General features: G+C 70.0%; 40 protein-coding genes and 11 pseudogenes (2 of these 51 cut by a window edge). 22 read left to right on the top strand and 29 right to left on the bottom strand.

Annotation, left to right across the window (positions count from 1 at the left end):
* The 5 genes from ACZ7DE_RS36765 to ACZ7DE_RS36745 all read right to left on the bottom strand — a co-directional run.
* On the bottom strand, positions 1–185 hold the start of the coding sequence (locus tag ACZ7DE_RS36765; protein WP_470768740.1) for a PP2C family protein-serine/threonine phosphatase. Its footprint begins 853 nt before the window's first position; 185 of the gene's 1,038 nt are visible here — the first part of the coding sequence; it begins with the start codon at positions 183–185; its stop codon lies beyond the left edge, outside the window.
* Positions 186–1,044: 859 nt separating this feature from the next.
* Positions 1,045–2,166 carry an XdhC family protein gene (locus ACZ7DE_RS36760; RefSeq protein ID WP_470768739.1) on the bottom strand — a complete coding sequence of 374 codons (1,122 nt, stop codon included), beginning with the start codon at positions 2,164–2,166 and terminating at the stop codon, positions 1,045–1,047.
* Positions 2,159–4,285, bottom strand: coding sequence for a xanthine dehydrogenase family protein molybdopterin-binding subunit (locus ACZ7DE_RS36755; RefSeq protein WP_470768738.1), 2,127 nt, complete (start codon positions 4,283–4,285; stop codon positions 2,159–2,161). Before ACZ7DE_RS36755 ends, ACZ7DE_RS36760 begins: the two co-directional genes overlap by 8 nt.
* Complete coding sequence (locus ACZ7DE_RS36750) at positions 4,282–5,274, bottom strand: FAD binding domain-containing protein (RefSeq protein WP_470768737.1); 993 nt, start codon at positions 5,272–5,274, stop codon at positions 4,282–4,284. The genes ACZ7DE_RS36755 and ACZ7DE_RS36750 overlap by 4 nt, the downstream gene beginning before the upstream one ends.
* Complete coding sequence (locus ACZ7DE_RS36745; RefSeq protein WP_470768736.1) at positions 5,271–5,849, bottom strand: (2Fe-2S)-binding protein; 579 nt, start codon at positions 5,847–5,849, stop codon at positions 5,271–5,273. Before ACZ7DE_RS36745 ends, ACZ7DE_RS36750 begins: the two co-directional genes overlap by 4 nt.
* Before the next feature lie 257 nt (positions 5,850–6,106).
* On the opposite strand from ACZ7DE_RS36745, the gene ACZ7DE_RS36740 reads away from it, so the two are divergent.
* The 3 genes from ACZ7DE_RS36740 to ACZ7DE_RS36730 all read left to right on the top strand — a co-directional run bounded on the left by ACZ7DE_RS36740 (position 6,107) and on the right by ACZ7DE_RS36730 (position 8,832).
* A complete protein-coding gene (locus tag ACZ7DE_RS36740; RefSeq protein WP_470768735.1) occupies positions 6,107–6,706 on the top strand; it encodes a TetR/AcrR family transcriptional regulator in 600 nt (199 codons plus the stop codon).
* A 248-nt stretch (positions 6,707–6,954) separates the two neighbouring features.
* Positions 6,955–7,749 (top strand): maleylpyruvate isomerase family mycothiol-dependent enzyme, encoded by a 795-nt coding sequence (locus tag ACZ7DE_RS36735; RefSeq protein WP_470768734.1) that lies wholly within the window; start codon positions 6,955–6,957, stop codon positions 7,747–7,749.
* Between the two features lie 195 nt (positions 7,750–7,944).
* On the top strand, positions 7,945–8,832 hold the full coding sequence (locus ACZ7DE_RS36730) for an SCO6745 family protein (protein WP_470768733.1): 888 nt from the start codon (positions 7,945–7,947) through the stop codon (positions 8,830–8,832).
* A 76-nt stretch (positions 8,833–8,908) separates the two neighbouring features.
* Here ACZ7DE_RS36730 and ACZ7DE_RS36725 read toward each other — a convergent pair.
* Together ACZ7DE_RS36725 and ACZ7DE_RS36720 are read right to left on the bottom strand one after the other, a co-directional pair.
* Positions 8,909–9,073: pseudogene (locus tag ACZ7DE_RS36725) on the bottom strand (hypothetical protein); the annotation flags it as partial.
* Between the two features lie 182 nt (positions 9,074–9,255).
* Positions 9,256–9,585: a DUF6234 family protein gene (locus tag ACZ7DE_RS36720; protein WP_470768732.1), complete on the bottom strand. Its 330-nt coding sequence runs from the start codon at positions 9,583–9,585 to the stop codon at positions 9,256–9,258.
* A gap of 259 nt (positions 9,586–9,844) precedes the next feature.
* Between ACZ7DE_RS36720 and ACZ7DE_RS36715 the strand changes: the two are divergent.
* Positions 9,845–9,991, top strand: a pseudogene (locus ACZ7DE_RS36715) (NF041680 family putative transposase); the annotation flags it as partial.
* Between the two features lie 15 nt (positions 9,992–10,006).
* Here ACZ7DE_RS36715 and ACZ7DE_RS36710 read toward each other — a convergent pair.
* The 4 genes and pseudogenes from ACZ7DE_RS36710 to ACZ7DE_RS36695 form a co-directional block, all read right to left on the bottom strand.
* Positions 10,007–10,969 (bottom strand): annotated as a pseudogene (locus ACZ7DE_RS36710) (transposase); the annotation flags it as partial.
* Between the two features lie 85 nt (positions 10,970–11,054).
* Positions 11,055–11,534 (bottom strand): MarR family winged helix-turn-helix transcriptional regulator, encoded by a 480-nt coding sequence (locus ACZ7DE_RS36705; protein ID WP_470768731.1) that lies wholly within the window; start codon positions 11,532–11,534, stop codon positions 11,055–11,057.
* 11 nt (positions 11,535–11,545) lie between these two features.
* A complete protein-coding gene (locus tag ACZ7DE_RS36700; protein WP_470768730.1) occupies positions 11,546–12,607 on the bottom strand; it encodes an alkene reductase in 1,062 nt (353 codons plus the stop codon).
* 82 nt (positions 12,608–12,689) lie between these two features.
* Positions 12,690–13,595: an NADP-dependent oxidoreductase gene (locus ACZ7DE_RS36695; RefSeq protein ID WP_470768729.1), complete on the bottom strand. Its 906-nt coding sequence runs from the start codon at positions 13,593–13,595 to the stop codon at positions 12,690–12,692.
* 136 nt (positions 13,596–13,731) lie between these two features.
* Between ACZ7DE_RS36695 and ACZ7DE_RS36690 the strand changes: the two are divergent.
* The 4 genes and pseudogenes from ACZ7DE_RS36690 to ACZ7DE_RS36675 form a co-directional block, all read left to right on the top strand.
* Positions 13,732–13,980, top strand: a pseudogene (locus ACZ7DE_RS36690) (DUF6192 family protein); the annotation flags it as partial.
* 3 nt (positions 13,981–13,983) lie between these two features.
* Positions 13,984–14,412 carry a RacP protein gene (locus ACZ7DE_RS36685; RefSeq protein ID WP_470768728.1) on the top strand — a complete coding sequence of 143 codons (429 nt, stop codon included), beginning with the start codon at positions 13,984–13,986 and terminating at the stop codon, positions 14,410–14,412.
* 58 nt (positions 14,413–14,470) lie between these two features.
* Positions 14,471–14,955 (top strand): annotated as a pseudogene (locus ACZ7DE_RS36680) (transposase); the annotation flags it as partial.
* Positions 14,956–15,250: 295 nt separating this feature from the next.
* A complete protein-coding gene (locus ACZ7DE_RS36675) occupies positions 15,251–16,654 on the top strand; it encodes an acyltransferase family protein (protein ID WP_470768727.1) in 1,404 nt (467 codons plus the stop codon).
* A gap of 688 nt (positions 16,655–17,342) precedes the next feature.
* On the opposite strand, the pseudogene ACZ7DE_RS36670 reads toward ACZ7DE_RS36675, so the two are convergent.
* Positions 17,343–17,697: pseudogene (locus ACZ7DE_RS36670) on the bottom strand (CGNR zinc finger domain-containing protein); the annotation flags it as partial.
* Between the two features lie 106 nt (positions 17,698–17,803).
* Between ACZ7DE_RS36670 and ACZ7DE_RS36665 the strand changes: the two are divergent.
* Entirely contained in the window at positions 17,804–18,670 is an 867-nt protein-coding gene (locus ACZ7DE_RS36665) for an alpha/beta fold hydrolase (RefSeq protein WP_470768726.1), read from the top strand.
* Positions 18,671–19,351: 681 nt separating this feature from the next.
* Here ACZ7DE_RS36665 and ACZ7DE_RS36660 read toward each other — a convergent pair.
* Positions 19,352–19,597, bottom strand: a pseudogene (locus ACZ7DE_RS36660) (mannosyltransferase family protein); the annotation flags it as partial.
* 801 nt (positions 19,598–20,398) lie between these two features.
* On the opposite strand from ACZ7DE_RS36660, the gene ACZ7DE_RS36655 reads away from it, so the two are divergent.
* The 4 genes from ACZ7DE_RS36655 to ACZ7DE_RS36640 all read left to right on the top strand — a co-directional run bounded on the left by ACZ7DE_RS36655 (position 20,399) and on the right by ACZ7DE_RS36640 (position 26,663).
* Positions 20,399–22,663, top strand: coding sequence for a PA14 domain-containing protein (locus ACZ7DE_RS36655; protein ID WP_470768725.1), 2,265 nt, complete (start codon positions 20,399–20,401; stop codon positions 22,661–22,663).
* A gap of 540 nt (positions 22,664–23,203) precedes the next feature.
* Positions 23,204–23,914: a PRC-barrel domain-containing protein gene (locus ACZ7DE_RS36650; RefSeq protein WP_470768724.1), complete on the top strand. Its 711-nt coding sequence runs from the start codon at positions 23,204–23,206 to the stop codon at positions 23,912–23,914.
* A gap of 1,081 nt (positions 23,915–24,995) precedes the next feature.
* The gene (locus ACZ7DE_RS36645; RefSeq protein WP_470768723.1) at positions 24,996–25,454 is read left to right on the top strand and encodes a DUF3618 domain-containing protein; all 459 of its coding nucleotides are present in this window, start codon (positions 24,996–24,998) and stop codon (positions 25,452–25,454) included.
* A 219-nt stretch (positions 25,455–25,673) separates the two neighbouring features.
* Positions 25,674–26,663, top strand: a complete 990-nt coding sequence (locus ACZ7DE_RS36640; protein ID WP_470768722.1) for a magnesium and cobalt transport protein CorA — start codon at positions 25,674–25,676, stop codon at positions 26,661–26,663.
* Positions 26,664–27,093: 430 nt separating this feature from the next.
* Here ACZ7DE_RS36640 and ACZ7DE_RS36635 read toward each other — a convergent pair whose 3' ends face one another.
* The 7 genes and pseudogenes from ACZ7DE_RS36635 to ACZ7DE_RS36605 all read right to left on the bottom strand — a co-directional run bounded on the left by ACZ7DE_RS36635 (position 27,094) and on the right by ACZ7DE_RS36605 (position 37,740).
* Positions 27,094–29,532 carry a helicase C-terminal domain-containing protein gene (locus tag ACZ7DE_RS36635; protein WP_470768721.1) on the bottom strand — a complete coding sequence of 813 codons (2,439 nt, stop codon included), beginning with the start codon at positions 29,530–29,532 and terminating at the stop codon, positions 27,094–27,096.
* A 366-nt stretch (positions 29,533–29,898) separates the two neighbouring features.
* Entirely contained in the window at positions 29,899–30,348 is a 450-nt protein-coding gene (locus ACZ7DE_RS36630) for an MFS transporter (protein ID WP_470768720.1), read from the bottom strand.
* A gap of 714 nt (positions 30,349–31,062) precedes the next feature.
* Positions 31,063–31,809 (bottom strand): phosphotransferase family protein, encoded by a 747-nt coding sequence (locus ACZ7DE_RS36625; RefSeq protein ID WP_470768719.1) that lies wholly within the window; start codon positions 31,807–31,809, stop codon positions 31,063–31,065.
* A 356-nt stretch (positions 31,810–32,165) separates the two neighbouring features.
* Positions 32,166–32,528, bottom strand: a pseudogene (locus ACZ7DE_RS36620) (transposase); the annotation flags it as partial.
* Positions 32,529–32,540: 12 nt separating this feature from the next.
* Positions 32,541–33,164 (bottom strand): malonic semialdehyde reductase, encoded by a 624-nt coding sequence (locus ACZ7DE_RS36615; RefSeq protein ID WP_470768718.1) that lies wholly within the window; start codon positions 33,162–33,164, stop codon positions 32,541–32,543.
* A gap of 176 nt (positions 33,165–33,340) precedes the next feature.
* Positions 33,341–34,387 carry a zinc-binding dehydrogenase gene (locus ACZ7DE_RS36610; RefSeq protein ID WP_470768717.1) on the bottom strand — a complete coding sequence of 349 codons (1,047 nt, stop codon included), beginning with the start codon at positions 34,385–34,387 and terminating at the stop codon, positions 33,341–33,343.
* 134 nt (positions 34,388–34,521) lie between these two features.
* Positions 34,522–37,740 carry a bifunctional cytochrome P450/NADPH--P450 reductase gene (locus ACZ7DE_RS36605; RefSeq protein WP_470768716.1) on the bottom strand — a complete coding sequence of 1,073 codons (3,219 nt, stop codon included), beginning with the start codon at positions 37,738–37,740 and terminating at the stop codon, positions 34,522–34,524.
* A 172-nt stretch (positions 37,741–37,912) separates the two neighbouring features.
* On the opposite strand from ACZ7DE_RS36605, the gene ACZ7DE_RS36600 reads away from it, so the two are divergent.
* On the top strand, positions 37,913–38,536 hold the full coding sequence (locus ACZ7DE_RS36600) for a TetR/AcrR family transcriptional regulator (protein ID WP_470768715.1): 624 nt from the start codon (positions 37,913–37,915) through the stop codon (positions 38,534–38,536).
* On the opposite strand, the pseudogene ACZ7DE_RS36595 reads toward ACZ7DE_RS36600, so the two are convergent.
* A pseudogene (locus ACZ7DE_RS36595) lies at positions 38,504–38,678 on the bottom strand (IS110 family transposase); the annotation flags it as partial. The gene ACZ7DE_RS36600 and the pseudogene ACZ7DE_RS36595 sit on opposite strands and share 33 nt — an antisense overlap.
* A 799-nt stretch (positions 38,679–39,477) precedes the next feature.
* Complete coding sequence (locus tag ACZ7DE_RS36590) at positions 39,478–40,617, bottom strand: PucR family transcriptional regulator (RefSeq protein WP_470768714.1); 1,140 nt, start codon at positions 40,615–40,617, stop codon at positions 39,478–39,480.
* An 87-nt stretch (positions 40,618–40,704) separates the two neighbouring features.
* Between ACZ7DE_RS36590 and ACZ7DE_RS36585 the strand changes: the two genes are divergently transcribed.
* Both ACZ7DE_RS36585 and ACZ7DE_RS36580 read left to right on the top strand, forming a co-directional pair.
* Complete coding sequence (locus ACZ7DE_RS36585; RefSeq protein ID WP_470768713.1) at positions 40,705–41,760, top strand: ferredoxin reductase; 1,056 nt, start codon at positions 40,705–40,707, stop codon at positions 41,758–41,760.
* 7 nt (positions 41,761–41,767) lie between these two features.
* Entirely contained in the window at positions 41,768–42,886 is a 1,119-nt protein-coding gene (locus tag ACZ7DE_RS36580; RefSeq protein WP_470768712.1) for a fatty acid desaturase family protein, read from the top strand.
* A 532-nt stretch (positions 42,887–43,418) separates the two neighbouring features.
* Here ACZ7DE_RS36580 and ACZ7DE_RS36575 read toward each other — a convergent pair.
* The gene (locus tag ACZ7DE_RS36575; protein WP_470768711.1) at positions 43,419–44,378 is read right to left on the bottom strand and encodes a helix-turn-helix transcriptional regulator; all 960 of its coding nucleotides are present in this window, start codon (positions 44,376–44,378) and stop codon (positions 43,419–43,421) included.
* A gap of 236 nt (positions 44,379–44,614) precedes the next feature.
* Between ACZ7DE_RS36575 and ACZ7DE_RS36570 the strand changes: the two genes are divergently transcribed.
* The 5 genes and pseudogenes from ACZ7DE_RS36570 (at position 44,615) to ACZ7DE_RS36550 (ending at position 48,620) form a co-directional block, all read left to right on the top strand.
* Positions 44,615–45,457, top strand: a complete 843-nt coding sequence (locus tag ACZ7DE_RS36570; RefSeq protein WP_470768710.1) for an SDR family oxidoreductase — start codon at positions 44,615–44,617, stop codon at positions 45,455–45,457.
* 75 nt (positions 45,458–45,532) lie between these two features.
* Positions 45,533–46,015: a nitroreductase family deazaflavin-dependent oxidoreductase gene (locus tag ACZ7DE_RS36565; protein ID WP_470768709.1), complete on the top strand. Its 483-nt coding sequence runs from the start codon at positions 45,533–45,535 to the stop codon at positions 46,013–46,015.
* Positions 46,016–46,385: 370 nt separating this feature from the next.
* The gene (locus tag ACZ7DE_RS36560) at positions 46,386–47,366 is read left to right on the top strand and encodes an aldo/keto reductase (protein ID WP_470768708.1); all 981 of its coding nucleotides are present in this window, start codon (positions 46,386–46,388) and stop codon (positions 47,364–47,366) included.
* A 91-nt stretch (positions 47,367–47,457) separates the two neighbouring features.
* Positions 47,458–47,996, top strand: a pseudogene (locus ACZ7DE_RS36555) (NAD(P)H-dependent oxidoreductase).
* 411 nt (positions 47,997–48,407) lie between these two features.
* The gene (locus ACZ7DE_RS36550) at positions 48,408–48,620 is read left to right on the top strand and encodes a hypothetical protein (protein WP_470768707.1); all 213 of its coding nucleotides are present in this window, start codon (positions 48,408–48,410) and stop codon (positions 48,618–48,620) included.
* A gap of 207 nt (positions 48,621–48,827) precedes the next feature.
* Here ACZ7DE_RS36550 and ACZ7DE_RS36545 read toward each other — a convergent pair whose 3' ends face one another.
* Together ACZ7DE_RS36545 and ACZ7DE_RS36540 are read right to left on the bottom strand one after the other, a co-directional pair.
* A complete protein-coding gene (locus ACZ7DE_RS36545; RefSeq protein ID WP_451293409.1) occupies positions 48,828–49,490 on the bottom strand; it encodes a response regulator in 663 nt (220 codons plus the stop codon).
* Positions 49,465–50,637, bottom strand: a complete 1,173-nt coding sequence (locus ACZ7DE_RS36540; protein ID WP_470768706.1) for a sensor histidine kinase — start codon at positions 50,635–50,637, stop codon at positions 49,465–49,467. Before ACZ7DE_RS36540 ends, ACZ7DE_RS36545 begins: the two co-directional genes overlap by 26 nt.
* Positions 50,638–50,812: 175 nt before the next feature.
* Here ACZ7DE_RS36540 and ACZ7DE_RS36535 point away from each other — a divergent pair, with 175 nt between their 5' ends.
* The gene (locus tag ACZ7DE_RS36535; RefSeq protein ID WP_470768705.1) at positions 50,813–53,083 is read left to right on the top strand and encodes an MMPL family transporter; all 2,271 of its coding nucleotides are present in this window, start codon (positions 50,813–50,815) and stop codon (positions 53,081–53,083) included.
* A 67-nt stretch (positions 53,084–53,150) separates the two neighbouring features.
* On the opposite strand, the pseudogene ACZ7DE_RS36530 reads toward ACZ7DE_RS36535, so the two are convergent.
* The 4 genes and pseudogenes from ACZ7DE_RS36530 to ACZ7DE_RS36515 all read right to left on the bottom strand — a co-directional run.
* Positions 53,151–53,918: pseudogene (locus ACZ7DE_RS36530) on the bottom strand (IS5 family transposase).
* 175 nt (positions 53,919–54,093) lie between these two features.
* A complete protein-coding gene (locus ACZ7DE_RS36525; RefSeq protein ID WP_470768761.1) occupies positions 54,094–54,981 on the bottom strand; it encodes an alpha/beta fold hydrolase in 888 nt (295 codons plus the stop codon).
* 147 nt (positions 54,982–55,128) lie between these two features.
* Positions 55,129–56,958: an asparagine synthase (glutamine-hydrolyzing) gene (asnB, locus tag ACZ7DE_RS36520; RefSeq protein WP_470768704.1), complete on the bottom strand. Its 1,830-nt coding sequence runs from the start codon at positions 56,956–56,958 to the stop codon at positions 55,129–55,131.
* 40 nt (positions 56,959–56,998) lie between these two features.
* On the bottom strand, positions 56,999–57,671 hold the 3' portion of the coding sequence (locus ACZ7DE_RS36515) for an aspartate aminotransferase family protein (RefSeq protein WP_470768703.1). 614 nt of this gene lie beyond the right edge of the window; 673 of the gene's 1,287 nt are visible here — the last part of the coding sequence; its start codon lies beyond the right edge, outside the window; the stop codon is at positions 56,999–57,001.

Below are 57,671 nucleotides of genomic sequence, written 5' to 3'. Positions count from 1 at the left end.
CCCAGATCCGAGTACATGAAGCTGATGCCGATCATGACCGCGAAGCAGAAGACCCCCAGCAGAATCGTCGGCAGCACGGGCCACAGCGCGGCTGCGAGGGCGGGTGCGGCGGGCAGGAGACGGCTGAAGGCGATCTCTCGGGGGGTGGCGGCGGCCAGGGAGGCGATGACGACGGTGACGAGCACCGGTGACAGAAGTACGGCTCGGCCTTGACCGCCGTGGGGACGGTGGCGGTGCCAGAGCCGTAGTGACGTGATCACATTCCAGATCTTATCCGGATAAAACCGGTGAGGAGCGAGTCTGCCACTCAGGATCACGGTTCGCCGGCCCGGCCCGGCCGCGCCGCCGACGGCTCCTGTCGAGCCCCGGGTTCTCGCGGCGATGGAGTGCGAGGACAGCCACGGCCGCCAGTGGGCGCATCGCCGCACCACGCCCCATGGCCGCGAAGCACCGCCCCGGACGGGGCGCGGCACCGTGGCCGCGGGGCGGCCTGAGGGAGAGGCCCGACTCTGGGCAGGAGGGGAGGGGCTGATCCTTCGCGCGAACGTGGTTGCCGCGGCCGTGCGCCAGGCTCTCGCGGAGGCGGCGCTCGAAGGGGCTCGGGACTGAACGCGTCGCGGTATCGATGGAATTCGGCGCCGCCGCCGGGAAGGCGAACGGGCCGCCTCGGATCCCACGGACCCTGGCGAGTCGGCCATCCGACAGTACCTTTCTCGCCTCTGTCCGATCTTTCGCCTGGTGCCTGCGCAGCCGGCGCCTGGTCCGGGACTACGAGCGGCGCACCGACACCAGCGAAGCCGTCACTCTGTGGTCGACGACCATCCTCATGAGCCGCCGCCTGGCCGCCCGGCGCGAGGGTTCCGCGCTGATGCGGGCAGCGTGCATCTGCCCGGCCTCTTCTCCACCAGCCGGCCTCGTTCCGCCAAGCGCTTCAGCCGTGCTCTGGCTCCTTCGACGCGGGAGGCGGACGCACTGTCCCGGCCCAGCACCGCCGCTGCCCGACGGGCACTCCGTCGGGGGCTGCACGGGCCGGGCCGTCCGGGATCAGGCGGACCGGCGGTGATGGATCGGCCTGTCGGAACCGGTGAGCGGCAGTCCCGTCCCGCCCCGGCGGGCGGCGACGATCTCCGCCGTGATCGACAAGGCGGTCTCCTCCGGGGTGCGCCCTCCGAGGTCCAGGCCGATCGGCGACCTCAGCCGCGCGAGCTCGTCCTCCTGCAGGCCGATGTCGCGCAGTCGCCGGTGCCGGTCGGCGTGGGTGCGACGGGAGCCCATGGCGCCGACGAACGACACCGGCAGCCTCAGCGCGACCTCCAGCAGCGGGACGTCGAACTTGGCGTCGTGGGTGAGGACGCACACCACGGTGCGTCCGTCCGTCCTGGTGCCCCGCAGATAGCGGTGCGGCCAGTCCACGACGACCTCGTCGGCCTCGGGGAATCGCTCCGTGGTGGTGAAGACGGGCCGGGCGTCGCACACGGTCACGTGATAGCCGAGGAACTTTCCGGCCCGCACGAGTGCCGCCGCGAAGTCGACGGCCCCGAAGACGATCATCCGGGGCGGTGGCACGCTCGGCTCGACGAGCAGGGTGAGTCCGCCGGGGCAGTGCGATCCGTCCTGCGACAGCTCGACCGTGCCGGTGCGGCCGGTGTCGAGCGCGGCCAGGGCCTGCGCCGTGGCGGCGCCGTCGAGGTCCTCGTGCCCGCCGAGTGCGCCCTCCCGGGAGCCGTCGGCGTGCACGAGCAGCGCGGCGCCGAGCAGCACGGAGGGACCGCGGACGACCCTGACGAGCGCCACGGGCTCGCCTCGTGCGGCACTGTCGAGGGCGGAACGCAGCAGCGCGGCGACCGGGCCGTCCGCCGTGACGGGGGTGACCAGGACGTCGAGGACGCCGCCGCACGTGAGTCCCACCGCGAAGGCGTCCTCATCGCTGTAGCCGAAGCGTTCGAGGACGCTGTCGCCGCTCTCCAGCGCCTGCGTGCACAGGTCGTAGACCGAAGCCTCTACGCAGCCGCCCGACACCGACCCGACGACGGTTCCCCGTCCGTCGACGGCCAGGGCGGCGCCCGGACCGCGCGGCGCGCTGCCGTCGACGGACACGACGGTCGCGACGGCGGCGGTGCGGCCCTCGGCCAGCCAGTCGCCCAGCTGCGGTGCGAGGTCAAGCATCCCGGCCGCCCGTCAGGACCCGGTCGGGGCGGATGGGCAGGCTGCGGTGGCGTACGCCGGTGGCGTGCCACACGGCGTTGGCGACGGCGGCGGCCGCGCCGACGATGCCGATCTCGCCGATGCCCTTGATGCCCACCGGGTCGTCGGGGTCGTCGTCCGCCACCCAGTGCGCCTCCACGCGCGGGACGTCGGCGTGGGTCGCGACGTGGTAGCCCGCGAGATCCGCTCCGACCGGTCCGCCGGAGGCGGCGTCGCGCGCGGCCTCCTCGTGCAGCGCCATGGAGATGCCCCAGATCATGCCGCCGGTGAACTGGCCCCGTGCCGTGAGGGGATTGACGATGCGTCCCGCAGCGAACACGCCGAGCATGCGCCGCACCCGCACTTCGCCGGTGGCGGTGTCCACGGCGACCTCGGCGAACTGCGCGCCGAAGGAGTGCCGTTCCTTCTGAGCGAGTGAGGCGATCGCCTCGGTGGTGTCGGAGCGCACGGTGACGCCCTCGGCCGGGATCGGCGCGCCCGGCACGAGCCGGTCGCGCAGTTCGGCCGCAGCGGCCATGACGGCCCAGGACCACGACCGGGTGCCCATGGAACCGCCCGCGATCATCGCGGGCCCGAACGCGCTGTCGCCGAGGAGCACGCGGACGCGTTGCGGTGGCACGTCCAGGGCGTCGGCGGCGACCAGCGCGAGGGCGGTCCGCGCGCCGGTGCCGATGTCCGCCGCCGCGATCCGCACGGTGAAGCGGCCGTCCGCCTCGGCGGTGATCGAGGCCGTGGAGGGGGCGGCGCCTGCGCCGAAGGAGGCCGCCGCGGTGCCGGTGCCCAGCAGCCAGCGCCCCTCGCGCCGGACCCCGGGCCGTGGGTCGCGCCGTTGCCAGCCGAAGCGGCGAGCGCCTTCCTCGAAGCAGGCGCGCAGGTTGCGGCCGGCGAAGGGGAGGCCGGAGACCGGGCCACGGTCCGGTTCGTTGCGCAGGCGGAGTTCGATCGGGTCGACGCCGCACGCGTGGGCGAGTTCGTCGAGCGCGGCCTCCAGCGCGAAGGAGCCCGGCGCCTCGCCCGGGGCACGCATCCAGGTGGGGCTCGGGACGTCGAGCGGTACGACCTGGTTCTCCGTGCGGTGCGCGTCGGCGTCGTACATCACCCGGGCCACGCCGGCGCTCGGTTCGACGAACTCGTACACGGTGGAGGTGCGGCTGAGCGAGCGGTGGTCCAGGGCGCGCAGCCGTCCGTCGGCGTCCGCCCCGAGCCTGACCCGCTGGATCGTGGGGCTGCGGTGTCCGGCGAGCGTGAACATCTGTCGGCGGGTCAGGGTGACGCGCACCGGGCGTCCGGTCATCCTGGACGCCATCACCGCGGCCACTTGGTGGGCGCGCACGCCCTTGCTGCCGAAGCCGCCGCCGACGTGCTCCGAACGCACACGCACCGACGCGGGATCGAGGGAGAAGAGGTTCGCGAGTTCTCCGACGACCCAGGTGGCACCCTGGTTGGAGTCGACCACCTCGAGCCGGTCGGCCTCCCAGCGGGCGGTGGCCGCATGGGGCTCCATGGGGTGATGGTGCTCTTCCGGAGTGGTGTACGTGGCCTCCACGACGACGGCGGAGGCGGCGAGTTCGGCGTCCAGGTCGCCCTTGTCCGTCACGGCGGGCATGTGGCCGTCGGACGGGTGGGCGTCGGGGTGGTCGCCGGTGAACCCGATGTCGTGCGGAACCTGTTCGTAGTGGACGACCAGCAACTCGGCCGCCTCACGGGCCTGTTCGGACGTCTCGGCGACCACCAGCGCCACCGGCCAACCCAGGTGGGGCACCCGGTCGCTCTGGAAGACCGCGCACGTCGGGTCCGGGACCGTGCCCAGCAGCCCGATGTAGTCGGTCTTCAGGGGAGTGGCGTTGCGGTGGTCCACGACGGTCAGGACGCCCGGCATCGCGAGGACGGCGTCCGCCTCGATGTCGCGGATCCGGCCGCGCGCCACGGTGGACAGCACCAGCCAGCCGTGGGCGAGCCCGGCGAAGGGGACCTCGCCCGCGTACCGGGCCGCGCCGGTGACCTTGTCCCGCCCCTCCAGGCGGACATGACCGGTGCCGACGGCGCGGACAGCGGCGAGCGGCGCCTCCGTCACCGTCATCGGGCGGCCTCCTCGGCGAGTTCGCTCAGGACTGCCACGGTCAGGTTGCGCATCAGGGTCACCTTGAATCCGTTGTGCGACAGGGGCCGGGCAGCGGCCAGTTCGGCGTCCGCCGCGGCTGCGAACGACTCCGCGACGGCGCGCGCCCCGAGGAGGGTGCGCTCGGCTGCGCGAGCCCGCCAGGGACGGGAGGCCACCGCGCCGAACGCCAGGCGCACGTCGTGCACGACGCCGTCGCGGACGTGCAGTGCGGCGGCGACCGAGCCGACGGCGAACGCGTAGGAGGCGCGCTCACGTACCTTGCGGTAGCGGGAGTTGGCGGCGACCGGAGCGGGCGGCAGGGTGACTGCGGTGATCAGCGCGCCCGCCGGCAGGGCCGTCTCCCGGTGCGGGGTGTCGGAGACCGGGAGGTAGAACCAGCCGAGGGGCAGTTCGCCCGGCCCCTGGGCGGTCTCGTAGTGCACCACGCCGTCGAGGGCCGCCAACGCGACGGCCATGTCGGAGGGGTGCACGGCCACGCAGTGGGCGGAGGCGCCGAGGACGGCGTGGTTGCGGTTCTCGCCTCTGATGGCAGGACAGCCGCTGCCGGGCTCGCGCTTGTTGCAGGGGCCGGTGGCGTCGGCGAAGTAGGCGCAGCGGGTGCGCTGGAGCAGATTGCCGCCGACGGTGGCCATGTTGCGCAGCTGGCCCGAGGCGCCGGCGAGCACCGCCTGGGCGAGAGCAGGGTAGCGGGTGCGGACCAGGGGGTGGGCCGCGAGGTCGCTGTTGGTGACGGTGGCGCCGATCCGTATGCCGCCGTCCTCGGTCGCCTCCACGCGGTCCAGCGCCAGAGCGCGCACGTCGACGAGGTGTCCGGGGCGTTCGACGCCGGTCTTCATCAGGTCGACCAGATTGGTGCCGCCGGCGAGGTAGCGCGCCTCGGGGTCGGCGTCGAGCAGTGCGACGGCGCCCGCGACGTCGGGGGCCTTCCGGTAGCCGAACTCCTTCATGCCGCAGTCTCCTTCGGCTCCGGTCCGACGCCCGGGCGCGACGGGGGCGCGGCTTCGGCGGCCCTGGTGACGGCCTCGACGATCGAGGTGTAGGCGGCGCAACGGCACAGGTTGCCGCTCATGCGCTCACGGATCTCCTGCGCGGTCAGGGGAGGTGGTCCGGCCGTGGGCCGGACGTCGGCGGTGGCGGCGCTCGGCCAGCCGGCGGCGTGCTCCGCGAGCACGCCGATCGCCGAACAGATCTGTCCCGGTGTGCAGTAGCCGCACTGGTAGCCGTCGAGGTCGAGGAACGCCTGCTGCACGGGGTGCAGGCGGTCGCCGTCCGCCACGCCCTCGATGGTGGTGATCTCGCGTTCTTCGGCCGCGACGGCGAGCTGGAGACAGGCCAGGGTTCTGCGGCCGTCGACCAGAACGGTGCAGGCACCGCACTGTCCCTGGTCGCAGCCCTTCTTGGTGCCGGTGAGGTCGAGCCGTTCGCGCAGTGCGTCGAGCAGGGTGGTGCGGTGGTCGACGGGCAGCGTGTGCCGCTCGCCGTTGATGTTCAAGGTGATGACGCTGGACGTCGGTAAGGCCATGAGAGCTTCTTTCGCGCTTCCTGGAAACCTGGGCGGCGGTCGCCGGTGCCTGGCGACCGCCGGGGTGCGTCGGTCGTGGAGGGGCGGAACGGGGGCGTGGGACGGCGTTGACGGTGAACGCGCACGCCCGCGCACTCCTGCGCGGTCCGGCCGGGCTATGGTGAACCCAACCGGACAATCGTCCGCTACCGGCAAACGTAACGGACAGTTGTCCACTTAGCAAGGGTGGGGTTCCCGCGCACCCCGAGGAGAGTCGAGTGCAGCACAACAAGGACGCGCCCCTGCGCTCGGACGCACAACGCAACCGTGAGCGCATCCTCGAGGTCGCCCTGGTCGAACTGACCCTGTGCCCTGACGCACCGCTCAGCGCGATCGCGAGGAAGGCGGGCGTCGGGCAGGGCACCTTCTACCGCAACTTCCCCAACCGGGAGGCCCTCGTCCTGGAGATCTACCGCCACGAGATGAGCCAGGTCGCTGCCAGCGCGGCCCAGTTGCTCGAACAACTGCCGCCCGACCGGGCCCTGCGCGCCTGGATGGACCGGCTGGCCGAGTTCGCCATGACCAAGGCCGGTCTCGCCGACGCGATCCGCCTCGCCACCAGCGCGCCGGGCAGCCCCGCGAAGCCCGCGCACACCCCCGTCACCGACGCGGCCGAGCTCCTGCTGCGCGCCAACGAAGCGGCGGGCACCATCCGGCCGGGCATGACGTCCGACGATCTGATCCTCGCCATGGGAGGCCTGTGGCAGATGGCGCCCACGGAGGACTGGCGCCCGCGTGCCGCCCGCCTCTTCGACCTCCTCATGGACGGGCTGCGCACCGGGGCGCCCGGAGCGGGTGGCCCGGCAGCGTCGACCTGACCCACTGCCCGGCTCGTGCCCCCGGCCCGTGCCCAACAGCGTTCCCCTATCGTCGCCGCTTTCGCCCACACCCGACTCGAGGCGGCATCGGGATCGGCATCTGCGCCTCGCCCTCGCCCATCGGGGGGCCGTGAGGTCAGGGACAGCCAGATTCCCGCGCCGCCGAACGCCTGCAGCGCAACAGGCTCACTCGCCTGGCGGCGACCGACCCGCCGTCACCAGATACCGTCACCCAGAGAAGGGCTCGCATGATGAACTCGTTGGTACGCCCCGCATACGGACCCACTCCAGTCGACCACCGCGCCGCAATCGCGGTGGAGACCGGCCGACTCGTCGCAGCGCTCAAGGATGCCGACCTGACGACCCCCGTGCCGAGCTGCCCCGGCTGGACACTGGCCGACCTGGTCAAGCACACCGGCAGTGTCCAGCGTTGGTTCTCGAGTCTTCTGCACGCGCGCATCCAGGAGCCCCCGCGCAAGCGGGAGGTGGACCTGCGGCTCCCGGAGCGGCAGGAGGAGTACGCCGACTGGCTGACCGACAGTGCGAATGTGGCCGCCCAGGCCTTCGCGGCCACCGACCCGGACCTGCCCATGTGGGCATGGGGCGTCGATCAGCACGCCCGCTTCTGGGCACGCCGGATGCTCTTCGAGACCCTGATGCATCGCGTCGACTCCGACCTGGCCCTGGGGCGCCACCCCAGCATCGACCGCCCGCTGGCGGTCGACGGGATCGACGAGTTCCTCGTCAATCTGCCCTTCGCCACCTCCTTCGCGCCCGACGTCGCCAAGCTGCGCGGTCCCGACGTGACCATCCGCTTCCACGCGACCGACGGTGAGGGAAACTGGCTTGTCCGCCTGCGGCCCGACGGCTTCGGGCTCGACGCGAACCCCGATGCCGCCGAAACCGCCGACGCGACCGTTCATGGGCGGGCGGACGATCTGCTGCTGCTCGTCTACGGCCGGCTGCGCCACGATGCGGCGGTCTTCACCCTCGACGGAGAGAAGGACTTGCTGACGCACTGGTTCGCCAACTCCGCGTTCTAGCTCTGGGCGACGTCGTGATCAGCCGGCTGCTTGAGGGAGATCTCCGGCGCACGGAGAACTGGTTGCAGGGCAGTAGTCGACGGAGCTGCTCTCCGGTAGCGTACCGACCAGGCGGTATGGCTGACGGTGTCCCATGCGCCGTCATGTGCTCGATGAACACCCACGTTTCATCCGCCACAGGACGGAGAGCCGCTCATGACGCAGAACACGGAACGCGACAGCCTCGCCCTCGCGCGCAAGACCTGGAGAACTCTCGAGCCTTACCACGGGGCCGTCTACTTCTCGCCCGAAGCCGCAAGCCAGTACGGCGAGTTGGGCGTGGACGCCAGGACGGGGTACTTCGCGTCCCGCTCTGCCGCGCTCGGCGCCGCCCCGGCGGATCTGATCATCGCCACGTTCTACAACTTCAATCCCCAACTGGTGCGCCGGGCCGTTCCCGCGGCGTGGGAGGTCGCTACGCCACAGCGGTTCACCGCTGCCCGGCTCACAGGGATCGATGCCACCCTCCGCCGCGTCCTGGGCGCGGAGATCTCCTCACCGGCGATGGCCCGCGCCGCGGAACTGGCCCGTAATGCGGCGAAAGTGACTGTAAGTCAGCCCCAGGGGCGGCCCCTTTTCGCCGCGCACGCCGCACTGCCGTGGCCCAGCGCGCCCCACCTCGTGCTCTGGCACGCGCAGACTCTCCTCAGGGAGTTCCGTGGCGACGGTCACGTGGGGGCACTGCTGACCGCCGGACTGAGCGGGATCGAAGCTCTCGTCACGCACGCCGCCGCAGGCGACGTCGACGCAGAGGTGCTGCGCAGCTCGCGGGGATGGACGCCGGAGGAATGGGAGCAGGCCGTGCAGGACCTGCGTGAGCGTGGATGGCTCGAGGACGGACCGCACCTGGCCCTGACCGAGGACGGTACGCGGCGCAGGGCGGAGATCGAGCACACCACCGACACACTGGCCGCCCTCCCTTACATCACCCTCGGTCCTACCGCCTGTGCTGAACTTCGATCGCTGGTACGGCCGTTCAGTCTTGCGGTGGCCGAAGAGCTCCTGCCGTGGGCAGTCGGCCGCCTCAGCGAAGAGGACGCATGACAGAGAGGGGGCCGAGGCCGGGAATGCTCGATGGTGGTCCATCTCCATGGCTTCGTTCACATGCACGGGGTCGGGTTCACAGAGGCGATCCGAGGCAACCCTGAGCATCTTCGAGGGCTCGCCAGTGGCGTTCTGCGTGGACATGGTCCACCTGGAACCGGGCGGTGTGGTCGCCCATCGCCTTGAGCGCGGCGTCAGGCCAGCGCGGCGGGCCGGTTGCGGCGGTGGCCGTGACCGCCTCGCCGCGGGTGAACTACGAATCTGAGCCGGCGGTCGTCACGGTGACCCGCCCGCTGCACCCCTGAGCTTGCTCTTTATGGTCGCCGGTGGCTGACCGCGACACTTCGCGGGGTTGAGTGTGCATGGCTGCCCCAGTTGCTGCGCCTGCCTGGCTTTGTGCTTCAGCGTCCGCCGTTGTGGGTCCTACCGGTCGGTCACATGGTTCGAAGGCGGCATCCCGGCCCTCGCTGGTAGCGGAGGTGGGTGCGCACGCTCGTACTGGTCGTGCCAAGCAGCGACCGTGAAAAACAGTGCAACGGCTGCCACGAGCAGTTGGACCGCTCCTGCGAACGGATGTGCCGAGTACAGGAAGGTAACGGCGATCACGAGCACGCCCAATGTGAACCCACCGAGCCAAAGGATCGGAACCCAGTCCATCGGGGGTGCCGCGGTTTGCTCGTCCACACGGCCCCATCCACGGATGACCGACGTCAGCCCCAGCAGAAAGGCGACCGGGATTTCGATGAGCAGCACAATCAGGCTTATGCAGCCACCCGTTAACCCGTCGCCTCGTGAGTCTGAAGGCTTTACAGGGTGGCAATCGTTCCCCGGCAAGCGCGGTATACGCGAACTCGGCTTGAAGGGCATGGTCACACCCTCGTACGTCACGCCGTGCACTGCATCACGGTTCACCAGGTCGAGACCGAGTCGTGGCCCAAGCTGAGCACCCCGCCGGGCCTCCCTGCCCTCGAACTGCAAGCTGCATCACGATGCCGACCGGGAGCCGTTCGCGATGGCGTCACGCTTCAGGGAAGACTTCTTCGACTGCCTGACCGCGCGCGGGAACACGTTGTCCGAGCTGACCGATGCACTGTTGTGTGCGGACGGGCCGGTGACCACGCCGGTGGACCTCACACTGACGGCAGAACACCGGCGTGGGCCCTGAGCGCGTCTTCTAACCTCCGAGGCTGTCGCGCTCGATGATGCTCTCGGGGCGTCTGGTCGTTTTTCCGACGTCATAGTGGGTCGTGGGACGGCGCTTCCTCGAACCAAGTGCCCTTCCTCGTCCGGGTGTTGAGGGCTTCGGTGCACGGGCTGGACAGTGCAGGTGCGGGCGGAGGTTCCGAAACCCTCGGCGGACTCGGGCCGGGGTGAGCCGTGCGGGCTCGGCCGGCTTCTCCCAGGGGCTGCGGAGGTCCGCTGCGGCTTCGCGGGTGAGCCGGAGCTGGGTGTGGGCGGCGATGATCAGCCACGTCCAGCGGTCTCAGGCCTCGTGGGTGCGGAGTTTCGGGCGGGTCCAACCGAGGGTCTGTTTCATCAGCCGGAAGGTGTGCTCGATGTCGAACCTGCGCAGGAATGCCTGCCAGCGACTGTCGACGTCCTCGCCGGTCAGGGCGCTGGCCGACGACCACAGCCAGGGGGGCAGCGGGTCTCCGCCGCCGGGCAGGCGGTCGACCTGGAGTCGGATCAACGTGCCTTCGGTGATGGGGAGTTCGCTGGAGTGGTCGATCCACGCGGAGCGGGGGGTCAGCCTCGGGTGGATGCGGTCCCAGGCCATTGCGCGGGCGGTGCCGTACCGGTCAGTGACCTGCACCGTCGCCGCGTCCGGGTCGCCCCAGGTCTCCGGCTTGGCGAAGCGGAACTCCTTGTCGTGCCTCGGCGGTCGCCCGCCCTGGGGGTAGGCCAGGGCGTACTCCTTGAGCGAGGGCGTCGGCCGTCGCATGACGCGGTCGGAGCGCATCCGTCCCAGGACCTCGACCGGGAGGCCGTCGAGGAGGTGGGCCATGCGCGGGGCGTCATAGCCGGCGTCCAAGACAATGAGGATGTCGCGGTCACCCGCGTGGCGGCGGCCCATCTCGATCAGATCGACGACCACTCGGCGGACCTGGGCGGCGGTGACCTCGGCGACGTCGTCGTCCGCATGCGGGACGGTGTGCACCCCAGTCCGCGTGCCCCTCTTCACGTCTGGTGTGGCGCGCGGGCATGGGGTGCACACCGGGGAGTCACGCGGACTCTTCCTTTGGCAGCGCGCGGCTGCTGATCGCCTCGGTGACGGCGTAGGCGGTCTCGACGAAGGACTCCGCCTGCTGCTCCGACAGATTCCGCGCGGTGGTCTCCTCCAGGGCCTGCCACAGGGCTGCGATGGGCTCGCGCATCGCCCGGCCCTTGTCGGTGAGGTGGACCACCATGACGCGTCGGTCATGTGCGGCCGGCTCGCGGATGACCAGGCCGGCGTCCTGCATGCGGCGTAGCGCCTTGGAGATGGTGGAGTGGTCCACGCCGAGGCATTCGAGCAGCTCGGACTGGGACTGGCCGTCCCGGTCAAGAAGGTGCATCAGCAGCAGCTCCTGTCCGGGATGCAGGTCCATCTCGCGCAGCAGGGTGGCGGCGTAGGCACGGTGGGCGCGGGCGAGTTGGAAGATCGCGTAGCTCATCGGTCCTGCGCCGGCCGTCGTGGGGATGCGGGGTTCGGGGGTGGGCATGGTTCGCTTCCTCAGCCGGTGTGGGCGGGGTAGTCGGTGTAGCCGGCCGCTCCGCCGCCGTAGAAGGTCGCCGGGTCGGGGGTGTTCAGCGGCGCGCCGGCGCGGAGCCTCTCGACCAGGTCCGGGTTGGCGAGCGCGAGGGCGCCGACGGACACAAGGTCGGCCGTGCCGTGGTCGATGTCCTGGGCGCGGGCGGGCAGGTCGGTCCCGCCCCGGTTGAGGATCAGCGTGGTCGGCCACAGCGCGCGCAGGGTGGCCAGCAGCTCCTCGTCGCCGGTGTGCATCACGTGGAGGTAGGCCAGGTTCAGGGGGCGCAGGGCGTCCAGGAGCGCCGGATACAGCTCGGCGGTGTCGGATTCGGCGATGTCGTTGTAGGTGTTCGCGGGGGAGATACGGATACCGGTGCGCTCGGCGCCGATCTCTTCGGCCACCGCGGCGGCGACCTCGACGGCGAAGCGGATGCGGCCCTCGATCGAGCCGCCGTAGCCGTCGGTGCGCTGATTGGTGTTGTCGGACAGGAACTGGTGCACCAGGTAGCCGTTGGCGCCGTGGATCTCCACGCCGTCGGCGCCTGCCGCGACGGCGGCCGCTGCGGCGCGCCGGAAGTCCTCGACGGTCGCCGCGACCTCCTGCGTCGACAGAGCACGAGGTATCGGCATCTCCTGGGGCCCGGACGCGGTGAACATCACGCCCTGTGGGCGGATCGCCGAGGGGGCGACCGGCTGGCGCCCGTGGGGGGTGTTGTCGGGGTGGGCGATGCGTCCGGTGTGCATCAGCTGGATGACGATCCGGCCGTCGGCCGCGTGCACGGCGTCGGTGACCTTGCGCCACCCGGAGATCTGCTCGTCATTGTGGATGCCGGGAGTCAGGAGGTAGCCCTGGCCGTCGGGGGAGGGCTGGGTTCCCTCGGTGATGACGAGCGCGTGCGAGGCCCTCTGGGCGTAGTACTCGGCGTTCAGCTCGGTCGGTACGCCTTCAGGCGTGGAGCGGTCACGGGTCATGGGGGCCATGACCAGGCGGTGCGGCAGAGACATGCCGCCAAGAGTGGTCGGCGTCCACAGGGGATCCAGCATGAGGGGTCCTTCGATAGGGCGGTGACCGGCCGGTCACCGAAATGGCAGCGGGTGGTCGTGCCGAGGCGGTGGGAGGGCGTACTCAGCCGACGGTCAGGACGAGCTTGCCCCGCACGTGCCCGGCGTCGCTGACCTGCTGGGCCGTGGCCGCCTGGTCGAGCGGGTAGGCGGTGACGGTGGTGACGAGCTTGCCGGCCGCGGCGTCCTGGGCCAGGGCGGCCAAGCGGGCGGTCGAACGTTCCTGGGACCCCGCGGAGAAGGTGATGCCCAGCTGGCGTGCACCGAAGTCGGCGATGGTGACGATGCGCTCGGTACCGCCCCTCAGGGCGATGGAGTCCTCCAGGGCTCCCTTCCCGGCCAGATCGAACACCGCGTCCACGCCGTCAGGGGCCAGCGCCTGCACCCGCTCGACCAGACCGTCGCCGTACACGGTCGCGGTGGCGCCGAGCGAGGTGAGGTAGTCCTGGTTGGAGGAGCCCGCGGTGGCAATCACGCGTGCTCCGCGGGCCGTGGCGAGCTGGACTGCCAGGGTGCCGACGGCTCCGGATGCGCCGTGCATCAGCACGGTCTCCCCGGCGGCCACCCCCAGCAGATTCAGGACCCGCTCGGCCGTCTCGCCGGCGACCGGCAGTGCGACCGCGTGCTGCCAGTCGAGGCCGGCGGGCTTATGGGCCACGGTGGCGGCGAGCGCGTACTGGGCGTACGAGCCGGTGTCCGACCAGCCCAGCACCTCATCGCCGACCTGCACGTCGCTCACGCCCTCGCCCAGGGCGTCCACCACGCCGGCCAGCTCGCCACCGGGGACAGCGGGGAAGGTCGTCGGGCGGACGGCCTCCATCATCCCGGCGCGAATCTTGCCGTCCAGTGCGTTCAGCCCGGCGGCCTTCACGCGGACCCGGACTTGACCGGGGCCGGGCTGCGGCACCTCGATGTCCGCCTCGTGCAGCACGTCCGGGCCGCCGAACTGGTCGAAAACGATTGCTTTCACGATGACTCCATTCCCTTCGGCCACCAAAAGCGTGGCTGGCCACATAATGAACGTAGCACCAATCGTGTGGCTAGCCAAGTATTCGCGGACGCGGGGGCGGAGGCAGCCGCCTCGAGGACTCCGAGGAGACCACCCCCCGGCCATCCGCAGCATCGACCGGTCGGTGGGGTTCCTGGACCTGGTCACCGCCTGCCACTCGTTCGTCGCGGCGGCCGGCGGGGTCGTCCCTGGCATGCGCGACCGCCAGCTCGGCGACGACGAACGCACCATCGTCCACGAGAACGTCGCCCGCCCCCGCGCGACGCTGGACTGGATCGAGACGGCCGTCGACCCCGGGAAGGTCGACGTCGACGACGAACTGGCCCGCCTCCTGCGAAGCGAGTAGGCGATGCCGCGTGCTTCCGAGCGCAGATCGGCTGCCTCCCAGCGACACGCCGACACCGTCCGGTTCGTACTCTTCGAGGCACGGCCGGCCGGTCTGGCCTTCAACCGGCTGGTCGGACCCGGTGAGCTGTCGCCCAGTCAGGCCCGCGCGGGCCTGGCCTGCGTGCGGGACATCATCGCCGAACGCGGCCGGCCACCCCTGATCTGGACCAGGAAGGACGGTTACAAGACCTGCTCGGACCCGTCCGAACTCCAGGCATACGAGGTCGCGATCATCCGGGAGAAGCTCACCGAGACCCGCCGGTTCATCACCGGAGTCGTCGCCCCGCGCACGGCCCTCCAACCCAAGGGCCGGTGGATCAAACACCTGAACACCCGGCTCAGTTCGGTGGAGTCCACGCTCGACGTGATCGCCGCCGACATCGACGCCTGACCGGCGGGGTCGCCCGGAACGGCGGGCGGCCCCGCCAGCGTCCTTCAGGGGGGATCCGTTGGCACGGCACCGCTGCTATCCCTCCGACACCTGGGACGACGAGTGGGCCCTGATCGAACCGCTGCTGCCGCCGCCGTCCTGCGAAAGCCGGACCGGGGGCCGCCCGGAGAAACACCCCCGCCGCGAGATCGTCAACGCGATCCGCTACGTCGTCGACACAGGATGCAAGTGGCGGGCTCTACCTGCGGATTTCCGCCCCGGCGCGCCTGCTGTGGCTCCATGGCGTGCTGGGCCGCCTCCGGCTACGCCGGACTGCTCGTGACCTGGGCGAAGAAGCACCTGAACCTGACGCTCAAGACCGCCAGCCGGCCGCCGAACACACCAGGATTCGTCATCCTGCCCCGCCGCTGGGTGGTCGAGCGCTCGCTGGCCTGGATCATGCACGCCCGCCGCCATGCCCGCGACTGTGAACGGCTGATCCAGCACTCGGAGTCGCTGATCACTTGGGCCGCGATCACGCTCATGGCCAGGCGCATCACCCGCAGGCAGTCCCGCCGGCCGGGTCAACCGACATCCCGCGAGAACGACAAGGACTGACTGTTGCCCGGACCGCCGCCACCCTGCTCCAGCTGCGTTGCCCGTTCCTTCACCCTCCCACGGCGAAGCCTGTCTCAGTCGTCGCCGGAAGGGAGCATCGTCCACAACTATCAGGTCAGCTTCCTTGATCTGTCGTACTTCGTGGGAGATAACTGAACATCGACGATCACCTGCCCGTGAACATGAGTATGGAACCCCCTAAACCCACCTCCCCCCTCCTGCTCTGGAACGATTACCCTCCGTGCTGTCACGATTACCCGCGCCCGTAGCGCCGGTCGGCCCGTCACGGTTGGGCTGGCTGGACGCGTTGCGCGGTATCGCGGCATTCGTCGTGGTCTTCGACCACTCGTCATACGCCTTCATGGCGGAGCTCCGTCGGGAGTTGATGCCGCAGTTCAACACCAGCCGGTACGGCATCATGGTGTTCTTCCTGGTCAGCGGCTACATCATTCCCGCGTCCCTCGAACGCCGGGGCTGCGTCCGGACTTTCTGGATCGGGCGCTTATTCCGCGTGTACCCGCTGTGGGCGGCTGTCGTCACCGCGGCCCTAGCCGCCAATCTGTTGGGCGTCGCTGAGATTCGCGACTTCGATCGTCAGAGCGCTGCCACGGTCGCCGTAGCCCACGTCACCCTGCTCCAGGAGCTGCTGGGGACGCCCAATCTCCTTCTCGTCCTGTGGACGCTCTCCTATGAGATGGCCTTCTATCTGCTGGTCGTTGCTCTCTTCACGGTCCGGCTTCACCAGCGGTCAGCAGCGACGGCAGTCACCCTGGCCGGGCTCGCCGCCGTGAGCGTGACGGCAGGAAGCGAGCTCCCGGCCTCTGCCCTCTCGGGCACGGTCGGCACCGGCCCGCTGGTAGCGCTCGCTTCGATCGTCATGGTGGTCGCCATCTGTTGTGCGAGCGCCGGGTCACCCGCGCTTCGCGTGTTTGGCGGCGTGCTGGGCGGGGTCCTGGCACTCGTCCTGGTCCCGTTCAACGGCACGGTCCCCCTGTGGGAGGGGCTGGTGATCCTTGCCGTGATGTTCCTCGGCACCGCCGTCTACCGGGCCGAACATGGTCAGGACACCTGGCGGTACGCGGCGTGCGCCGCCATCGTGGTGGCCGGCTGCGCCATGGGGAGCGCGTACTGGTATGGCGACGGATCGCATTTCACACGACGCGGTTGGATGGTGGCATTCCTGCTGGCCCTGCTCACCTTCGGTGTCGGACTGGCGTTGCGCCGCCGACGGATGCCGCGCTGGCTAACCGGGCTGGGAACGATCAGCTACTCGGTCTACCTGGTGCATCCGGTGCTCCTGGCGGTAACCGACGGCACGATCGGCCGGTGGCGGCGGGACAATCTCGTGCTCCAAATGGCCTTTTACGCCGTGCTGATACCGCTGTGCGTGCTGACCTACCGTTACATCGAGGCGCCGGGCCAGGCATGGGGCCGGAAGCTGGCACGCCGCTCCCGGCCTCGACGTCGGCCGGGCCGGGGGACGGCTCCGGATGAGGATGACCCAGCCGGGAAGAACCGGCCGAAGCCCGGCGACCGCAAGGCCGTTCTCCTCGGGGAGGGCCCCGAGCGCGGTGCCCACGTCGCCCCAGACGCCCGCGCGGAGTGCTGGAGCGGGACGGCCACCAGTGGATTCCCGCCGGTGTAGCCGAGGACCACGCCATGGCTGCGCAGGAGTCCGGCCCGTAGGCGCGGCGGAGCGTGTCCCCTCCCGCGTTTCTCCGCCCTGCCTCCCGCCCCCGAGCGCCCGTTCAGGCCTATCCAAGTGTTCCGCCAGCGCTGAGCCGGTACAGCAGCGGGCCCGGCTTCCGGAGGAGGGGGGAAGCCGGGCCCGCTGGTCTGGGGTGGGCGGTCAGGCCGCCGGGGCGTGCTCCGCGGGTTCCTGAGGCTCGGCGTTGCGGAGTCGTGTTCGCCGGCGAACGAGGACGCTCTTGTGACCGGCGGCCGTCCATTCGCTCCACGACGTCCTGCCGCCTGGTCCTCTCGGACGCGGACGGATGGAGCCAGGCGCGCAGGTGGTGCTCCAGCGCGGGGACCTGGTGCTGTCTACACGGTCGCCGGTCCGGAGGCGCTGGCTTCCACCGTGGACTGTCCGGAGGTGGTGGCCACGTCGTCGGCCCCCCCGGCGTACCGGGTGAACGTCGCTTCGCTCGCGCTGGCTGCCCTGCGCGGCGAGGATGTGCGGGGCGGGCGTCGCAGGCCCTACATCCGAGACCGCGGGCCCTGCTGTGGGCGGTTGGGGATGCCCCGTAGGAGGCGGACGAGTCCCGGACCATCCGGTTGCCTGCCTGATGAGGACTGCCGGGAGCGGTGGTTGGGCTGGATGGGATTCCGCTGTCGTTGACGCGGGGGCGAAGCCGGTCGGGCAGTTGCTTCTCGGGGCAGGCCCAGGTGAGGACCGGTCGGGCGGACGGGGGAGTCTTGAACATCCACTGAAGGCCATCCGCGGTGATCTCCGGGATCTGGTGGACCCCTTCGAGCCGCGGGGTCAACGCGGCGGGTGAGCACTGTGTCCCGCACGATCCCTCGCGTCTCGCGCAGCGGCGCTGGTTTCGCGAGGCCGCCTTCGCCGCCGTGCTCCCGTGGCCGGCGGCTGCCTGCGGCCGGGTCGCGGAGCGTGTCCCGTTCCCTGCCGTTGGTCAGTGGAACCGGAAGGGGCCTGCTGTTGAGTAGGTCCAGCAGCCTGTCCATCGGGCGCCGCCCCCCTTCTAACCGTCTTGAAGCGATTGACAGGTTAGGTCACTACATGCTTGTGTCGCGAGGAACTAACCAGGTAAAACTCTCAGAGGGGTTAGATATGAGCTCGGTGCACCACCGGACCGCCACCGTCGACGGCCATGAGATCTTCTACCGTGAAGCCGGCCCCGCCGACGCCCCCACGATCGTCCTGCTGCACGGCTACCCGACCAGCTCGTTCATGTTTCGTGAGCTCATCCCGCTGCTGGCCGCCGACTACCACGTCATCGCGCCGGACCATCTCGGCTTCGGCCACTCCGACGCGCCCCTGGCGGGGGAGTTCGCCTACACCTTCGACGCCCTCGCCGAACTGACCTCCGGCCTGCTCGACCACCTGGGCCTGGACCGTTACGTCCTCTACGTCCAGGACTACGGCGCCCCCATCGGGTGGCGCCTCGCGCTCAAGCACCCCGAACGGATCTCCGCCCTCGTCACCCAGAACGGCAACGGCTACGAGGACGGATTCGTCGAGTCGTTCTGGGCCGACGTCTGGGCCTACGGGGCGAATCCCGGTCCCGACACCGAACCCGCCGTCCGCGCAGCGCTGAGCGTCGACGCCATCCGCTGGCAGTACCTGCACGGCGTGCCCGACCCGAGCCTGGTCAGCCCCGACACCTGGGAGCACGACTTCGCCCTCGTCTCCCGCGCGGGCAACGACGAGGTCCAGCTGGCGCTGTTCCGCGACTACCAGAACAACCGCCCGCTCTACCCGCTGCTGCACGAATTCCTGCGCACCAGCGAGGTCCCGGTGCTCGCCGTGTGGGGTCGCAACGACGAGATCTTCGGCCCGGCGGGTGCGCGGGCCTTCGCCCGTGACGCCAAGGATGCGGAGGTGCACCTGGTCAACGGCGGGCACTTCCTGCTGGAGAGCCACCTGGACGTCGTCGCGGGTTACTTGCGCGGCTTCCTCGGGCGGGTGCTGGGGTAGGCAAGGCCGGGAGCCGGTCAATGGAGCTCGTGGCAGGCGCTGGACGGCCCTGCCGGTGCGGCGGCGGCCTGCGCAGGCTCGGACGGAGGCGTCCGAGCCTGCGCAGGCTCGGACGGAGGCGTCCTCCTAGGCGGTGGTAGACGGGGCGGGAGGGTGCGCAGAGGAAGTCCGGACCTGGCGGGGCAGGGTGGTGTCCAGGTCGAGGCGGCGCGGACCGAGTCGGCGCTGACCGCGCGGGGGTTCTGCGGGCGGCATTCGGCGTCGTCGATGATCACGTCGAACCTGCAGTCGGTGCAGGCCCGGCCCGCATGCGGCGCGCCTTGCGCGAACGGTCGGAACGCCTTCATGCCGTCCCGGCCAACGGGTGTGCGGCCGATGGTCCTCTCATTCGACGAGCGGCTGTCACGAGCCCGCCGACTCGGCGAGCATGTCCTCGAGTTGACCCCAGTCCTGATCGGCTTCCCGAAGCCGGCCGGCGTCATCTCCGTCAGGGGGGCGACGAGCCGACGGCGGTGGAGCCGGCCGCTGCGTGGCACGAGAACGCCTCGCCCGGGGCGGCGTAGCAGCCGCCCCGGGCGAGGCCATGTGTGTGGGGGGAGAGATGCCTGCTCGGCCGTGGGGGAGGCGCGTTCGATCGTCTGGACCGGTGTGGTGCCTTTGGGGGAGCGGGTTCGGCTGTCGTCAGCCGCTCCAGTGGCCCGAGGTGAAGGTCGCTGCGAGCACCACCATCAAGGGAGTCACCGTGCCGATGTACGCTTCCCTCTCCCACTCGCGCCGCAGGCTTCAGTGGGCCAGTCCGATCCATAGCGGCCACCACAGCAGCGTGGCGCGGGGGATGGACAGATACCAGTACGACGTCCCCAGGGCCCAGAGACTCAGCGCGATGTACACGGCCTCGGGCCAGCGGCGGCGGAGCAGCAGAAGGGACTCCTGCAGCAGATCCTCGGCCCGATGTCGATCGCCGCCGACGAGCAGACGGGTGAGATGGACGAGCGCCGACCAGCGTGCGGCCACGAACTCGTCGAACTCACCGGCCCGGCCCTGCTCCATTCGCACTGTCCATGCTCCCGCCAGTTGTCTACACCTGGGGAAAGGCACTGGCATGCCTCTCACGCTGCACCCAGGCGCAGTGATCTGGATCACAGGGTCCTCAAGGGGCAGGTGCGGCCGGTGTGGTGCAACGGCGCGCGGCCCAGGGCACGGCGTCGAACCCGTGCGCTCACCGGCCGTGCGTCCGGCGGTGCCGCACATGGTCGTCGACAACCGGCCGGGGGTCGCGGCGACGTCGGCGGACCAGGCCCAGCGGGCCGTGGGAGCGCCGTACGCGTGAACCCGAAGCAGGGCGTGGAACGGCCGCCAGCACGGCCCAGGCCGTGTGGCCGGAACGGCACGCCCGCGGCGGGCAAGGACACCGTCACCACCGCCTAGGACTGGGGCAGTTGGGTGTGTGTCGGCGGGATTTGTTGGGTGCTTGCTGATCTTGTGTCCGATGACCTGTGGGGGCGTGTGGCCCCGTTGTCACCCAGGCGGCGTGCTGCGCCCAGACGCAACGTTCACAGGCGTTGCCGGCATATGACGCACCGTCTGCCGCCCGACGCGGGGCGGGGGAGAAGTGGTTGACGTGATTCCGCGCGAACCCCCTTTCGCGAGCGATCTTGTGGATGGCACGATCGGGGCGGCGTAGACGCCTTGTACCCATTTTCCGATCGAAAGTGTGACCGTCAGCAGATGCGCATATCCCTCGGCGTGACGCGCCGTACCGCTGGTGTGGCCGTGCTCTGCCTGGCCACCGCCCTGACCGGACTCGCCTTCCCCGCCACCGCGCAGGCGGCCGTGACCTGCTCGGCCGGCGTGTGGAAGGCCCAGTACTACGCCAACACCACACTCACCGGCACCCCGAGGGCCACTGTCTGCGATGCCTCCATCGCCGAGAACTACGGCCTCGGTGACCCCGCCGGCGTCACCCTGCCGCGGGACAACTTCGGCGTCCGCTGGAGCACCACCCGCAACTTCGGTTCCGGCGGTCCCTTCGACCTCACCGTCGCCGTCCAGGACGGCGCCCGGGTCTACCTCGACGGCTACCGCAAGATCGACCTGTGGCGCAACGTCAACGCGACCCAGAAGAAGACCCTCCGCCTCACCATCCCGCACGGGGTCCACACCCTGCGCGTGGACTTCGCCGCCTTCACCGGCACCGCCAACATCGCCTTCGCCTACCAGCCCGTCATCGGCCCCGCCTACGACAAGACCGCCCCCCTGGCCCCGGTCGGTCTGAAGGCCACCTATGCGCCGGCCACTCTGAAGACGACCCTGGCCTGGTCCCGCAACTACGAGCTGGACCTGGCCGGTTACCACCTCTACCGCCGTACGGGCAGCACCGGCGCCTGGAGCCTGCGCAACAGCACCCCGATCACCGGCGCCACCTTCACCGACACACCCCCGGCCACCGGCGCCACCTACGAGTACGCCCTCCGCGCCGTCGACCGCTCCGGCAACCTCTCCCCGCTGTCCTCTCTGACGCGCGTCGTCAGCGCCGACAAGACGGCCCCGGCCGTTCCCACCGGGCTCACGGCCACGTACGACGAGTCCGGCGCCCGGCTCTCCTGGTCTGCGGTGAGCGGGGCGAGCTCCTATGAGGTGCAGCGGTCCCTCGCGCCCGAAGGGCCGTTCTCCTCCGTCTCCGTGCCCACTCAGAGCACCGTCTGGACCGACTTCAGCGCCGCCACGGGCACGATCTACTACTACCGCGTGCGGGCACTGGACATCGCGGGCAACGCCTCCCCGTACTCCGCCCCCACCCAGCTCGACGCGACCGAGCTCAAGCCCCTGCCGCCGACAAACGTCTCCGCAAACGGCTGGGTCGACCGCAACACCGTCGGCTGGCACTACGACGGTGACGCCTCCCACCGGTTCCACGTCTACGCCGCCGAGTCGGCCACCGGCCCGTGGACCCGGCTGACCGAGACGCCGGTCACCGGCCACGCCTACGACGACGTCACGGCGCCCATCGGCCAGGTGCGCCACTACCAGGTCAGGACGGTCACGACGCACGGCACGCAGTCGAACCCGTCGGCGACGGCCTCGGCCACCCGCACCGGCGACGTCACCCCGCCGCACATGCCGTACGGCCTGGACGCGTGGAACGGCACTGATGGCGTGCACCTCGTCTGGACTGCCAACACCGACGACACGGATCACTACCTCGTCATGCGCAAGTCGATGTTCGGCGCGTGGGAGCAGATCGCCGTGGTGCGGGACGTCAAGTACCTGGACGCCGGCGTCCCGGTCGACGTGCAGTTCGGCTACACCGTCCGCGCCGTCGACGCGGCCGGCAACATCTCCCCCATGCCCGAGCCCGGCTATGGCACCGTCTACGGCAAGCGCCTGCCGGTCTACGAGAAGCCGGTTGCGCCCGCCTCGGTGACCGCGACGGCCGAGAACGGCAACGTCACGGTGGAGTGGACCGCGAGCACCTCGACCGATGTGGCCGGCTACTACGTCTACCGCACGACCTCTTCGGACCCCGCGTCGGCCTACTCGGTCTCCCCGCTCATCACCGGGACGACGTTCACCAACGAGAACGTGCCCGCCGGCAGGACGTGGCACTACGTGGTGCGCGCCGTCAGCACGCACAGTATGTGGTCCGACTTCTCGCCGATGGCCGAGGTCACCATGCCCTGCCCGGTCATGACCGCACCGGCCACTCCCCGGATCACCGGGGGCGGAAGGGGCGCGGACTTCGTCCAGCTCAACTGGGAGGTCGGAGCGTGCGACCAGGGCGCCACCGTCTCGTACAACGTCTACCGGTCCACGTCCGGCTCGGACGTCTTCACCCCTGAGCACCGCATCGCTTCGGGCGTGACGGAACCGACGTACACGGACCCCGGCCTGGCCCGGGCGTACTACTACTACGTCGTCACCGCCGTGGCCGCCGACGGCACCGAATCCGCCCCGCAGGCCAAGCCGTTCGAGATCTCGACGCAAGCGCCCTGACGCCCCGTTCGATCCCTCAGGCCCCTGCCGTCCGGATGCCTTCCCGCCCCCGGACGGCGGGAGCCTCCTGCAAAGGGCAGCAGTGCGATCACCGCACTACGGCTGTTCTGATCACTCCCAGCGACGCCTCCGACCAGGCCGGATAGCGAAACGCTGCTGGAGTGCCCGATGACTGGGGGGCGTACCCCCGGTACGCGCCCGCCTTCCGGGTGGCGCGGACCAGAAGCAGATCGGGGTGAGCACGCCATCTTCCACCGCAGCGCCGGGACCGTCATCCAGGAGATGCCCGGGATCGACTCACCCCACAACACGGCTCAGGGCCTGATCGACTGGTTCACTCTTCGGCCGGCCAGCAGCAGTCCCCAGCCAGCAGCCCTGCCACGGGCCCGGACCGGGCGCGCGCCCGTGAGGGCTGGCCCCCGGAACCGGGTGGGGCGCGCGCACCGTCCCGGCAGCCGACGAGACAGCACACTATGAGGTTTTTGTGGCGGTATGTCGGATAGGTAACTGGTAGCCGCACAGTGAAGTGGGAGGACAGAGATGATCACGCGAGAGCAGATCCCGATGGTGCTGGATCATCCGGTCTACGACGCCGAGGGCAAGAAGATCGGCGACGCCAAGCACGTCTTCCTCGACGATGTCACCGGCCGACCCGAGTGGGTGAGCGTCAAGACGGGCCTGTTCGGCACCAGCGAGTCCTTCGTACCCATCCAGGACGCCGCGGTGGTCGAGGACCACCTGGAAGTGCCCTACCCCAAGGACAAGGTCAAAGACGCGCCCAACGTCGACGTCGACGCAGGTGGCCACCTGTCCGAGCAGGAAGAGCACCACCTGTACGAGCACTACGGCATCGCCTGGGACGCCGCCTGGCGGCAAGCCAACCAGCCAGGCGAAGGCGGCTGGGCTCACGCCGGCGCCACGGCCTCTCCCGACACCGCCAGTGCCGACGCCCCAGAGAGCCACTACGAGGACACCACTGCTTCAGGCATCGCCCGAAGTGGCGAAGAGCAAGCAGACACGATCACCCCGCACAGTGACTACGACGACACCACTGCGTCGGGTATCGCCCGCAGCGGCCACGAGCACGAGGAGGACACCCTCTCGGTCGGCTCCGACAGCCCCAGGGACCGCGAGGCGCTGACGCGCACGGGCGAGCCGATGCGCGATGCCGAACGCCGAGAGGCCGGCCGGGCCAGGTTGCGCCAGTACATCATCACTGAGGAACAGCAAGGCCATTCCGGTATGTCGTGAAAGGTCGCGTGGAGCGGTGACGCGGCGGATCGGATGAACAGTGCGCAGAGACCGTTCGGATGAAGCGCTCAGAGCCTTGTGACGTGCAGGAAAGAGGCGCTTTTACGGCCCGTCTTTCTTGTCTGCCGCCCTGGCCGACTCTCTCGTCGGCCGGGGCCTGCAGGCGCTGCTTGCCGTGTCTTGCCGGCGATCGGTGACGTTTCCCTGATCTTGGGCGGCTATGAGCACCTGGCCTTTACGAGATCGACTTCGCTCCTATTTTGAGGGCGAAACCGAGCGGCTGCGGGTGTTGACGCTGGACGAGAGGTGCGAGCTGCTCAGAGTGTGGCGCACGGCTGCAGAAGAGGACGGGACCGGGACCCGTGAGGGCGGACCGCTCGGCGCGACAGGTCGGGGCATGCCAACCGGATCAAGATGCTCGGGCGACGGATGTACGGTCGCGCCGGCTATGACGTGCTGCGGGCGGGTCCTGCTCGCCTGCTGAGCGGTCGGCTCCTGGGGTAGGCCGTGCAGGAACGTCGCTGGTGGGGGGCGTCTCGCACCCCATTCCGTGCGGTTTGGCCGGCGTACGGCCCAGGCGAAGGTCTCGTCCGGACCGAAGTGCGGGGGCGAGGTGGAGTGTGGTCCTGGTTCCGTACGCCCTACGCCACCGGCTGAAGCGCCTCGTGGGAAGCTCGGGGCTCTCCAGCTCAACACGGAATTACACAGCCGGACGGGCCCGCACGTGCTCGTCGAAACGAGATCATCTGAAGCTGATCAGCTGTGTAGCGCTCCACGTGCTTTCCCGTCACCACTGCAGATGCCGCCGCTCCCGCAGCAATTGGGTGCGCTTGAAGGGCGCGCAGTCGCTCAGGCAGACGTCGGCGTCCGCCGTGCCGTGACGCCGAGGACGCGTACGCGCGTTTGGTCGTGAGCGGCAGGGCTACTCGCCCGTGCGAGCCTGCGTCGCAGCGAGGGACGACAGTGCCCACGGGGACGCGCAGAGACCAGAACGAGGTCAGACAGGCCGCACCGCAGAACCGCAACAGGACATCGAGAGCATCAGGCCGACGTAGCCCCGAAGCAAGGAGAGTGCACAGCGATGACCCAACCGCCCCACGACGAGCTCGCCGTCTCCAGCCCCGAAGAACTGCAGGAGCAAGTCGAGCAGACCCGCCACGAGCTCGGACAGACGGTCGAGGAACTGGCTGCCAAGGCGGACGCCAAGGCCCGCGCACAGGAGAAGGCGACCGCATTGAAAGAGCAGGCGGCCACCAAGGCGACGGAGCTTGCGGGGCAGGTCAAGGCGAAGGCTGCCGAGGCTGCGCACCTGGTGCAGAACAAGCTGCCCGACCCGGTCAAGGACACGGCCGCCGCTGCCGCCGGCCAGGTGAAGGCCAAGGCCGGACAGGCCGGTCAGGTGTGGCAGGACAAGGCACCCGAACCGGTCCGCGCCAGGGCGCAGCAGGGCGCCGAGGCTGCCCGGGACAACCGCACGCTACTGATCGTGGCCGGCAGCGTGGCTGCCGCCTGGCTGATGCTGCGCCGCCGGGGCAGGTAAAGGCATCGAAAGTCGCCTACATCCGGTAGGCCTCAAGAGCCCGGGCCAGCAGCAAGACGGCGAGGACCACGGCTCTTTCGTCCGCGTAACCCTGCCCGACCAGACGGAAAGCCTCGCTGCGTGGAGAAAGTGTGACCACGAGGTATGGGCAGCGTGTCTGGCGGCTGATTGCGGGTCGGCGGCAGGAATGTAATCGTCGGGGCGGTGCAGGCGGGAAGTATGAGGTGTGTCATTTACCGTGAGCCCACCGGTGAGGCCGAGCAGGTGGACTGCCGACAGGTCGACGGCGGCCGTGCGGCGGTGCTGGACGGTCTGAAGCGGGTGGGCGAACGCGAGTTCTGCTGGGTTCACCTGGACGATCCCGTCCCGGGTGATCTTGAAGAGCTGGCGGAGCCGTTGGGCCTGCATCCGCTGGCGGTCGAGGACGCAGGGGAAGCACACCAGCGGCCGAAGCGGGAGCGGTACGGGGACGTGCTCTCGGTGGCGCTGAAGACGCTGTGGTACGTCAAGGAGGGTCGCGCGGTGGAGACCGGCGAGGTGATGGTCTTCACCGGTCCGCGTTTCGCACTGACCGTCCGTCACGGCCTGTCGGATCCCACTGGCGAGGCGGCCCGGCGGCTCGGTGAGGATCCGCAGTTGTTGCGGTTCGGTCCGATTGCCGTGCTGCACGCTGTCCTGGACACGGTGGTCGACTCCTACGCCGAGGCCGCGGTCCAGGTCCGTACCGACCTGACGGGGCTGGAGCGGCGCGTGTTCTCCCCGGAGCGCGAAGACTTCACCGAGCCGATCTACTCGCTCAAGCGAGAGGTCCTGGAATTTCGCGACGCTGTCCAGCCCCTCGTACCGGTCGTGCAGGACTTCGCCGGCCCCCATGCCGGGTGGCCCGAGGAGATGCTGCCGTACTTCCGCGACGTCGCCGACCACATGCACCGCACCGACACCGAGGTGCGTTCCCTGGACGAGCTGCTCAACTCCGCCCTCGACGCCCACCTGGCACGGGTGGGGACCTGGCAGAACGACGACATGCGTCGCATCTCCGCCTGGGCCGCCATCCTGGCCACCCCGACCCTCGTCGCCGGGATCTACGGCATGAACTTCGCCCACATGCCGGAACTGAGCTGGACGTACGGGTACCCGCTCGCCATCATCGTGATGGTCGGCGCCGCCGCCCTGCTGCACCGGGCCTTCCGCCGCAACGGCTGGCTGTGAACGCCGGAGCGCCGCCCACGGCCTGACGGAACCGGCAGCGGTGCGTCAGGACGCACCGCGATGGTGGTGAAGCCGGGCATTCGCGCCGACCGTGCCGGCAGCGGAGCCCGGCGTTCTCGCGCACCGGCATCTGCGCGGTCTGGACACCCGCCCACGCCAAGGACACGGCGAGGCCACCGCCGACCCGCACCGGCTGCTGCCACCGATACGGCTCCCACGACGGCCAGGCTGAGCACGAGCGGCGAGGCGCCACAGAGCGCAGCCGTACCCAGGCTGAGCGACATGTCGGGCTGCACTCCGGCAGAGCCTTCGCGAACGGCCGCTGCCCGACCAAGGCCGTGATCGCCGCCGGCGGAATGGGAGGGGTCTACCTCTGCCTGACACCTCGCTGGGACGCGCCATCGTCATCGAGCGTCTCCGCCACGATTTCTCATGGGGGCACGACGCCCATCACGCTGTGGATGCGGGAGAGGGTGAAAACCCGCTCGGCGTCCCGAAGGCGGCACCAGGCTTCGAGGTAGGGCGGGTCGAGCATGAGGCGACTCAGGGTGCGCACGGTCCGCTTGCCGGAGGTGGCGACGTACTCGACGGTGATGGCCTGACCAGTGTCGATGGCGTGGGCGAGCTGGCGTACGTCGCTGTACGGCAGGCGCTTCGCCCACCCTGCGACGATTTCCTCGGTGTCGGTGGCGAAGGGTGACCCTCCGTCGAGCGGCGCGGGATCGACAGTCGTCGAAGGGGCAGCCAGTAGCTGGGCCGCCAAGGCATTCGGGTCGATGGCGGCGGATACCGTCGCAGCGCGCGTGGCAGCCAGCCTGCCGCTGTCCTTGGGGGCGGTGCCGCGTGGAGCTGGAACGGGTGCGGTGGCGCGTCGAGGGCGGGCCTTCTCGATGCGTACGGTGCCCTCGGTCGTTTCGGCGACAGGGGCGTATCCCTCGGCCCGGAGAGCGGCGGTAGTTGTGTCGAGTGGGCTGCAGCTGATCAATACAGTCGGAGCCAGCTGCCGCAGCCCAAGCTTGGCGAGCTTGCGGTGGGCAGCGAGTTCCGCCAGGAGCGCGGGCTCGTCGCCGTGGAGGACGCAGGCGGCGGGGGCGATGCGTACGCGCCCGTGGCCGCGCGCGGTGTCGGCGATCAGGTACGACAGCGGCTGTGGCAGAGGCCCGGGGGCGACAGCGGTCAGGTCGGCTGCGATGTCGTCGGGGACACGGCCGGCGTCCAGGGCCCGGCGGATGCTGCCGGCGCTGAACCGCCACACCGATGCCGTGCCGCTGGTCTCCCGGTCGGCGACGGAGTCCAGGAGTGCGGCCAGCCGCGCGGACGGTGTGCCGCTGACAACGGCAGTGAGGTCGGCGCCGATACGCGCCGCCGCGGTGGCCGGAGGGAGCAGCCGTCGGCACTCGGCGCTCAGTCTTTCCGTGTCCTCGGTCCGCAGGGTGATGCCAAGGGTGGACAGGGCGCCGCGAGCGAGTACGCCGAGGAGCTCTGCCTCGCGGATCACGGCGGCGAACGGAGGTCCGTCCTGGGATGAGGAGTGGGCAAGCGGGCGGTGCCAGGCGATCAGAGGCCCCAGATCCGAGGTGCCCGTCATGCCCCGCCCTGACGGGAGCTTCGCGGCTGTCGCCAAGAGCCCGTGGCGGGCCTGCAGACAGCCGTCGCATGGCGGTGCGCCGGTGACAGCGGGAAGTGCCTTGTTGTCCTCGTCGCGCGCTTGAGTGGGGGTGAGCGGCAGGTTCCGCCATGCCTGAAGCAGTACGGCGAACCGCTCCGGGGGTTCCTGTTCCGCCCAGGCGTCGTAGGCCTCGGTGGGTGCCACACGATCGCCGTCCCGGCCCAAAAGTCCGGCAGCGTAGGCGGTTTCGAGAGTCAAGCGCACGACGGCACCGTCGGCGTGGGCGGCCCTACCGAGCCGGGCCAGTTCCCGCGCACCGATCCCACCGGATTTGAGTCGGGCCGGCGCAGCCGCCGAGCAGGCGGACAGGACCGAGGCGGCATGGGCAGTGAAAGCCGAGGCCGCAGCTGACGCCTCGCGATCTACCTCCGCCAGGGTGACGGACGTCAATCGCGCGACAGGCGGGACGGGTTCGAAGGGCGCGCGCCAGCCGGACCCGCGCAGCGCGAGCGCCACCTCGGCGGGCATGCGGGCCGGACCGTAGCGGTGACGGTCCTGGACGAGGAGTCCCCGTTCCACCGCCCATCGGGCACCCGGTTCGAGGTCGGGGCTCGCATGTCCGAACATGATGAACTGCGAGAGCTCTTCCGGCGCGGCCGCCGCTCGTCGTTCGAGCAGCTTCAGGGCTGCCGCAGGGGCCTTGGCGACCACTGAGGCGACCCGTTCCGGATCGCTGTGGTGTTCCACGAGCGCGGCCAGCCGTTGCCCTTTGGTGCCCGACGGCTTGACGCCCAGTGCCGCCAGCATGCTGCGCAGCTCGTCGGAGGTCGCGCCCGCGAGTAGTTCTTCCAGGGGAGCGTCCAGCCCCAGGGGCGTGTCCCACGCCTGCCGCAGCGGTCCGGCCATGCGGAGCCTTCCCGCGCCGTCCGGCCAGACCAGAGCGTGATCGGCCAGCGCCTCCAGCACGGTCTCCAGGTGGCGAGTGGGTTCGTCGTCTGCCGCTCCCAGCAGTTCCGCCAAGGCATCGCGCGATGCCGGCACAGCCAGCGCCGCCAGCGCCTCGGCCACCTGAAGGTGCGGCAGCGCGAGCCGCGGCAGGACCAGCGCCACCGATGCCGGGCGCTGGAGACGGTCCGCCAGTTCCCCCAACGAGCGCGGGGCCGGTGGGGATATGGCGTCCTTCCGCGTTCCGAGTACCCGTGCCAGACGAGAGGCGTCGAGGCTGCCCAACCAGGTAGCCAGCGTTGAGCGGGACTTCATGCGGGGTGCACCTATTCAGACCAGGGGGCGTAGCAGCGGGGCCGGGGCCCCAGGGCCGGGTACAAGGATGACGCATCCTCGTTATCCACGGCTGCCGTATCGAAAAGCTCCAGCGGGAACTGCAGGACCGACACGGCCGCGAACTGGACTCAGATCACGCTGGGCGACTGCGATTTTCAAGATCCCCGACAGCGTCAGGCAGTGATCGCGTGCCATCCCTCGTGGGGCGGGCGGGTCGGGGCATGCGTACGACAAGAGGAGCACCGAGCGCGGCCACGCCGGCCAGGACCAGGAGCGCGGTGCCCGTGCCGAGGGGCATCAGCGTGGTCGCGGCCGCGGCCGCCACTCCCAGCGTCGGGCCGACGTTCATCGCGGTCTGCTGGAGTCCGCCCGCCACCCCGGCCGACTCCGGCGGCGCATGCCGTACGACGACGGTGGTCGCGGTGACCATCGGCCACCGAAACCGGCCCCCAGCAGTAGGAAACCACCGCCGATCAGCGCCGTCGACGACCCGGGACCGAGCCGGGACAGCGCCACCACCCAGGGGGTGAGCAGCGCCGTCCCCGTGAGGGCGGTGCGACGGGCGCCCCATCGGCGTGGCAGTACGGCCGACAGTGGCACCCCGAGCACCATCATCACGCCGCCGGGCAGCGCGACGAGACTGGATCGCAGCGGGTCCATGCCGAGGACGTCCTGGAGGACGAAGCTGCCCACGAACAGCGCGCCGCGCATCGCCACCGTCACCGTCGCCGAACCCAGCAGGGCCGACGGCAACAGCGGGTCGGGGGTACGCCGTTCGTGGCAGACGAGGCGCACCGGCCGCGACGGCCGTGATCAGCAGGCCGACCGCACCGGTCGCCGTCCAGCCGTGCTCCGGCGCCCCGACCAGCGTATATACGAAAGCCGCCTGGGCGACGGCGAGCAGCGCGGCACTGGGTAGATCGGGCAGGGGCCGGGGCCCTGACGCGTCTGCTCCGTCTCCGGGGGACGCACCGTCAGCGCCAGGAGACCCGTGACCAACGCCGGTACGACATTGAGGAAGAATCCGCCCGCCGGCCCAGCTGGGCGACGAGCACACCGCCGACCAGCGGACCGGCCGCGGCCCGCCGTCGTCGCGGAAGTCGCTGCAGATCCCGTCCGAGGAGACCGCCCGTCCTCCTTCAGCCAGTGGCCTGCGGCAGTAGTTGATCGCTAGAAGTTGCGTGACTTCTGCTGCTGGTACGTCAGTTCCTCGTCCGGGCCCGAAGTTGGGACCGTTGCTGCTGTCTGGCGACGAGCGGGCGAGCGGTGGATGCGGCGGGCGCCGCGTCTCGGCCCAGACACTGGTCCCTCCTACGCGCAGCGCGCCGTCGGCGCAGTCCGGAACCCCCGGCAGCACGGCGGGCCCTTGATGTGGATGTTGGTGATCCAGCTGCCGTAGTCGGGCAGGTAGGACCAGACCGCGTCGAGGGTATGGGTGGGCGATGCACATCAGGGGATGGCCTGGTCGATGCGTCAGAACGGATTCGTACCAGTCGCGCCCGCGCAGCCTCACATCCGGGATTTCAGCACGTCGACCTCACAGCCCGGCGCGAACGGATCGAAGCCGTGCTCGATCAGCCAGCGAACTATCAGCAGGCTTCGCAACGACCACCACGCGTGGATCACGTCGAGGTCGATGTCGGTGCCGTAGCCGACGATGACGTCGTCGAGGTGCTCCTCGTGTCCGAGCGTGAAGGTGGCGAGGTCGTACAGGGCATCACCCTGGCCCGCCTCGGACCAGTCGATGATGCCCGTGACCTCGTCGCCGTCGACAAAGACGTGATCGATCTGCAGGTCGCCGTGCGTGAACGCCGGAGTCCACGGCCGGAGCGCGGCCTCGGCGACCAGGCGGTTGCGGGTGACCAGGTCGGCGGGCAGGACGCCGTTCGTCACCAGCAACTCGCACTCGGCGTCGAGTTCCGCCGCCAGCGCGACGATGCTCCGGCCTGCCTGACCCGGCCGGCACGGCAGCGGCGCGTCGTGCAGCTTCCGGATGGCGGCGCCCGCCGCGGCCCACGCTGCCGGCGACCCGGTCGACGGCCCGCCGAGGCGCCCAAGCGTCGTCCCCCGGAGTGCGGCGGTCGCGAGCACGGACGGCTTGCGCCACAGGACCTCCGGGGTGGGCACCGGCGCGAGGGACATTGCCTCGACCTCGACATCGATGCGCGCCTGATCGGCGTCCACCTTCAGGAACACGTCGCCGACGCGCAGGGTCGCGCGCTCGGAATGGGCGACGACGACTTTGACCTCATCCATGGGCGACCAGTATCCCGGGGATGACCGCCGACGTCGCGGGCTTATCGCGTGCGATCACCCGGCTGACCGCGTCCCGATACCCGGCCACCTCGTGCACGACACCGACCTCTGACCAGGTCAAGTCCACCACTTTCGGCATGAGTCAAGAGACGGCGAGTCCTGCTCGAAGCCGTCCTCGTCGCGGTCGCGCGGTGCGTCCGGTCTCTTCTGGGTGCAGCGTGCGGTGCTTTCGAGCGGGACGGAGAGGCGTCCGGCGGCTTCGCGGCCTGATGTACCTGGAGGTCGCCACGGAAGCAGCGAGGTGCGTCTCACCTACAACTGGGGCGGGGCAGGGCATCTGTGACCAGCGCGGCGCGGGCCTCGGGGACCTCGCGGGGCACCGCGGACGGCGGCGATGATACGGGTAATGGTGTCCTGGGTGGCGACCGCGTCGTCCAGCAGGGTGGAGTCCAGTGCCCGGCGGTGCGTGCCCTTGACCACGCCAGTGGCCTTCACGGCATCGAAGACACGGTTCGGGCGGGCGGAACGGGCCAGCCGGTGTGCGGAAGTAGGCCAGCAGCGACGGGGCGAAGGCCATGTCGTCGGGGGCCGAGACCACATGCGGCCATTCAGCGCAGATCGCACCGCAGTTCCTGCACCGTCTCGAAATCCGACAGGCCGTGCAGAGCCTGCAAGGCGATCGCGGCGGCCAGGATCTGCGGCGGCATGCTCGGCCGTCCGTTCGACTGCCGTCAGGCCCAGGCGATGGCGTTCTCGACGGGCACGCGGGGCAGCCGGGGAAACCACGGGGCAGCACCGGGGTGACCGATGTTGACCACCAGATGGGAACGCCAGCCGGTACCGGCGAAGAATTCGCTGTCCACCCCGGCTTCGTCGAAGCCCGCCATAGGACCGGCCGCAAGCCCGGCCGCACGCACTGCGAGCAGGAAGACACCGGTCTGCAGTGCCGAGTTGTACGCAGCGATGGTCTCGCGTTTCTCGATCTGGCCGGCGAACGCCGCTCGCAGCAGGTCGCCACGGGCCGGGAAGACCGTCGGCATCTGCTCGTGGAAGTCGACGTCGTACGCCAGGACCGCCACGGCCGGCGCACCAAGGGTCTTGGCCTTGTTGCCCTCGTCCAGGTGCCGGACCAGTCGCTCCTTGCCCTCGCGAGTGCGCACGAAGAGCAGCCGCAGAGGCTGGCTGTTGGCAGCGCTCGGGGACCAGCGGGTGAGTTCCCAGATCATGGCGAGTTCGTCGTCGGTGACGGCCGTTGCGGCGAAGGTGTTCGCGGTGCGGGCCTCTGTGAACAGCAGCCTTCGCCCGGCGTCATCAAGGACGTCGAGGGTCTGCGGTTCGCGGTCGATCATGGTCATGGCTTCTCTCTGCCTTCGGTCTGATGGTGCGGTACAGGGCGGCCTGTTCCGCCCCGGTACCGCTTGGCGGGACGGGGTTTGCGGGGCTCACCATCCGGACATGGCCGTGGGCGCCGGTGTCGGGGGCCACCGTCGCCCACTCTCGGGAGGGCTGGTGGGCGACTGCTCAGCGGGTGTCAGGGGACGAGGATGAGACGGATCGGGTCGCCGATCTTGTTCTCCAGCCGGTTGACCGCGTCGGCGGCGTCGGCCAACGGGATGTGGTCGGTGATGGAAGGGGCCAGGTCGAGGCGGCCGCCCGCGGCCAGCCGCACCAGTTCGGTGACGGACTCCGGGGTGCCGCCGTAGTGCCCGCGCACCTGCTTGCCCAGGTAGTTGAAGGTCAGGCCCTCGGTGATCGTGAGCGGCTTGGGCGTGATGCCCAGCAGGATCAGGGCGCCGCCCAGGCCGAGTACGGACGCGGCCTGTTCGCGCACGGCGGGCACGCCGGCGCAGTCGAAGGCGAAGTCCAGACCCCGTCCGCCGGTGGCCGCACGGACCTGGTCGGTGAAGTCGGGGGCGGTCGGGTCGAGGGCGAAGTCCGCGCCGAAGGCCAGGGCGCGCTCGCGGGCGCCGGGCAGCGGGTCGACGGCGATGACCGGCGCGGCGCCGACCAGGCGGGCGAGGCGCACGTTGTGGGCGCCCACTCCACCCGCGCCCCAGACGCCGACCGCCTGGGCGGGGCGTACGCCGGCCGTGGTGACGACGGCGGCGTAGGGGGTGGAGACCGCGTCGGGGATGATCGCGGCCTGGTCGAAGGGGAGGTTGTCGGGGATGGGGATGACGGTGTCCTCGCGGGCGAGGGTGTACTGGGCCCAGCCGCCGTCGTAGTCGATTCCGGCGGTGAGCATCTGTGTGCAGGGGCGGCGGCGCACGCAGCCGGCGCACTGGCCGCAGGTCTTGCCGGCCTCCAGGGTGACGCGGGTGCCGACGGTCAGGCCCCGCTTGAGGTCGGGGCCGAGGGTGTGGATCACACCGGAGACCTCGTGGCCGACGGTGACGGTGTCGGAGGTGGCGAACAGCGGGACGAGAGAGCCGTCGATCAGGTGGACGTCCGAGAGGCAGACGCCTGCGGCCTTGACCTCGATGAGGACCTCGGCCGGGCCGGGTACGGGGACGGGGACCTCTTCCACGGCGAATTTCTTGCTGTCCAGGTGGAAGCGTCCGGCGAGCATGGTGTCCATGGAAATCTGCTTTCTGTGAGCGGCAGGGTCTGGTGGTTGGCGCAGACGGGTGCCAGGTGTCGTCTGGTGGGTGTCGGGAGACCGGGAGACGTACGGCCAGGGAGGGGTGACGCACGCCTCCCGGCGTGTGGGGGTCAGGCGAAGACGTCCTGCTGGTAACGCTCGTCGGCTTCCAGCTGGGCGAGCCATTGCTGGGCGGCCTCGTCGTCGCTGCCAGCGTGGCGGCGGTGGATGGCGGCGAGGGCTTCGCGCACCGCGGGTGCCATGCGGCGGCCGTCACCGCAGACGTAGACGTACGCACCGTCCTGGAGTGCCTGCCAGACCCTGTCGGAGGCGGAGGCGATCGCGTCCTGGACGAACCGGGCGGGGTGGCCGGCCACCGTGGAGAAGGCGGTGTGGACCCGGGCGATGCCGGACAGCTCCCACGTCTCCATCTCGCCGCGGTAGAAGTAGTCGTGCTCCGGGTGGCGGCAGCCGACGAAGACCTCGGACAGACCCACCTTCGTGCCGTTCTCGTACTGCTGGGCGCGCTCCTCCAGGAAGCCGCGCAGCGGCGCGATGCCGGTGCCGGGGCCGATGAGGATCAGCGGCGTGGCCGGGTCGGCCGGCGGGGCGAAGGTGGGGGAGGGGACGCGTACGTAGCCGTAGAAGACGTCTCCGGGCTCGAGGCGTGCGATGTAGGAGGAGCAGGTGCCGCGGTACTGGCCGTCGCCCGACAGGGCGGGGCCTTCGAGAAGACCGACGGTCAGGCGCACCTGGCGCGGGTCGCCCAGCGGAGAGGATGAAATGGAGTAGAAGCGGGGGCGGATCGGGCCCATCAGCTCCAGGAAGACGGCCAGCGGCAGTTCGACGGCGGGGAAGCGCTCCAGGAGGCTCAGGACCGACATGCGCTTGTTGAGGACGTCCTGCTGATACCGATGCTGGGCCTCTTCGGTGTCGGCTGTGTACGCCTCCAGCTGCGGCTTGGTCCAGGGGCACTGGGTGTGCTCGGCGAGGATCTGTATCTGGGAGCGGGTGGCCAGGTCCTGCAGCTCCAGGAACTCGGTGAGCAGCAGGCCTGCGGTGACGGGCACGCCCACCGGCAGGTGCGTCCTGCCGCCTGCGGGCTGGTCCAGCCGCAGCACCTGGTCACGGTCGACACCGAGCCGCGCGAGTGCGCGGTCGACCAGCTGCGGCTGGTTTTTGGCGAAGACAGCCAGGTGATTGCCGGTGTCGTAGGTGACACCCTCGGGCAGCTCGATCGTGATGGACTTCGCCGAGGGGCGCGGCGGCTCGACGCTGAAGTCCCACAGGCCGGTCGCGTCGCTGACGAGTTCCTCGTTGGCCACCACCGTGAGGGGGTGGGCGTGCTCGGAGACGATCGCCGGGCGTACGTCCGCTTCGGTGAGCAGGCGTACCTGGAAGCGCGGTCCGTCCGCCTCAGAGGTGTCAGCGGCGTACTCCTCGGCCAGCGTGGTCCACAGGGCGGCCATCCAGCGGGTGGCCATGCCGTCGAAGTCACCGGCGGCATCCGCGATGCCGCGCTCGATGAAGGGGGTGGCGCCGGCGGCCAGCAGGCCTTCCTCGATCCGCTTGGGGAAAGCCTGGTAGGTGGCCACCCACTGGGTGTTGCCGGCGCCCAGCAGCGCGAACCGCACATTGGACAGGGAGCCCTCGGGTAGTCCGGCGGCGATCAGGTCGTCGAAACGTTGGGCGTTGTCGGGTGCCCTGCCGTTGTAGCTCGCGGCGACGACCACGAGCAGCCCCTCGGTGGGCAGGTTGTCGCCCAGCTCGTCCAAGCTCGTCAGCGTGGTGCCGAAGCCGGAGCGCTCGCCGCGGTCGGCGATGGTGCGCGCCAGGTCCTCGCACGAGCCCAGGCTGGAGCCGTACGCGACGGTCAGGTTCACCCCGACACCGCTGACCGCGGCCTGTGCCTGCGTGTCGTCCGTCTGCACGTCCACGGTGCCGAACACGGTCCGCTCGTGCTCCTGACGGGTGCGCACCTTCAGCTCGAAGCCGTTGGGCTTGCGGGTCAGCGCCTCCTTGACGTCCATCCTGTAGTCGGTGGTGTCGGAGAACTTGAACTTCTGCAGCACCAGCGCGAGGGCCAGGCGGGCCTCGGTGAGTGCGAACTGCCGGCCGATGCAGGCACGCACGCCGTTGCCGAACGGCTTGTAGGCGTGCGGGTGGTGGTTGACCCGGTTCTCCGGCAGCCATCGGTTGATGTCGAACTCGTCCGGCCGTTCCCACGCCTTGGGGTGGGTGTGCAGCGGGCCCTCGAGGATGTTGACCCGCGCTCCCTTCTTCAGCTCGTAGCGGCCGCCGATGATGGTGTCCTCCAACGGGGACTTGCCGATCATCGGGATGGGAGCCCACAGGCGCAGGGTCTCCTCCAGGATCCGCGGGATCACGTCCATCTGCATGATCGTGTCGTAGTCCGGGACGGTGTCGCCCGGCAGCAGGCGGTCCACCTCGGCGTAGGCCTGGGCCAGGATGTGCGGGTTGCGCAGCAGCGAGTACGTGGCGAACGACAGCAGACCACTGGTGGTCTCGTGACCGGCGATCAGGAACGTCAGCACCTGGTCACGGACGTTGTCGTCGGCCAGCCGCTTGCCGGTCTCCGGGTCCGTGGCCTCCAGCATCAGACCCAGCAGGTCATCCTCATCGGTGCCCTCTCCCTCGCGGCGCTCCTTGATCACGCTCTCGACCAGGTCCTGCATCAGCTGGATGTTCTGGCGGTACTTCTTGTCGTCCGCCTTGCGCAGCTTGGTCATCATCGGCAGTTCCTGCGAGCGCCGCAACGACTCGACCAGCGCCTCCAGCAACGCGTTGAGGAAGGGGTGCAACTCCTCCTTGTCGAAGGACTGGAACCGGTAGCCGAAACCCGACAGGGCGATCGTGTCCAGGGTCAGCCGCGTGTAGTCGTCGGTGATGTTGACCGGCTGACCCTCCTGACGTTGCCACTTGCCCACCAGGTTCTGGGCGATCTCCAGCATCTGCCCGAAGTAGCCCTTCATCGCTCGCTGGCTGAAGGCCGGCATGAGGACACGGTGCGCCATGCCCCATTCCTCTTCATGCTGGTGCGCCGTGAACAGGGCCGCCCCCGCGTAGTCCCGGACGTGGGCCAGCGGCGTCTTGTCGATCTGCTTGAAGAACCGCGTCTCGTCGCACACCTCGGCCACCAGGTCCGGGTCGTAGACGAAGACCTGCTCGATACCGGCGATGTCCATGCCGTAGATGCCCTCGGGGAACTGCTTGGACAGCTCGCCGAAGTATGCAACCGGGTTGGTGCTGGGGATCTGCGGCGTATGGCCGAGCAGGGGGGTCCCCCGCGGGGACCGGATGGGACGCAGGTCGGTCACGGGCGTGGCCATGGCTTGCTCCTTCGTGCGGGGAGTGTCGGGTGGGGCAGGGGGCATGCCGCCGGAAGCCGCTGGTGAGCAGCGGGATCGCCGGTTTCCATACAGCGTATGGAACTGCTTCAGTGATACCATACGCCGTATGGAAACTCCAAAGAAGGCTCCTCGGGGGACCAGGAAAAGGGACGTGCCGCTCACCGAGGACGGCATCTACGCCATGGCCCTGCGGCTCATCGATGCCGACGGCGTCGAGGCACTGACCATGCGCAGACTCGCGACCGCGCTGGACGCGAACCCGATGTCGCTCTACCACCACGTGCCGAACAAGGACGCCGTGCTGCGCGGCGTGGCGAGAACGGTCGGCGCCCAGTTCCGCACCGCGACCCGGGAAGACGCTGCCTGGCAGGAACGCATCCGACAGCTCGCCCAGGACTTCCGCACGCTGGTGCGCCGCCACCCCGAACTCATGACCTACTCGTTCGGGCGACCGGAATTCATCCAGCCCGAAGACCCCTTCTGGCTCGGGCTCACCGCCGTGCTGGAGGATGCGGGAGTACCCCACCACGAGACCCCGCGGGTGGCCGCCCCCGTCTGCGCCGCCGTACTCGGCGTGCTGATCGCCGAAACCAACGGTGCACTTCACCGGTGGTCAGCTCTCCCACCCGCCGCCCCCGCCGGGGGTGAAGGCGAGCGCGCGGACACAGGCCCTGACGACAGCCGAATGTTCCACCTGGCCCTGGAGATGATCATCAAGGGACTGGAAAGCCGGCTGGATCCTGGCTCCTGTCCTGACGCCGATGCTGGGCATTGACGTCAGGACCTGGGGAAGAGGGTGGGCCTCCAGCAGGTCCTCAATCCCCGTGGCGAGGAGTTTGCGCTGGTCGAGGACGGCTTGGAGGGAACTCGCAAGGGCTGGGGGCGATCAGGGCGGCCGCGTCCGTGCCGGGGACGAGACGATGCCAAGGCCGGCGGTGGGGACGGAAGGGCGGGTGGCTTCGGGGAGCACGAGAAGCCCGACGATGGTGACCGGCTTGGTGGCAGTGGGGACAGTCGCGGGTCGCGGTCGGATTCAGCGGGTCACCTTCCGCAGCCACCTGCTGACGCGAGGGGGGACCCGGCGAACCGCCCCCGTGTCCGTGATGGTCACCACGCAGTTTAGGCGTGGTCGGCTCGCTGACATCCCCGTTGCGGAGCCGAGGTCTGCGCGGGCGACCCCTGGCTGCGGTTCCATCCAGCGCGTGTGAGCTGGCCCGGCGGGCAGTTCGTCGGCGGGTGGCTCCCGTTAGGGCACCCGCTGGCGGCCCTGGTCGGCGCGGCGCACGCGGACGTCACGACGAGGTCGCGACCGCTCGAACAGAGTGCCCTCTACGGTAGCGATCTCAGGCTGTACAGCGCGACGGGCGCGCCCACCGTGCAGGACGGGCCGGGTGAGGTGCGTCTCGCTCGCCACATCCACGGGAGCCAACGAGGCTCCTGCGTCGATGGGTTGGGACTTCGAACACCTCCTCCAGCGGCACGGGAGCCTCGTGCGTTGCGGTCCCTCGCCTCAACAGCACCGTCACCCGTCCAGTGGCCACCGGACAGCGCGCCCGACGGGCTTCCCGAGGCCTTGCCTGGTCTTCCCATCAACCCTCGGTCTCAGCGGGCTGATACCGCTCTTCCCCGGACCGCAAGCGCCAGCTGATGGCACCGAGAACGCGGCACGATTCCTGAACCGCTCGCGGACGTGGTCGTGGACGGTCGAAGTACGCGTCAACTGACCCGAAGACCGACCGCCAGCGTCAGTTCAAGAACCCGGTGTGGCGATGCGAGATCCGGAAACAGCTCCCGCACCTGCGACATCCGGTACCGGACCGTCTGGGGATGGACGAACAACGCCGCCGCCACCTCGTCCCGCCTGCCCTGGTGCAGCAGCCACGCCCGCAACGTCTCCTCCAGCCGCCGTGCGGTCGCGACAGGCAAGGTCCGCAACGGTGCGAGGGCTCGGGCACGCAGGTCTGCGAACGCGTCCACGTCGGCGCTCAGCACCAGCTCGGGCAGGTGGTCCTCGGTGTCGCGAATGCCAGAGGAAAGGGAGCGCGCACGTACGGCTCGTGCGTACGAGGCGGACGCACGCGTCCATGGCCGGGGCGGGCCGACCACGGCGGTGCGGTCGGTCAGCTGCCGCAAGAGATGTGATCGGTCGGCATCGGGGACGAGCAGCACACCGTTGGCGTCCGGCAGATCGTCGAGGACGAGGGTGCTCGCGTCGAGCGCGCGGTAGGCAGGGCGGGCCTGGGCGGCGGGCAGCAGGACAGCGGTCAGCGAAACCGGAGGCTGCCACCCGGCCCGTTGAGCAGAGGCCAGCAGCACGTCCGGGCTCGCGCCGGCGAGGAGTTCGCGGGCCAGGTGTTCCAGGTGGCGCTCGTGGGCCCGGCCCTGGGCGGCCAGTTCGTCGGCGTGGCCTGCGGCGCTCGCGGCGGAGAGCTCGTCGATGTAGGCGAAGGTCAGCTCGGCGAACTTGGCGACCTCGGCGGCGGGCAGACCTGCGGGTACGGCACCCGCTGCCAGGCATCGCCAGGCCACGCGGGCGCCGACGCGGTAGGCGCTGAGCAGGGCGTCCATCGAACGGCCGTCGCGCACCTCGCCGCGGCCCAGCTCGTAGGCTGCGTCACCGGCGTCCCCGCCCGTGGCTTTCCCGCTCGCGAGGTCGAGGTAGTGGCCCAGAGCGGTGCGGACGGCTCGGCGGATGGTGGCGCCCATGTGGCCAGAAAGAGCGTTGGCGTAGGGAGGGACCTCGTCGATGATCGCCTGGACGACCTCGTCGGCAGTGGTCTTCAGCGCGGCCCGAAGTGCGGTGACGGTCGTCTCATCCAGGGCCAGTTCGCTGGCCCTCCGGATTGCATGGCTCATGTTTTTGTTCCCTGCGAACAATTCTGCCGACCAGATTTACGTCCTACGGTCAGGACTTTACGCCCTGAGGCACAGCAAGCTGGGGTCATGACGAGTGCAGCCCTGCGCAGTGGGGCGTGGAAACTGCTGGAGATGGTCACGACGCCGCTGCTGCCGTCGGACTACCTCGACCTGGTCAGCCCGCTGCGTGCGGGCGCTGACCTGCGCGGGCGCATCGAGGCCGTGCACCCCGAGACGGGTGACGCCGCGACCATCGTGATCAGGCCGGGACGGGGCTGGCGCGGCCACACGGCCGGTCAGTACGTGCGGATCGGAGTCGACGTCGACGGGGTGCGCCTGTGGCGTGCCTACTCCATCACCTCGCCGACGAACCGCCAGGACGGCCGCGTCACGATCACCGTGAAGGCGATTCCGGACGGCAAGGTCAGCAACCACCTGGTCCGCAGGGTGAAACCGGGCACGCTGATCCAGCTCGACCAGGCGACCGGTGACTTCGTGCTGCCGCAGGCCAAGCCCGCCAAGGTGCTCTACCTGACGGCCGGCAGCGGCATCACGCCCGTGATGGGCATGCTGCGCGACACCGAGTTCGACGACGTCGTCATGGTCCACTGCGCGCCACAGCCGCAAGACGTGATCTTCCGCAGCGAACTGCACGACCTGGTCGCGGGCAAGAAGCTGCGGCTCACCGAGGTGCACACCGACACGGACGGCATGCTCGACATCGCCCGTCTCGCCGAACTAGTGCCCGACTGGGCCGAGCGCGAGACCTGGGCTTGCGGGCCCGCGGGCATGCTCGACGCCGCCGAAGAGCACTGGACCGAGCACGGCCTCCAAGAGCGCCTGCACACCGAACGCTTCCGCCCCAGCATCGTCGTCGCCGGCGACGGCGGCGAGGTCACGTTCAGCGCCACCGGCAAGACCGTCGACGCGGACGGCGCCACGCCGTTGCTGGACGTCGGCGAGGAGGCCGGCGTGCTCATGCCCTCCGGGTGCCGCATGGGCATCTGCTTCGGCTGCGTCACGCCGCTCAAGGCCGGCGCCGTCCGCGACCTGCGCACCGGCGAGATCACCGAGGCCGAGCCGGGCGTCCTCATCCAGACCTGCGTGTCCGCCGCGGCGGGCCCCTGCGACATCGAACGGTAGGAGCACCTTGACCGCCATCGACCCCACCGCCCACCTGACCGCGGAGCAGATCGAGGAGCTCGGCCGCGAGCTGGACGCGATCCGCGACGAGGTGATCGCCGGCCGCGGCGAGAAAGACGCCGCCTACATCCGCAAGGTCATCTCGGCGCAGCGCAAGCTCGAGCTGGTCAGCAGGGGCGTGCTGCTGTTCTCGATCTTCCCGCCCGCGTGGCTGATCGGCACCGCCGGTCTGTCCGTGGCGAAGATCATGGACAACATGGAGATCGGCCACAACATCCTGCACGGCCAGTGGGACTGGATGCGGGACCCGAAGATCCACTCCACCACCTGGGACTGGGATCACGTCTCGCCGGCCGAGCAGTGGAAGCACTCGCACAACGAGCTGCACCACAGGTACACCAACGTGATCGGCAAGGACAACGACCTCGGCTACGGCATCATGCGCGTCGACGAGGACCAGAAGTGGCACCCGTTCCACCTCGGCCAGCCGCTGTGGAACTTCCTCAACGCCTGCTTCTTCGAGTACGGCATCGCAGCGTACGACCTGGAGCTCGGCAAGAACCTGCACAAGCGCCGCCGCAAGAACCCGGAGTTCCGCGCGCGGGCCAAGGCCGTGGGCCGCAAGATCCGCAAGCAGGTGCTCAAGGACTACGTGATCCACCCGCTGCTGTCGGGCCCGTCGTTCCTCACCACGCTCGCCGCCACGTTCACCGCGAACCTGGTCCGCAACATCTGGTCCCACTCGGTGATCATGTGCGGGCACTTCCCCGAGGGCGTGCAGGTCTTCGAGCGCCGGTCGATCAGGGGCGAGACGCGCGGGCAGTGGTACCTGCGCCAGATGATGGGCTCGGCGAACATCAGCGGCAGCAAGGCCATGCACTTCATGACCGGCAACCTGTCTCACCAGATCGAGCACCACCTGTTCCCGGACCTGCCGAGCAACCGGTACGCCGAGGTCGCGGTGAAGGTGCGCGCACTGTTCGAGAAGTACGAGCTGGAGTACGTCACCGGGCCTCTGCCCAAGCAGGTGTTCTCCGCCTGGCACAAGGTCTTCCGACTCTCGCTGCCGAACAAGAAGCCCAAGGTCAAGACGCCGGAACGCGAGCAGGAGCTCGTCGCGGCCTGATTCCCGGTACGGGTTCAGATCTTTCGGCCGTACCGGCGGCACCGTCGGCTTCGGTGAGATCCGTGGCGGACGGTCGGCGACCGCGACATCACGCCGTACGACACAGGATCCGCGGCAGCCCAGCGCCGGCTGCGCTGCCTGGAGGTGTGCCAGGAGCTCGGCTCCCAGCCCTCGGCGAGGTGTTGTAGTGCGCTGACCTGCCATGCTCGGGCCGGTAGTCGGATGCGTACGCGCACTCGATGTACCGACGGGCGGGCTGGGTGGAGGTATGGGCTGTGACGCGGACACTGCCGGAACCGATGCTCGCCGCCCCTGTGTCCGACCCTGCGCTGCTGCCGGGGTGGGCGGGTGAGCCGAAGTGATGGCGGGGGTTGGCAGTTGTCCGTTTGCCCGCAGTGCCGCGAGCTGGAGGGCAACGTCACCCCAGCGGTCTCGCGTGGACGGCTGTGCCGTTCGTGCCCTTGATGTAGCGGTGGCGGATGCTGCCGTTACTCCGCAAAAGACGCCGCAGTCGACTCGCGTGGCTCGTCGGTCAGTCGGGTGTCTCGCCCGAGTCGGCGGGCTGGGAGTCGTTGGCCGGCTCGGACCGCTCGATGCCGTCGTCGGTCGCGGCCCAGCTGGCCAGCAGGTTCAGGGCGTCCTGCGAGGGTGAGTGGGGCTCGGCGGTGTAGGTGAGGAGGAACTGGCTGGGGCCGTCGGGGAGTGGGAAGGTTTCGAAGGGCAGGTCGAGGTCGCCGACGACCGGGTGGTGGAGGAGCTTCACGCCCGTGGTGTGCATCCGGACGTTGTGGGCGGCCCAGCGGTGACGGAATTCCGCGCTGCGGGTGGACAGCTCCCCGATCAGGTCCGTCAGCCGCCGGTCGTAGAGATCGCGGCCGGCCTCGGCGCGCAGCATGGCGACCGTGTCGCCCGCGACTTCGTCCCAGTGGCGGAAGAACTCGGTCGCGTGCGGGCTGAGAAAGACGAACCGGGCGTTGTTCGGCGGCCGTACCGGGTCGGTGTAGACGGGGGAGAACAGGGCGCGCCCGAGGTGGTTGGCGGCCAGGATGTCCCCGCGTCCGCTGAGGATGAACGCGGGTGTGCCTCTCATCGAGTCGAGGACGCGCTGAACCGCGGGCCGAACGCGCTGCTGGGTCGGGCGGCGGCGTGGCGGACGGGTCGTGCCGGCGCCGCGCAGAAGGTCGAGCAGGTGGATGCGTTCGGCCTCGTCGAGCTGAAGTGCTTGCGCGATGCCTTCGATGACGCTCTCCGAGACTCCGGTGGCGTTGCCGCGCTCCAGCCGGGTGTAGTACTCGCTGGAGATGCCCGCGAGGAGGGCGACCTCCTCGCGGCGCAGCCCGGTGACCCGTCGGCGTTCTCCGCCGTACACGGGCAGCCCAGCCTGTTCGGGGGTGACCCTGGCCCGTCGCGTGCCGAGGAATTCCCGGATCTCCGCACGGAAATCATCGCGGATGTCGCGGTTTGTGCCGTTGGGGTCGTTTCTGCCTGCCATGCGCTTCACTCTACGAGCGCATCCGCCGGGTTGGGGGTCCCTGTCAGTGACCCCCTCACCAGGGACTCCCACCCTTGCGTGGCAGCCGGTTTCGTTGGTGGTGCACCGCCCACGGCGGTGTGACCGTCCAGACGGACCGCGCTCGTGCCGCCGGTCCCAGCCCCCTCTGCGGCGCTGTATGCAGCACCCCGCACACAGTGGGTGCCGGAGCACGGCGCCTGAAAGGAAATCCCCCCATGAGCAAGGTCATTCTCGTCACCGGTGCCGGACGCGGTCTGGGCACGGACGTCGCCCGCGAGGCCCTCGCCCTCGGCCACCAGGTCGTCGCCACCGGCCGCCGCCCCGAAGAGGTCGAGAAGACCCTCGGCGGGCCGCAGGACGACCTGCTGGTCACCAAGCTCGACGTCACCAGCCTGGCGGAACCCGAGGCCGCCGCGCGGGCAGCCGTCGACCGCTTCGGCCGCATCGACGTCCTCATCAACAACGCCGGGAACCTGTTCACCGGCTACTTCGAGGAGATCTCGCCCGCGCAGATGCGCCGGCAGTTCGAGACCAACCTCTTCGGCCCGATGAACGTCACCCGCGCCGTCCTGCCCATCCTGCGCAAGCAGCGCGCCGGGCACATCATCACCATCACCTCGACCGCCGGGCTGGTCGGCATGGAGTTCACCTCCGCCTACGCCGCCTCCAAGTTCGCCGAAGAGGGCTGGATGGAGTCCCTGCGCCACGACGTCGAGCCCTACAACATCCACACCACCCTCGTGGAGCCCGGCTACTTCCGCACCGAGCTCCTCGTGGACGGCTCCACCAACTGGCCCGAGCTGTCCATCGACGACTACGCCCCGCGCACCGCACCCCGGATCGAGGCCATGAAGAGCATGAACGGCAAGCAGCCCGGCGACCCCGCCAAGCTCGCCCGCGCCCTGCTCACCATCGCCGGCCAGGAGAAGCCGCTGCTGCGTTTCGTCGCCGGTGCGGACGCCATCGAGGCCGCCGAGGCCAAGGCGAAGGAGCTCCTCGCCCAGGCCGAGGCATCCCGCGAACTGGGCGGCGCCCTGGCCTACGACGCCCACGCCTGAGCACCACACCCCGCACCCCGGTCAGGACGGAGGACCGAGCCGGGCGCGCGTTTCGACAGCACGGAGAGAGTCAGCATGCCCCTCAAAGGCGAGTACGAGCCGAGCAAGGCGCAGTTTGTGCGTGACCAGGTGGAGCTGTACGAAAGCTCCGGCGGTACGCAGGGAACGACGCTGAGCATCCTGGTCGCACGGGAAGAAGACGAGAGGCTCCGGGACCTGCCCGTCGTCATCCTGACCACCCTGGGCGCGAAGAGCGGCAAGATCCGCAAGACCCCGGTCATGCGGGTGGAGCACGACGGCGTCTACGCCGTGGTCGCCTCCATGGCAGGAGCCCCCACCCACCCGGTCTGGTACCACAACGCGGTGGCCGACCCCCGAGTCGAGCTTCAGGACGGCCCGGTGCGCCAGGACATGCTGGCACGCGAGGTGACCGGGGACGAGAAGACCCTGTGGTGGGTCCGAGCCGTCGAAGCGTTCCCCGACTACGCCGAGTACCAGACGAACACGGAACGTGAGATCCCAGTCCTCGTTCTGGAGCCGGCGGCCCACGAGCACTGACCCGGCGCAGCCGGTTCAGCCGCGGATCCCCCCGGCAGCCTGGCCCTGGCAACACCGGCGTCGAACCCCACCCGACAGCGGCCAGCTCCAATCCCGCATGATCGGCCCGCCCGGCCGCCTGGACGAAGCACATCACCCGCGACCGCGGCATCGATGTCCCCTCGGCAGTCTGACCCACGACGACACCCACGCCTGAGCACCATGCCGGGTCGAGGACAGAGGCCGCCGGGTGCACCTTCGGCGCTGACCCGCTATCCGGCAACGGCGCCCGCACCGGCGGCGCGCGGACCGCCGAAGCACGCTCCGCCAGCTGGTGCCGCACCCCATTGATCAGAACCGGCCTGACGGCCGTCACGAGAAGGAGTACCGGATGAAGCACGTATCACTGGGCGGGCTCGATGTCTCCCGCATCGGGCTGGGAGCCATGACCATGGCCGGCATGTACACCACGGGCGGGGGGCTCGATGACACCGAGTCGATCCGCACGATCCACCGGGCGCTGGACCTCGGGGTCACCCACATCGACACCGCCGAGATCTACGGCCCCTTCCACAGCGAGAAAATCGTCGGCAAGGCGATCAAGGGCCGTCGGGACGACGTCGTGGTGGCGACGAAGTTCGGTCTCGTCTCCCACTCCGGTGGCGGCCCCGGCGTGATCGACAGCAGCCCCGGCAACGTGAAGGCCGCGGTCGAAGGCTCGCTCCTGCGGCTCGGCACCGACCACATCGACCTCTACTACCAGCACCGCGTCGACCCGAACACGCCCATCGAGGAGATCGTCGGCGCGCTGGCCGAGCTGGTCGCCGAAGGCAAGGTGCGCCACATCGGCCTCTCGGAAGCCGGCCCCGAGACGATCCGGCGGGCGCACGCCGTTCATCCGGTGTCCGCGTTGCAGACCGAATACTCGCTGTGGACCCGTGACGTCGAGGCCGAGATCCTCCCGCTGCTGCGCGAGCTCGGTATCGGATTCGTGCCCTACTCGCCGCTCGGCCATGGCCTGCTGACCGGGCAGATCCGCACCGTCGACGACTTCGCCGACGACGACTGGCGCAAGACCAACCCGCGCTTCATCGGCGCGAACTTCCAGCGCAACCTGCGCATCGTCGACGAAGTACGGGCCATCGGCGCCGAGATCGGAGCCACACCGGCCCAGACCGCGCTGGCCTGGCTGCTGACCCGCGGCGACGACATCGCCCCCATCCCCGGGACCCGCCGGGTCTCACGCGTCGAAGAGAACACCGCCGCCGACGGCATCGAGCTCAGCGCCGCTCAGCTCGACCGCCTGAACAACCTCACACCGGCCGCGGGAGAGCGCCACGACGAGGCGAACATGGCCACCATCGACCGGTGACCTGACGCCCCCGCGACGTGCTGACCCGTCGCACCCGACCAATCTGCTTCCCTTCACCCATTTCACTGATCACTGAAGAGGCTTTCTCAGCATGTCCAAGGTTCTCCTTGTCGTAGGCCACCCCGACCTGTCCCAGTCGAAGGCCAACAAGGCTCTGGTGGACGCCGTCCGCGAGCTGGCCCATGTCACGGTGCACGACCTCTACGCCACCTACCCCGACTTTCAGATCGACGTCGACGCCGAGCAGGCACTGCTGGCCGACCACGACGTGATCGTCTTCCAGCACCCGGTGTTCTGGTACAACACCACCCCTCTGTTCAAGCAGTGGCAGGACAAGGTCTTCACCCTCGGCTGGGCCTTCACCATGGACGGCTCGCCCTCCGAGACGGCCGGCAAGAAGGCATCGTCGCCGTCACCGCCGGCGTCCCCGCCGACCACTACACGCCCGAAGGCGCGAACGAGACCACCCTGGAGACCCTCCTCAGCAACTGGCACGCAACCCTGCGACTTTGCCAGTTCGACATCCAGCCGATGGTCAAGCTGTACGGCACCGCTTTCGGCCTCTCCGACCAGGACCTGACCACCGCCGCCAAGCAGTACAACGAACTGCTTGCCTCCTTCGCCGCCTGACCGCACTCGCACGACAACGGCCGCCGTCGCCGATCGCGACGCGGCGGTGATGGCAGTCTCCGGTCGCACTTCGCCGGATCGGCGCCAAGCGACCGGGAGATCTGTATCGGCGGCGACTGTGTCGTGAAACAGCGACCGCTCGTCGCCGAGCGGTGTCTGAGCTCGGTGGATCTGGATCGCAGGGTGAGCACGTCCGCAGGACCCGGCTCCTGATTTCCACCCGGGTCCGGCCTTCGTATCGGATGAGGTCAGGACCGTGACCCTGGAAGGTGGCGTGCGGGACGCCGAGGCGTCGCTCGACGGCGGTGACGGTGGGGCGGAGCCCGGTGGCAGCGGCATGTTCGGGGTCGGTGAGATGGCGGCCTTGACGGTGTCGGCGTCGGGAGCGTTTCACGGCGTGGGCTCCGGGAGGTGGCGGGTGAGGAAGGCGGCTGTCTCGCGGCGTTGTTCTTCGAGGCGGTGGCAGACGTAGGGGGCGAGGCGGTCGCCGTCGGCGAGGGTGTGGTCCAGGCCGGCGAGGTGAGCGGCCAGGGCCTGTCGGTTGGCGGGGGTGAAGGCGGCGTCGCTGGTCGCCCCGACCCCGAGGGCGCGTATCGAGTCGTGATCATCGGGTGGTCCCGGTGAGGTCTTTGATCCAGATCATCGAGGCGTGCAGGTGGACACTGGCGAGGTAGCTGTCAGGAGTCTTGTCGTATCGGGTGTCTCACCGTCCCAGCTCCGGCCTCCTGGTACGTCACGCTCTGGGGCGGGTGAGGCACGTGGAGCCGACGTGAGCCGACCGGTGCACTGAGGTCCGGGCGGGGACTCATGGGACATGGCCCGGCACCCGGGTCAGGTTCCGGGGAGGACACGGCGCGTTTCGTAGGCCCACATCGCGATCTCGACCCGGTTGCGGGCGCCGAGTTTGGCCATCAGGCTGGCCAGATGCGTCTTCACCGTGCTGAGGCTGATGTGCAGTGCATCGGCGATCTCGGTGTTGGTCAGCCCGCGAGCGACGGCGAGGAGCACCTGCTCCTCGCGGGCGGTGACGGGGGAGACCGGCTGGGCCACGGGCCGGCCGGCGGGCAGGTCCGCGAATGCCTGGAGCAGACGGACGGTGACGCTGGGCGCGATGAGCGCCTCACCGCCGGACGCCGACCGTACGGCCTGGGCCAGAAGGTCTGGTCCCGTGTCCTTGAGGAGGAATCCGCGGGCGCCGGCACGCAGCGCGCCGTAGACGTACTCGTCGAGGTCGAACGTGGTGATGACGACCACGGCCAGCGGGTCGGCGACGCCCGGGCCGGCGACCAGCCGGGTGGCCTCGAGCCCGTCGAGTACGGGCATGCGGATGTCGAACAGGCAGACGTCGGGGCGCAGTTCGCGGGCCAGACGTACCGCCTCCCGCCCGTCGGCGGCCTCGCCGACCACCTCGATGCCGGGCTGGGCGTTCAGCATGATCCGCAACCCGGTGCGGATGATCGTCTGGTCGTCAGCGACGAGGACGCGAATGGACACCGCTCTCGCTCCTCGCTCTCGGCAGTTCGGCGTCGACATGCCAGCCCCGGTCGGTACCCGGGCCGGCTCGTAGTGTGCCGCCGAGCAGCGTCGCGCGCTCGCGCAATCCGGTAAGTCCGTATCCGTCGCGCCCCCGGCCGGTGCGCCGGCCGTTGTCGCGCACGCTCACCCGCACCATGTGCCGTTCCGCGGCGACCCGGACGACGACCTCGGTCGCGTCGACCGCATGGCGCAGCGCGTTGGTCACCGACTCCTGCACGATCCGGTAGACGGCCGCGTCCACGGCCGGGGGCAGCGCGTCCAGCTCGCCGTCGAGCCCCAGGTCGACGCTGAGGCGACCACCCGGGGTGCGCACCAGGCGCTCCAGATCCGCGACACCGGCAGGCGGCGCCAGCTCGGCGCCGACCCCGCGGTCGCGCAGCGCGGCTACCATGGCGCGCATTTCCTCCAGCGTGCGCGCCCCTTCCTCCTCGACCCCCTCCAGCGCCTCGACGGCGGCGGACGGGTCGGTGCCCGCGAGCACCCGGCCCGCCTGAGCTGTGATCACAATGGCCGACACGTGGTGAGCCACCGTGTCGTGCAGTTCCCGGGCGAGCTGCTCGCGCTCGCGGGAGCGCACCTGCTCCAACTGCCGCTCGCGAGCGGTCACCCGGAACCGCACGGCAGCCCCGACCACGCCGGGCAGCAGCAGGAAGACGAAGCCCACGACATTTTCGACGACCGGGGTCTCGTCCGTGACGGAACACAGCGCGCTGGCCGCGAGGATCACCGCGCCGCCCAGCACGATCTCGCGTCCCGATCCCCACCGGGGCAGCGCGTACACCAGCACGAGGACGACCGCGTCGGTGTACAGGCCGACGGGCTCGCGCGATGCGGCGACGAGCGAGGCCACCTGAAGCAGGATCACCGAGCCGAACGCCAGCGTCACCATCGCCAGCGGGCGGGTGCGGCGCCACAGGGGCAGCAGGCACAGCCATACGGCGAACACCACCGCCACCGGCCGCCACGCGACGTTCTCGCGCAGGGTGGCCTCCAGCGCCACACCGGCAAGGCCCGCGGTGAGCAGCGCCCAGTCCCGCCACACCCGGGCGGGCGCGTCGGGCGGCCGGGGTTCGGTCCACAGGGTTCGCAGGTCGTCTCGGAGCACGGTTCTCAGCCTAGGGACTGCGGCGTGCCGCGCATCGGCCGAAAGGACGGGTCGTCACTCCGCCCCGGGGCCGACGGATCCGCGGCCCGCGGGCCGATGCCGCGGAGCGCCGTGGCGACGAGCCTCGGGATCGGCGGCCGTACAAGGACGGCCGACGAGGTGGTTGGAGGACCCGATGCTCTCGAAAGCCCTGTTGCGCCTGGGCGCAAGCGCCGCCCGCCATCCCTGGCGGGTGATCGCGGCATGGCTGGTCGCCGCCACGCTCGCCGTCCTCGCCGCCGTCGCCTTCGGCGGGCGGACCGCGGACTCGATGACCGCTCCGGGACTGGACTCCCAACGGGCCGCGGAACTGATCGAGCGGGCCGGCACCGGCCAGGAGGGGATGACCGCCCAAGTGGTCGTCACCCCCCTCGACGGCGCTGCGACGTTCTTCGACCACGACAGCGCGCGCACCGCTCTCACGCGGCTGCAGACCGAGGTGAAGCGGCTGCCGCACGTGCTCGGCACGAGCGACCCGGCGGGCGCGCTCGACGCGGGCGGGGACACCGCCGTGCGCGGCGGCCTCGTTTCGGCCGACGGGCGGATCGCGGTCGTCCGGGTGCAATACCCCGATCAGAGCCGGCTGTCGGCCGAAGACCTCGACGCCCTCGTCGGTCTCGGCGAACGGCTGCGCGCCGAGTTGCCATTGCGCATCGAGATGGGCGGGAACCTCTTCTACGTCTTCTCCGACCCCGACGGCGGCGCGAGCGAGCTGATCGGCCTCCTCGCCGCGGCCGTGATCCTGTTCCTGGCGTTCGGTTCGCTCGTCGCCGCCGCGCTGCCGATCGGCATGGCGGTCTTCGGGCTGACCGTCGGGGTCGCCACGATGACGGTACTGGCAGGGGTGACAGAGGTCCCCACGTTCGCACCGGTCCTGGGCAGCATGGTCGGGCTCGGAGTGGGCATCGACTACGCGCTGTTCGTGCTCGCCAGGCACCGGGAGTACCTCGCGTGCGGGCTCGATCCGCACGAGGCGGCCGGACGAGCGGTGGCCACGGCGGGGCGGCCGGTGGTCTTCGCCGGCGGAACCGTCGTCGTGTCGATCCTCGGCATGGCGGTCGCGAACGTGCCGTTCATGACGGTGGGCGGGCTTGCCGTCTCGATCGTCGTCCTGACGATGGTCCTCGCGTCGGTGACGCTGCTGCCGGCCTTCCTCGGCGCGGCGGGCCCGCGGCTGGGCCGGGCCGGCCGGATCGGCCGGGCACTTCGGGCCGGGCGGTGGGGCCGCCTCGGCCGACGGCGGGACACGGCGGCAGGCTCCGCCCACGCCGTCGGGTGGCGGCGCTGGCTCGGGCACGTCGGCCGGCACCCGGTGCCGTACGCGGTCGGCGCCGCGGCGCTGCTGCTGACGGCGACGCTGCCCGTGCTCGGCCTGCGCGTCGGCCTGCCCGACGACGGCTCACTGCCCCACAGCCGTACCGAGCGCCGGGCCTACGACCTCGTCGCAGAGGGATTCGGCCCGGGCACCAACGGTCCCCTCGTCATCGCCGCGGACCCCACCGGTGATCCGGGAGTGCTGGACCGACTCGTCGCAACGGTCGCGGCGGATCCGGGCATCGCATCCGTCGCGCCGACGCACATCGATCGGGCCACCGGCATCGCGACCCTCGTGGTGTTCCCGACCACCAGCCCTCAGGACAAGGCCACGGCCGACACCATCGCCCGGCTGCGCACCGACGTGCTGCCCACGGCGATCGGGCACGGCCCGGCCAGGGTCCACGTCGGCGGCGCCGCCGCGAGCCTGTCCGATGTGGGCCAACGCACCAGCCAGCGCCTGCCGGTGTTCGTCGCCGCCGTGCTGGCGATGTCGTTCCTGCTGCTGATGCTGGTCTTCCGCTCGATACTCGTACCGCTCAAGGCGGCACTGCTGAATCTGCTGAGCATCGGCGCGGCCTACGGCATCATGGTCGCGGTCTTCCAGTGGGGCTGGGGAGGCGCACTCATCGGACTGGAAGCGACGGTTCCGATCGTGTCGTTCATCCCGATGTTCCTCTTCGCCATCCTGTTCGGCCTGTCGATGGACTACGAGGTGTTCCTCCTCTCCCGCGTACGCGAGGAGTACCTGCGCACCGGCGACAACGGCACGGCGATCGTTGAGGGCGTCGCGGGCACCGCCCGGATCATCACCTCGGCCGCCCTCATCATGGTGGCGGTCTTCCTGTCCTTCGCCGTAGCCGAGGACCCCTCCACCAAAATGTTCGGGCTCGGCCTGGCCACCGCGATCTTCATCGACGCCACGGTCGTACGCATGGTCCTGGTACCGGCGACGATGACACTCCTCGGCCGGACCAACTGGTGGCTGCCGAAGTGGCTGGACCGGATGCTTCCCCGCGGCCCGGTCGGCACCGACGACACCGACGCGGAATCCACGGGCGAAGCGCCGCGTCCACGGCTGGTTGACCGTTGACTCAACCCCTGCCCGCCCTTGGCGTCCGGCACCTCAGCGCGTCACCTAGGGGCACATCGAGTCGTGATCACCGGGTGGTCCTGGTGAGGTCCTTGATCCAGATCATCGAGGCGCGCAGGTGGAGACCGGCGAGGTGGCTGTCGGGAGTCTTGTCGTATCGGGTGGCGATGCCTCGCCATGCCTTGAGCTTGTTGATCAGGCGTTCGAAGGTGTTCCGCTCCTTGAAGAGATCGGCGTCGTGGCTGACGGGTCGGCCACCTCTGGAGCCCTTCTTCTTCCGGTTGGCGGCCTGGTCCTTCTTCTCCGGGATGACCGCCATGACACGGCGTTTGCGCAGGTGGGCGCGGTTTCCGCGGGACGAGTACGCCTTGTCCCCGGCGACCGCGTCCGGCCGGATGCGGGGGTCGGCCGACGAGCCCGCGTACCCGTACCGTCTTCAGGACGGGGATGAACTGCGGGCTGTCCGCTGCCTGGCCTGTGGTCAGGATGAACGCCAGCGGGCGGCACTCGCGGTCGGCGGCGAGGTGGACCCTGCTGGTCTGCCCGCCTCTGGAACGTCCGTGGAGGGCGGCCTTCAGCCGGAGTTTTCGCCGACGCCGGATGCGTCGTCGTTCTTCCAGCGCGGGATCACTTTCGGTCTCTTGCCCGTTTTGCTCTTCGAGGCCGCCCCCTTTGACCTGGCCTTCTCCTCCTCGGCCGCGGCTTTCTCCAGGGCGGTGACGACGTCCTCGTCGAACTGCTGCCGCAGTCGCTCGGGGTACGGGCCGTACTCGCCGATCGGCAGGTACGGCTCGATGAACTCCCAATCCGGATCGGTCAGTTGCACTCGCGTCACGTAAGACCGTCTGTCGGACCGGACCGTGCCACGAAGGCGCATCCCGCAAATCGATCACGACTCGATGCGCGCCCTAGAACCCGATCACGGTCCGGCCGTGCCGCGTCCAGCCCCGGCCACGGCTGGTGACGACCGTGACGTGTGTGGAGGAGTACGACGGCGACTGCGTGCGAGGTCAGGGACTATGCCTCGGTGCCTTCGCCCCCGCCCAGGCCCTGCGCAGTTCCTCGGCCAGGTTCGCGGGAGCCTCCTCGGCGATGTGGTGACCGCTCTCGATGCCTTTGGCCGTCAGTTCGCCCGCCACCCAGTTCTGCCAGATGCCCTTGATGTCCTGATACAGCAGAGGGAGATCGCTCTTCGTGCCCCACAGCACGAGGGTGGGGCACTGCACGCGTCGTCCGGCCGCTCGGTCCTCGTCGTCGTGCCGACGGTCGATACCGAGTCCGGCCCGGTAGTCCTCGCACATGGCGTGGATGGTCTGCGGATCGCCGAGCGCGTGCTGGAGGTCCTCCCAGGATTCCTGGCCCATGGCCTCGGGGGTTTCCGGGTACCAGAGGCTGAGGTTGGTGCCGATGACGGTTTCCGGACCGGGGCTGGGTTGGGCGCGGAAGAACCAGTGCCACCACCGAGTGGCGAAGTCGGCGTCGCAGCGGGCGAGGGCCTCGCCGATGGGGACGACGTCCAATGCGGTCAGGTGCGTGACGGCCGAAGGGTGCTCCAGGGCCAGGCGGGTGGCGACGTAGCCGCCCCGGTCGTGTCCGACCACGTGGAACGTCTCGTGGCCCAGGGACCGCATGAGTGTCAGGCAGTCTGCGGCCATCCGGCGCTTGGAGTAGGGCGCGTGGTCGTCGTCGGTGGGGGGTTTGGAGGACTGTCCGTAGCCGCGGAGGTCGGGACAGACGACCGTGTGGTCCTCGGCGAGCAGCGGTGCCAGCCGGTGCCATGTGGCGTGGGTGCGCGGGTGCCCGTGGACGAGGAGGACGGCGGGTCCGCGTCCGCCGTGGCGCACGCGCAAGCCGACCTCGCCGAGGTCGATATTCTCGAGTGTGAAATCAGGGAACACCAAGCACCTCTTCCCTTGATTCCGAGGGGTGAACTCCCGGCCGCCGGCCGGCGCGACTGTTCCGCTCCTCCGGTACACCCGTCCGGCCCACCGCTGAGCCGGACGGGTGCGAGCGGAGGACGGAAGGCGCCTCCGGCCGCGGCGTGTTCAGGCGAGGGAGACGTTGTACTCCCGCATCCACGCGTCGACCTCCAGGATGGGAAGAAGGAGGTGACTGGAGTTGAGCCATGTCATGGTCTTCGACCCCGACTGGGTGAGCGCCTCCACGCGCTGAGGATCGAACACGCCATGCAAGGGGGAGGAGGGGTCGCTGAGCACCTTGTCGATGGAGCGCATGACCTCCGCGTTGTAGGCCGGGTCGTGGGTGCCGGGGTATCCGCTCTTGGGCCGGTCCAGGGTCTCCTGCGGGAGAACATCGGCGAAGGCGAGCCGCAGCAGGCTCTTCCAGCGGCCGTCGGCGTTCTTCATGTCCCACGGCACGTTCCACACGTATTCGACCAGTCGGTGATCGCAGTACGGGACACGTACCTCCAGGCCCACCGCCATGCTCATGCGGTCCTTGCGATCGAGGAGGTAGGCGAGGGGGCCCTTCAGGCTGTAGTACATGACCTCTCGCATGCGGGCGTTCAGCCCTTGTTCCCCGGGCAGACGTGGGACTTCCGCCTTGAGGGTGAGGTAGCGGTCGTTCTCCGCGTCGGCCGGGCGGACGCGCCGGTGCAGGTCGGGTGCGAAGGTGTCGGCCAGGCGTGGGGCGTCCCCGATCCACGGGAAGCGGTCGCGCCAGACGAGCCGCTCGTCGTGATACCAGGGGTAGCCTCCGAAGACCTCGTCGGCGGCCTCTCCCGACAGCGCCACAGTGGACTGTTCGCGGATCGCCTTGAACAGCAGGTGCATCGACGTGTCGAACTGCCCCAGGGACGGCAGATCGCGGGCGCGCCGGGCGGCAGGCAGGGCGGCGAGGACGTCGTCGGTCTGCAGGGCGATGTTGTGGTGAACGGTGCCCAAGTAGCGAGAGGCGAGCCGTGCGTAGGGGGCGTCCCGTTCGGGGCGTAGCTCGGTTGGTTTGAAGTCGTCTTCGTCACCGACGAATTCGACGGCGAAGGTGTGCAAGGGGCCGTCGCCGCCCGCATTCAGACGGCGGTTGGCGAGGGCGGACATGATGGTGGAGTCCAGCCCTCCGGACAGCATGGCGGAGCGCGGTACGTCGGCGACGAGCTGACGGTCGATGATGTCCTCGAGCAGTTCCCGGACGGTCGTCACGGTGGTTTTCAGGTCGTCGCGGTGTTCGCGGCTGACCAGTCGCCAGTACGGGTACTCGTGGCTGCCGCTGCGTGAGAAGCGCAGGACGTGGCCCGGGCGGACCTCGTGCAGTCCGCGCAGTGGTGTCTCGCCGGGGAGGGCCAGGCGGGCGTTGAAGAGAATGGGCAGGCTGTCCTCGTCCACGACCGGCTGGAAGAGGGGGTTCGCCATGATTCCCTTGGGCTCGGAGGCGAAGAGAATGCCGCCGGGGTAGGCGAAGTAGTAGAGGGGCTTGATGCCGATGCGGTCGCGGGCGAGGATGAGTTCCTCGCGCCTGGCGTCCCAGACGGCGAAGGCGAACATGCCGTTGAAGTGGTCGACGCAGGCGGCGCCCCATTCGAGGTAGGAGCGCAGGACGACCTCGGTGTCGGAGCGCGTGGTGAATCGGTGCCCGCGGGCTTCGAGGGTCGTGCGCAGTTCTCGGAAGTTGTAGACCTCGCCGCTGTAGACGAGGACGACGGGCTCCTGGCGGGGCTCGGTCGTGGCGACAGCCGGCTGCGTGCCGCCCTCCAGGTCGATGATGGAGAGGCGGCGGTGACCGAGAGCGGTGTGGGGTCCGAGCCAGGTGCCTGCGGCGTCAGGGCCCCGCAGGGCCATCGTGTCGGTCATGCGCTGGAGCGTCGTGTGCTCCTGGCTCAGGTTGCGGGTGAAGTCGGTCCATCCGACGATGCCGCACATGGATGTCCTTTCTGGGACTTCTGGAGCGAGGCCGCTGGCGTCACGCGGAGGCTGATGCGGTAGCGGTGTGTTGCGCGGCCGCTGCGAGGATCCGGGTTGCTTCCGCGATTTCCTCCTCGGTGACGGTCAGCGGTGGGGCGATCCGCAAGGTGTTGCCGTGGCGTCCGCCGATGCCGATGAGGAGACCGTGAGCGCGGCACGCCTCGACGTGGGCGCGGGCGGTGCCGGGGTCGGGCCGGCCGGTGTGTGGGTCGACGATGTCCACGGACAGCATCAGTCCCTGACCGCGGGGATTCGTCAGGTGCGGATGGGTCGCGTCAAGACGACGCAGTTCGGTCAGGAAGCTCTGCCCGGCTGTCTCGGCGTTACGCTGCAGGTCGTGGTCGAGGAGGTAGTCGAGAGTCGCCAGTGCGGCGGTGCAGGCCAGAGGGTTGCCGCCGAAGGTGGAGATGGATTTGCCCGGAATGCTGTCCAGGATGTCCCGGCGGGCTATCACTCCGCCGAGAGGCAGCCCGTTGGCTATTCCCTTGGCGAAGGTGATCACATCGGGCTTGAGTCGGTGGAGTTGATGGCCCCACCAGGTGCGGCCGGTGCGGCCCCAGGCTGTTTGCACTTCGTCGCAGATGAGGACCGCTCCGTGCTGTGCGGCGATGCGCGCGTACCGCTGGAGCAGAGCGGTGGGCGGTGTGTGGAAGCCGCCCAGGCCCTGCACG

It is taken from the genome of Streptomyces sp. NPDC037083 (genome assembly GCF_055606485.1).
Note: the sequence above shows the minus strand (reverse complement) of the source record. Positions and strands in the feature narration are given on the sequence as shown.

Excerpts from the sequence above, each read along its gene's own strand:
- ACZ7DE_RS36645 (WP_470768723.1), top strand. The coding sequence starts at position 24,996 with ATGACCCAACCGCCCCACGACGAGCTCGCCGTCTCCAGCCCCGAAGAA.
- ACZ7DE_RS36565 (WP_470768709.1), top strand. The coding sequence starts at position 45,533 with ATGCCCCTCAAAGGCGAGTACGAGCCGAGCAAGGCGCAGTTTGTGCGT.
- ACZ7DE_RS36640 (WP_470768722.1), top strand. The coding sequence starts at position 25,674 with ATGAGGTGTGTCATTTACCGTGAGCCCACCGGTGAGGCCGAGCAGGTG.
- asnB (WP_470768704.1), bottom strand. The coding sequence starts at position 56,958 with ATGTGCGGCATCGTCGGATGGACCGACTTCACCCGCAACCTGAGCCAG.
- ACZ7DE_RS36560 (WP_470768708.1), top strand. The coding sequence starts at position 46,386 with ATGAAGCACGTATCACTGGGCGGGCTCGATGTCTCCCGCATCGGGCTG.
- ACZ7DE_RS36735 (WP_470768734.1), top strand. The coding sequence starts at position 6,955 with ATGATGAACTCGTTGGTACGCCCCGCATACGGACCCACTCCAGTCGAC.
- ACZ7DE_RS36750 (WP_470768737.1), bottom strand. The coding sequence starts at position 5,274 with ATGAAGGAGTTCGGCTACCGGAAGGCCCCCGACGTCGCGGGCGCCGTC.
- ACZ7DE_RS36610 (WP_470768717.1), bottom strand. The coding sequence starts at position 34,387 with ATGGACACCATGCTCGCCGGACGCTTCCACCTGGACAGCAAGAAATTC.
- ACZ7DE_RS36590 (WP_470768714.1), bottom strand. The coding sequence starts at position 40,617 with ATGAGCCATGCAATCCGGAGGGCCAGCGAACTGGCCCTGGATGAGACG.
- ACZ7DE_RS36655 (WP_470768725.1), top strand. The coding sequence starts at position 20,399 with ATGCGCATATCCCTCGGCGTGACGCGCCGTACCGCTGGTGTGGCCGTG.
- ACZ7DE_RS36745 (WP_470768736.1), bottom strand. The coding sequence starts at position 5,849 with ATGGCCTTACCGACGTCCAGCGTCATCACCTTGAACATCAACGGCGAG.
- ACZ7DE_RS36535 (WP_470768705.1), top strand. The coding sequence starts at position 50,813 with ATGCTCTCGAAAGCCCTGTTGCGCCTGGGCGCAAGCGCCGCCCGCCAT.
- ACZ7DE_RS36635 (WP_470768721.1), bottom strand. The coding sequence starts at position 29,532 with ATGAAGTCCCGCTCAACGCTGGCTACCTGGTTGGGCAGCCTCGACGCC.
- ACZ7DE_RS36760 (WP_470768739.1), bottom strand. The coding sequence starts at position 2,166 with ATGCTTGACCTCGCACCGCAGCTGGGCGACTGGCTGGCCGAGGGCCGC.
- ACZ7DE_RS36755 (WP_470768738.1), bottom strand. The coding sequence starts at position 4,285 with ATGACGGTGACGGAGGCGCCGCTCGCCGCTGTCCGCGCCGTCGGCACC.
- ACZ7DE_RS36700 (WP_470768730.1), bottom strand. The coding sequence starts at position 12,607 with ATGCTGGATCCCCTGTGGACGCCGACCACTCTTGGCGGCATGTCTCTG.
- ACZ7DE_RS36605 (WP_470768716.1), bottom strand. The coding sequence starts at position 37,740 with ATGGCCACGCCCGTGACCGACCTGCGTCCCATCCGGTCCCCGCGGGGG.
- ACZ7DE_RS36585 (WP_470768713.1), top strand. The coding sequence starts at position 40,705 with ATGACGAGTGCAGCCCTGCGCAGTGGGGCGTGGAAACTGCTGGAGATG.
- ACZ7DE_RS36705 (WP_470768731.1), bottom strand. The coding sequence starts at position 11,534 with ATGCCCACCCCCGAACCCCGCATCCCCACGACGGCCGGCGCAGGACCG.
- ACZ7DE_RS36625 (WP_470768719.1), bottom strand. The coding sequence starts at position 31,809 with ATGGATGAGGTCAAAGTCGTCGTCGCCCATTCCGAGCGCGCGACCCTG.
- ACZ7DE_RS36730 (WP_470768733.1), top strand. The coding sequence starts at position 7,945 with ATGACGCAGAACACGGAACGCGACAGCCTCGCCCTCGCGCGCAAGACC.
- ACZ7DE_RS36615 (WP_470768718.1), bottom strand. The coding sequence starts at position 33,164 with ATGACCATGATCGACCGCGAACCGCAGACCCTCGACGTCCTTGATGAC.
- ACZ7DE_RS36650 (WP_470768724.1), top strand. The coding sequence starts at position 23,204 with ATGATCACGCGAGAGCAGATCCCGATGGTGCTGGATCATCCGGTCTAC.
- ACZ7DE_RS36665 (WP_470768726.1), top strand. The coding sequence starts at position 17,804 with ATGAGCTCGGTGCACCACCGGACCGCCACCGTCGACGGCCATGAGATC.
- ACZ7DE_RS36570 (WP_470768710.1), top strand. The coding sequence starts at position 44,615 with ATGAGCAAGGTCATTCTCGTCACCGGTGCCGGACGCGGTCTGGGCACG.
- ACZ7DE_RS36575 (WP_470768711.1), bottom strand. The coding sequence starts at position 44,378 with ATGGCAGGCAGAAACGACCCCAACGGCACAAACCGCGACATCCGCGAT.
- ACZ7DE_RS36685 (WP_470768728.1), top strand. The coding sequence starts at position 13,984 with ATGCCGCGTGCTTCCGAGCGCAGATCGGCTGCCTCCCAGCGACACGCC.